The organism is Allosediminivita pacifica (assembly GCF_003054175.1).
Lineage (GTDB): Bacteria > Pseudomonadota > Alphaproteobacteria > Rhodobacterales > Rhodobacteraceae > Allosediminivita > Allosediminivita pacifica.
In genome coordinates this window covers 104,558-146,206 of sequence record NZ_QBKN01000009.1, presented here as the reverse complement: position 1 = coordinate 146,206, position 41,649 = coordinate 104,558, and the positions used below count along the sequence as shown (strand labels likewise).

Sequence of the window (41,649 nt, the reverse complement as noted above, 5' to 3'; positions counted from 1 at the left end):
TGGTAATCTTTGACATGACCGCCTCCCATTAAGGATTGTTGCGATCCCACCTTGGCACAGCGATGCCGTCGGGGGGCGGTTACAGCATCAAAGCCCAACGAATACCCCCGCGCCGGTCTTCCGGAGAGGGCGGGTGGGGTCGCATCAGGCGACACGAAGGCCAACCCATCGGCGGACCCCCACCCCTGCCGGGACCTAGACCCTGGCCTCCGCCCCCGGGCACTTGTGGCGCCGCCTGTCGGCGGCCCCCTGCGATATCAGAAATCCCTTGATAGCCCGCCATAGTATTCAATTATGGTAATAGATTACCCGATCACCCCAACGCCATCTGCGCCAAAAGGATCGCCAGTCCCGCCACCAGGATCGCTCCCGCGATGGCGATGGGACGCACCCACATGTTGAGCGTGGGCGTCACGTCACCACATTTCCCGCAGAGGCGGGCGCCCGGTCGAAGCGCATGACCGCAACTGGGACATCTTACTACTCGGAAGGCCATGGCATCCGAAACCTTTTCCTGACGACACACTCGAAGTCGATCATGCAACTATGACTATCATGATGCATCGCGCATAGGATGGGCGGCACGGCGAATTTGCCCCACCCATCAATTCGCCGGGATCGGCGTGACAAGCAGGCATGACGCACATTTTACGCACAGACACTCTATAGAGAATTCTGTTTGTGGCGCAATTCAGGCAAAAATGGCACGTCGAATCAGATTCAGTGCGGCGACCAGCAACACGAACAGTGTCGCGCGGCGGAACGCCTGCTGATCGATCCGGTCATGCACCAGCCCGCCAAGCCACATCCCCAGAACCGAGGGCGGAATCAGCGCCAGCGACAGCCAGATGGTCGTGGTGTTCAGGACGCCCGACCCGATGTGCGCGACGGTCAGGGCCACCGCGCCCAGGCCGTAGATCACGCCCTGGATCCGCACCTGTTCGCGTTTCTCGGTGTCGAGCGCCGTCAGATAGGCCACCACCGGCGGCCCCCAGACCCCCGAGAGCCCGCCGATGAACCCCGCGACGGCCCCCGTCCCCATCTCGATCTTCGTGCTTGGCCCGTTGGCAAGGTTCGGCTTCCATCCCGCGATCTGCAGCACCGCGAAGATCGCAACCGGCCCGCCGATCAGCGCCAACAGCACCGGCACCGGCATGATCGCGACCAGCTGCGACGAGATCAGCAGCGCCACGAGTCCCACCAGCAGGAAGGCCCGGAACCGCTTGACCGACTCCCAGGCCGCTGCCGGGCCCTGCCGCAGGGCCTGCATGCCGTTGGTGATCAGTGTCGACAGGATCAGGCCCGCCAGCGCTAGGTCCGGCGCCATGAAGGTGCTCAGCCCCGAGATCAGGATCATGGGCATGGCAAAGCCGACCATGCCCTTCACGGTGCCCGCAAGCAGCGCGACCCCCATGGCAATGATCAGGTAAAACGGCGATACGAGCGAAAAGAGACTATCCATGCTCTTGCGATAGCACGCTCCGACGGCGCCTGCCGCAAGAAAACGTTGCGCAACTTTAGAACTTCCAGATACCCTCTTATGTATTTTTGTTGCGCTGCGGGTGCGAAGGCGCTAGACCCCTCGCCAGTGACAGAACGGGAGCTGCCCCATGGCCCATGACGGACAAGACCGCACCCTCGCCGACGAGGCGATCCTGCCCGGCCTGACCGGACTGACCGCCGCCGCGCTCGATCCTGCCGGCGCCATCCTCGAAACCGCGCGCACCCGCGTGCGCGATCAGGTAATTGACGGCGACCGCGTCTCCGCCGCCCTTGTCGAGGCCCGCCAGACCGCCACCCACGGCCTCGCCTGGCTTGCCACCTACGTGGAATCCCTGCGCCAGATGCAGGGCTGGGCCGAAAGGCTCGAGGCCGAGGGCTGCTTCGGCGAGGTCGAACAGCTCCTGCTGCAGATCGCCTTCGGCGAATACCTCTGGCAGATCTACGGCGGCATCCAGATGAACCAGGGCGAGGTGGTCCGCCTGCAGGACCTCGGCCTCTCGCAGGACGAAATGCGCGACCTCATGACCCCCGAGGTCACGACCCTCTGCGAGCGCGGCAACACGCAGGAGGCCCGCCTCCGCCTCGTCGCCCTCATGCAGGAACGCAGCGCCGAGACCACCGTGGGCCGCACCGGCCTCGGCGAAGAGCTCGACATGATCCGAGACCAGTTTCGCCGCTACGCCGCCGACCGGATCGAACCCCACGCCCACGACTGGCACCTCAAGGACGAGCTCATCCCCATGGAGGTGATCGAGGAACTCTCCGAGATGGGCGTCTTCGGCCTCACCATTCCCGAGGAATACGGCGGCCTCGGCATGCCCAAGGCCTCCATGTGCGTCGTCTCCGAGGAACTCTCGCGCGGCTACATCGGCGTGGGCAGCCTCGGCACCCGCTCCGAGATCGCCGCCGAACTCGTCCTCGCCGGCGGCACCGACGACCAGAAGGCCCACTGGCTGCCCCGGCTGGCCAGCGGCGAGGTGCTGCCCACCGCCGTTTTCACCGAACCCAACACCGGCTCCGACCTTGGCAGCCTGCGCACCAAGGCCCGCAAGGATGATAACGGCGACTGGATCCTCAACGGCAACAAGACCTGGATCACCCACGCCGCCCGCACCCACGTGATGACCGTGCTCGCCCGCAGCGTCGAAGGTACCGACAACTACAAGGGCCTGTCGATGTTCCTCGCCGAAAAGACCCCCGGCACCGACGAGAAACCCTTCGTCGATCCCGGCATCTCGGGCGGCGAGATCGAGGTGCTCGGCTACCGCGGCATGAAGGAATACACCGTCAACTTCGACGACTTCCGCGTGAAGGGCGGGAACCTGCTGGGACAGGAAGAGGGCCACGGCTTCAAGCAACTCATGGAAACCTTCGAGAGCGCCCGCATCCAGACAGCCGCCCGCGCGATCGGCGTCGGCCAGTCCGCGCTCGACGTCTCCATGCGCTACGCCCAGGACCGCAAGCAGTTCGGCAAGCCGCTCATCGCCTTCCCCCGCGTGGCAAGCAAGCTTGCCATGATGGCGGTCGAACTCATGGTCGCACGCCAGCTCACCTACCACTCCGCGTCGGAAAAGGACGCCGGCCGCCGCTGCGATCTCGAGGCCGGCATGGCCAAGCTGCTCGGCGCCCGCGTGGCCTGGGCCGCCGCCGACAACGGGCTGCAGATCCACGGCGGCAACGGCTTCGCGCTGGAATACACGATCTCGCGGATCCTCTGCGACGCCCGCATCCTCAACATCTTCGAAGGTGCAGCAGAGATCCAGGCACAGGTGATTGCCCGCAGGCTGCTCGGCTGATCTGATCCGGATCAAGGCACCCGGCCGCCCGACATGCTCTTGCGATGCAGAACACATCGCAGGAGGGAAATATGTCCTACACCGAGAAACTCGCCACCACCCGCCAGAACCTGCGCGGGCTGCGCAAGGCCATCCCCGAAACCTTCGCGGGCTTCGTGCAGATGGAACAGGCCGCCAGCGCCGAGGGCGCCCTGACCCACAAGCAGAAGGAACTCCTCTGCCTCGGTATCGCCGTCGCCCTGCGCTGCGAGGACTGCATCCTGTCGCACGTGGGCGCCCTCCTCCGCGCCGGCGGCACGCGCGAGGAACTTTCCGAGGCGCTCGGCACCGCCGTGCAGATGTCCGGCGGCCCGGGCCTCATGTATGCCGCCAAGGCGCTCGCCGCCTGGGACGAGTTGGCCGCCTGACGGCCCCAAGCGCGCGCCCCACGCTTCTTTTCGCCGAAAATACCTCGGGGGAGTCCCGTCAGGGACGGGGGCAGAGCCCCCCCCACGCGCCGGTCCGCCAGGACCGGCGCCTCGGACAAAGCCACCACCAAGGGGCGGCCCGGGAAACCTCAGCCGCGCAGCACGCCGCCGGTGGCCTTGCCGACCTTCTCGACGATCTTGGCGCCCACCGCCTCGATGTCCTTCTCGGTCAGCGTCTTCTCGGTGGGCTGCATCCGCACGGTGATCGCCAGCGACTTGCGCCCCTCGCCAAGGCTGCCGCCGACGAACTCGTCGAAGACACGGACCTCCTCGATCAGCGCCTTGTCGGCCCCGGCCGCGGCATTCACCACGTCGAGCGCCTGCACGTCGCCGTCTACGACAAAGGCGAAATCCCGCTCCACCGGCTGCAGGTCGTTGAGCCGCAGCGCAGGCCGCGTCGACCCGCTCTTGCGCGGCATCGGGATCTCGGCGGGCCAGAGGGTGAAGCCCACGGCAGGCCCCTTCACGTCCATCTGCTGCAGCACCTTGGGGTGCAGCTCGCCGAAGACGCCCAGCACCTTCTTGGGGCCAAGGCAGATCAGCCCGTGCCGCCCGGGGTGCCACCACTCGCGCGCGCCGCGCAGGATCTGCACCTTGGCGGGCGCGCCCATGGCCGCCAGCAGCGCCTCGGCATCGGCCTTCACGTCGAAGACATCCACCGGGCGTCGTTCGCCGTGCACGTCGCGCGGCCCCGAATGCCCGACCAGCAGGCCCGACAGCTGCAGATGCTGTTCGCCCGGCTCGCCACCGTGGAAGGCCGCGCCCAGCTCGAACAGCGCCAGGTCGGCAAAGCCCCGCGCCTGGTTGCGCGCCGCCGCCTGCAACAGCCCCGGCAGCAGCGCCGGGCGCATGTGGCTCATCTCGCTGCTGATCGGGTTGGCCAGCATCGTGGCCGCGTCGCCCCCGCCGAACAGCTTGGCCGAGGCCTCGTCGATGAAGCTGTAGGTCACGCATTCGTTGTAGCCCAGCGCCGCCGCGGTACGCCGCGCCGCCTGCTCGCGTTTCTGCAGCGGCGACAGCACCGGCTTCGGCACGCCGCTCTGCGGACGCCGCATCGGCACGCCCTGCAGCTTGGTGAGCGAGGCCACCCGCGCGACCTCTTCCACGAGATCCGCTTCACCGGTGACATCCGGCCGCCACGAGGGCACCTGCGCCATGTCACCGTCGAGCACGAAGCCCAGCGCCTCTAGCGTGGCGCGCTGCTCGGCCTCGGGGATCTCCATACCCACGAGCGAGATCACCCGCGCCGGGTCCAGCTTGTAGGCGCGTGCCACCTCGGGCTCCGCGCCCGCCTTCACCACCTCGGAGGCCTCGCCGCCCGCGACATCGAGGATCATCCGCGTCGCCGCCTCGATCCCCTGCGCCGCCGACATGGGGTCGATGCCCCGCTCGAAACGGTAACGCGCGTCGGAATTGATCTTCAGCGCGCGGCCCGTGTAGGCGGTGCGCACCTTGTCGAAATAGGCCGCCTCGAGGAAGACGTCCGTGGTCTCGTCCGACACGCCCGTGGGCTCGCCGCCCATGACGCCGCCAAGGCTCTCGACGCCCGCGTCGTCGGAGATGACGATCATCCCCGGCTCCATGGTGTAGGTCCGTTCGTCCAGCGCCTCCAGCACCTCGCCGCCCTTGGCCGCGTGCACGCGCAGGTTGCCCTGCACCTTACCCGCGTCGAAGACGTGCAGCGGGCGGTTGCGGTCGAAGGTGAAGAAGTTGGTCACGTCCACGAGGAACGAGATCGGCCGCAGCCCGATGGCCTTCAGCCGGTCCTGCAGCCACTGCGGCGACGGCCCGTTCTTCACGCCCCGGATCACGCGCCCGTAGAAGACCGGGCAGCCCTCGCGCGCATCCTCGTCGATACTCACCGTCACGGGCGCGGCAAAGGCGCCCTCGACCGTCACGTCCGCGATGGGCTTCAGCGTGCCGAGCCCCCGCGCGGCCAGATCGCGCGCAATGCCATGCACGCCCAGCGCGTCGGGGCGGTTGGGGGTGATGGCGATCTCGATTACCGGGTCGACCTTGGCGGGATCGTTCTGCGCCAGCCAGTCGGCAAAGCTCTGGCCGACCTCGCCCGAGGGCAGCTCGATGATGCCGTCATGCTCCTCGGAAAGCTCCATCTCGCGTTCCGAGCACATCATGCCGTGGCTCTCGACGCCGCGGATCTTGCCCACCTGGATGGTCGTGTCGATGCCGGGGACGTAGGTGCCGGGCTTGGCGACGACCACGGTGATGCCCTCGCGCGCGTTCGGGGCGCCGCAGATGATCTGCGTCTCGCCCTCATCGGTCGCGACCCGGCAAACCTTGAGCTTGTCGGCATCGGGGTGCTTCTCGGCGCCCACCACCTTGCCGATGGTAAAGCCCGCAAGCCGCTCGCCCGGGTTCTCGATGCCTTCCACCTCGAGCCCGAGATCGGTCAGCGCCTCGGCGATCTCGTCGACCGTCGCGCTGGTCTCGAGGTGATCCTTCAGCCAGGAGAGGGTGAACTTCATGCCGCGTGCCTCACGTCGAATTCCAAGGTCACGCGGGGGATAGCCCAAAGGCGTGCGGGGGGAAAGGGCCGTGCGCGCCCCGCGGCCACCTCAGTCCTGGTAGCGCTCCGCGAGGTCTTCCATGTCCCCCATCGAGGCCAGCTTCAGCTCCCGCGCAAGCCGCAGCGAGGGCTTCACCATGAACAGCACCGACCCGATCACGAAGCACCAGATCGCCCAGGTCTCGAGGCTCTTCCAGAGGAACAGCACCGACCCCACGGTGAAGAAGAACGCCGCGAAGAAATCGACGATGGTGTAAACCACCTCGAACATCGCGTAGACGCGCCGCGTGTCCTCGTTCCGGGTGCGGTTGCGGTGACTGAATAGCTGCCCCATCGGCGGCCTCCTGTGGCTACGGTTTCACGATCTGCGCTTGGCAAACGCAAAACCCGTCACAGGGTTCACCCGCGCGCGGCATGGACAAGAGCGGTCGAATGCGGAGCCCCAGCGCCAGTCCCGTGAGGCGCCCGAGCCTGCATGGGCGCTTCGAAACGCCTGTGGCAGGCGGTTTATCCCCGAAGCCCCGAAGGACGGTCAAATAACGCGGGACATCGCCAAGGCGCCCTCGCGATGCGAGGCTCGGGCGCGTCACGGGGCTGGTCGCCCCGCGACGGATCAAGGGAGCCGCTGCCCCTCCCGGAAAGTCGAAGACACTCGCGGATCAGGCGACCCAGCGCCGTTACCGGCTCAGGCCACCGTGCAGCGTCGGCATGTCCAGCGCCGAGAAGCCGTAGTGGCGCAGCCAGCGCAGGTCGCTGTCGAAGAAGGCCCGCAGGTCGGGAATCCCGTATTTCAGCATGGCGATCCGGTCGATCCCCATGCCGAAGGCGAAGCCCTGCCATTCGTCCGGGTCCACGCCCGCCGAGCGGAGTACATGCGGGTGCACCATGCCCGAGCCCAGGATCTCCAGCCAGTCGTCACCCTCGCCGACCTTCAGCACGCCGCCTTCCCAGGAACACTGGATGTCGACCTCGGCCGAGGGCTCGGTGAAGGGGAAGTGCGAGGCGCGGAAGCGCAGCTTCACGTCGTCGACCTCGAAATAGGCCTTCACGAACTCTTCCAGCACCCACTTGAGGTTCGCCATCGAGATATCGCGGTCGATGGCCAGCCCTTCAACCTGGTGGAACATGGGCGTGTGCGTCTGGTCATAGTCGGCGCGGTAGACCCGCCCCGGCGCAATCACGCGGATCGGCGCGCCCTGCGCCTCCATCGACCGGATCTGCACCGGCGAGGTATGCGTGCGCAGCACGTGCGGCGGGCGGTCGTCGCCCTCGGCACGGTTCATGTAGAAGGTGTCCATCTCGGCGCGCGCCGGGTGGTGGCCGGGGATGTTCAGCGCGTCGAAGTTGTACCAGTCGCTGTCGATCTGCGGCCCCTCGGCGACGGCAAAGCCCATGTCGGCGAAGATCGCCGTCAGCTCGTCCATGACCTGGCTGATCGGGTGGATGGTGCCCAGGCGGCGGTTCCGCGCGGGCAGCGTCACGTCCAGCCACTCGCCCTTCAGACGCTCGTCCAGCGCCGCGTCGGCCAGCGCCGCCTTGCGGGCGCTCAGCGCGGCGTTGATCTCGTCCTTGAGCGCGTTCAGCGCGGGACCGGCGGTCTTGCGCTCTTCGGGCGTCATCTTGCCCAGCTCGCGCATCTTCAGGCTGACTTCGCCCTTCTTGCCCAGCGCGCCGACGCGCACCTCTTCAAGCGCCGCCTCGTCGGCCGCGTTCGCGATAAGATCAATGTACTTGGCGCGCAGATCGTCCATCCGGTCCTCCGCTGGGCAGTTGCGCAGTCCACTACCCTGCCCCCGCACGTGGTGCAAGACGCCCCCCTTGCGGCCCTGCCCCGCCGCGCGCAGGATACCCCGGAAAAGGAGGACCACCCATGCTGCCCATCGACGCCGACCGCTTTCTCAGCGACCTGCACGAGCTGCGCGCCATCGGCGCCTCGGGCGTCGGCAAGGGCGTCGTCCGCCCCGCCTACACCCCCGACGACATCGCCGCCCGCGACTGGCTTTACCGGAAATTCGAAGAGGCGGGCCTGACGCCCCATATCGACCACATGGGCTCGGTCTTCGGCCTGGCCGAGGGCCCCTCCATCCTCATGGGCTCGCACAGCGACACCCAACCCGAGGGCGGCTGGCTCGACGGGGCGCTCGGCGTCATCGCAGCGCTCGAGGTGGCCCGCGCCGCGAAAGAGGCCGGCGGCCCGGCGGTCTCCGTCGTCAGCTTCCAGGACGAGGAGGGCCGCTTCGGCGTCACCACCGGCTCCTCCGTCTGGTGCGGCCTGCAGGAGGCCGAACAGGCCGCCCACCTCACCGACATCAACGGCATGACGCTGGAGGAGGCCCGCAGCGCCATGGAGGACCGGCTCGGCGATCCCGTCGACCCCGGTCGCTTCACCGCTTTCATCGAGATGCACATCGAACAGGGCCCCGTGCTCGACACCGAGGGCGAGGTCGCAGGCGTGGTCGAGGCCATCGTCGGCATCCGCGACATGGAAATCGTGCTCGAGGGCGAACAGAACCACGCCGGCACCACGCCCATGCACCTGCGCCGCGACGCCTTCCAGGCGCTCTCGGACTTCAACACGCAGCTCAACGACCGCCTGCGCAACGTGGTGACGCCCCAGACCGTCTGGACCATCGGCCACGTCGCCCTGCATCCCGACGCGCATTCCGTGGTGCCGGGACGCGCGACCTTCTCCATGCAGTGGCGCGACGGCGACAAGGACCGGCTCGACCGCATGGAAAGCATCATCCGCGAAACCGTGCAGGAGATCGCAACCGCCCGCGGCATGTCCGTGGTCTTCGGCCCCATGCTCGGGCTCGATCCCGTCGCCATGGACCCGGGCCTGCGCGAAACGCTGGCCCGCGCTGCCGAGGCCGAGGCGCCAGGCCGCTGGCGTCACATGCCCTCGGGCGCCCTACACGACGCGTCGAACATGGCCCGCCTCATGCCCGCGGCCATGCTCTTCACCCCCTCCATCGGCGGGCTCAGCCATACTTTCTCCGAGGATACTGACGAGGAAGACCTCACCGCCTGTCTGCGGGTTCTTGCCCGCGCCGTCGCCGACCTCGGATAGGCGGGAACGCCCGCCATGGCACCGGGGTTCTTTCGCCACACGAAGCGGAAGGAAGCCGCCATGGCAGAGCTGGAAACCACATCCGAACGCGCCCTCGGCGCCCCCGAAACCCGCCCTGCGGCCCTCGCCGCGCTGCAGGACGCGCTCTCGCGCTCCATCGACGCGCAGGCCGCCTACGACGTGATGGTCGACCATGCCGGCCCGGATTGCCGTCCGCTGGCGCAGAAGTTTCGCGCCACCCATGCCGAACACGCCCAGCGGCTCGGCGCGATGGTCACCGCCTACGGCGGCACGCCGCACAGCGAGGCGGGCCTCATCGCCACCCTCAACCAGGCGATGCTCTCGCTGCGCGCCCTCTTCGACGAGATTGGCGAAGATGCCTTCGACAGCGTTCCCGAATCCGAGGGCCGCGTGATACGCTCTCTCGACGAGGCGATGACCGACGTCCCCGAGGCACGGGACCGCGAGGAACTCGCCCAGATGCGCGGCGAACTCGAAACCCTGCTGGCCGAGGCCGAAGCCCCTGCCGTTTAGGCCTTGCAGGGCTTGCAAGCAGCTCCGTTCCTCTCTATAGGGGCGCCTTCAAACCGCGCGGCCGGCCCAGAGGGTATGCCGAGTCGCGCGCGGAAGAAGGAGACCGAAATGCCCAAGATGAAGACCAAGTCGAGCGCCAAGAAGCGCTTCAAGGTCAGCGCAAGCGGGAAAGTCATCTCCGCTCAGGCCGGCAAGCAGCACGGCATGATCAAGCGCACCAACAAGTTCATCCGCAAGGCGCGTGGCACCACCACGCTCAGCAAGCCCGACGCCAAGATCGTCAAGGGCTTCATGCCCTACGACCGCTGAGAAGGAGGCTAGACAATGTCCCGAGTCAAAGGCGGAACCGTCACTCACGCGCGCCACAAGAAGGTCACGAAGGCAGCGAAAGGCTACTACGGCCGTCGCAAGAACACCTTCAAGGTCGCCCGCCAGGCGGTCGACAAGGCCAACCAGTACACCACGCGCGACCGCAGAAACCGCAAGCGCAATTTCCGCGCGCTGTGGATCCAGCGGATCAACGCAGCCGTGCGCGCGCATGACGAGACGCTCACCTATTCCCGCTTCATCAACGGCCTGACGCTGGCCGGCATCGAAGTGGACCGCAAGGTGCTGGCCGATCTCGCCGTGCACGAACCGGCAGCCTTCAACGCCATCGTCGACCAGGCGAAGGGCGCGCTGCCCGCGTAAGACACCAGCCGGTGTCCCGGAATTTCGAAAGCCGCCCCTCGGGGCGGCTTTCTTCGTTCAGACGGTCGCTCAGGCCGTCGCGGCGCTCAGCCCCTGGTCGAGATCTGCGATGATGTCCTGCACGTCCTCGATCCCGATCGAGATCCGCACGAGGTTCGGCGCAGCACCCGCCTTGACCTGCTGGTCCTCCTCAAGCTGCCGGTGCGTAGTCGAGGCCGGGTGGATGATCAGGCTGCGCGTATCCCCGAGGTTCGCCACGTGGCTGAAGAGCTTCAGGCTCTCGACCAGCTTCACGCAGGCGTCGTAGCCGCCCTTCACGCCCACGGTAAACAGTGCGCCCGCGCCCTTTGGCACGATCCGCTCGGCCCGCTCGCGGTAGGGCGACGAGGGCAGACCGGCATAGGTCACGCTGTCGATCCGCGCGTCCTTTTCCAGCCACTCCGCCACCACGCGCGCGTTCTTCACGTGGCGCTCCATCCGAAGGCCCAGCGTCTCGATCCCCATCAGCGTGTAATGCGCACCCTGCGGGTTCATCGTCATGCCCAGATCGCGCAGCCCGATGGCGATGGAATGGAAGGTAAAGGCCATCGGCCCCAACCCCGCGAAGGTCAGTCCGTGGTAGGCCGGCTCGGGCTGCGACAACGACGGGAACTTGTCCGAGGCCGACCAGTCGAACTTGCCCGAATCCACAACAACACCGCCCGTGACCGTGCCGTTGCCGGTGAGGTACTTGGTCGCCGAATGCACCACCAGCGTCGCGCCATGGTCGATCGGCCGGCAGAGCCAGGGGGTCGCCGTGGTGTTGTCCACGATCAGCGGAATGCCCGCGCGGTCCGCGATCGCTGCCATGGCGTCTAGGTCCGTCACGTAGCCGCCCGGGTTGGCGATGGTCTCGCAGAACAGCGCCCGGGTGTTCTCGTCGATGGCCGCCTCCACCGCGTCGAGGTCATCGGTGTCGACGAACTTCGCCTCCCAGCCGAAGCGCCGGATCGTGTGGCTGAACTGCGTGATCGTCCCGCCATAGAGCCGCGAGGACGACACCACGTTGCAGCCGGGCCCCATCAAGGGGAACAGCGCCATGATCTGCGCCGCGTGGCCCGACGAACAGGCGATGCCGCCCGCCGCGCCTTCCAGCGCCGCCACCCGGTTGGCCAGCGCCGCCACCGTGGGGTTCGTCAGCCGCGAGTAGATGAACCCCACTTCCTCGAGGTTGAACAGCCGCGCCGCGTGGTCGGCATCGCGGAAGACGTAGGACGTCGTCTGGTAGATCGGCACCTGCCGCGCGCCGGTGGCCGGGTCCGGATCGGCCCCCGCATGCACGGCCAGCGTGTCAAAGCCCAGGTGTGAGTCGCTCATGGATCGTATCCTCCCTGCTATCTGGGCGGCACGGTAGGCGAGCGGCTTCCCGAGGGGAAGGCGTCACTGCGCCCCTCCCAGCCACGCAAAGGGGCGGACCTTGTCGGCCCGCCCCTTCAGCTTTGAGACTGGTCGTGGCGCTCAGCCTTCGCCGCCGGGCCCGATCATGAAGCAGCTCACGTTGCGCGCCTGCAGCTTGCGACAGGCCAGGTCCGCGGTCTCGCGCGACAGCCCGAGGAAGTTCGCGTCGAACCCGCTCGATCCGCGCACGACCTTGCGCAGCGCCCCGTCCAGCGTCGACAGCTCCGACAGATGCGTCTCGAGCAGGACCTTCTCGGCGGCAAAGCGGCTGGGATAGCGGCCGACGTTGATGCCCCACTGGCGCCCGCCCGACGTCGAAACCCTTGTGATCACCTCGGCCTCGCGGGCCGGTGTCGGCTCGGCGGCAGCGATTTCCACCGCCGCGCTGCGGCGCATCGGCCGGACCGAGGCCGCAAGGACCTGCGCGGCATCCTCGGGCTCTGGCTCGGCCGATCCCTGCGCCGTCTCGCCGGCCGCCGAGGCGACCTCGGCCACCACCGCCTCGATGTCGGCGGCCACTTCCGCGACCATGGCGGGCGGTGCGGCGGGTTCCGGTGTGTTCGGCAACGGCCGGCCCATGGGCCTCAGGCTGCGTTCCACCGCGGCGCTGCCCTGGCGGATCGCCTTGGCCGTTCGGCCCGGAGCGGGCTCGGAATTGTGCGCCACCAGCACCGCACCCATCTTGCCCATGTAGGGCGGTTTCTCGGGCGGGTTCACGGCAACCCGCGTCGGGGACTTGCCGAAGCCCAGGTCCAGCAGTTCCTCGACGCGCGCGTTGCGCGTCGCTGTCGACCGCCCGCCAAAGACCGTCGCGATCACCCGCTCGTTGCCGCGCCGCGCCGATGCGACGAGGTTGAAGCCCGCCGCATTGGTGTAGCCCGTCTTGATGCCGTCGGCGCCGCTGTAACTGCGCAGCAGGCGGCGGTTGGTATGCGCCACCTGGCGCACGCCGGCATCCGCGGTCACGCGCGAGAAGAGGTTATAGTACTGCGGGTAGTCGTAGATGATGTGCCGGCCCAGCACGCTCATGTCCCGCGCCGTGGAAAGGTGCCCCGATTCGGTCAGCCCGTGCGCGTTCTTGAAGGTGGTGTTCGTCATCCCCATGGCCTGGGCGGTGCGGTTCATCCGCCGTGCGAAGGCCGATTCCGACCCCTCGATCGCCTCCCCGATGGCGGTGGCCGCGTCGTTGGCCGATTTCACCGCCGCCGCCCGCACGAGGTAGCGCAGCTTGATCTGCTGCCCCGCCCTGAGCCCCAGCTTCGACGGGGGCTCCGATGCCGCCGCCCGCGAAATCGTCACCATGGTGTCCATGGAAAGCTCGCCGTTCTGGACCGCCTCGAAGGCGATGTAGAGCGTCATCATCTTGGTAAGCGATGCCGGATGCAGCCGGGTATCCGCATTCTCCGAATGCAGCACCTCGCCGTTCCGGGCGTCCATCACCAACGCCGCATAGGGGGCCGCCTGCGCCACAAGCGGCGCCATTCCGACCATCCAGACAAACGTAATGATAGAAAGGGCTCTCAGGCCCAGCGTCCACTGCCGTCCCATAGGGTTCGCCTTTCACTGCCTCGTGCGCCGATCTTGTGCCGGTCGCCTTCTTGATTATCCGAAAGGCTAGCACGGAGACCACTCAAAGGGAAGCTCGCAATGTCTTGATAATCCCGGCAAATCGTTAACGGAAAAGGCATATGTTGCGCCCCGGGCGACGTGCACCCCCAGACCGGCGATCGTTGCAAAAAAGTCGCGCTCAGCCGATCGACTCAACCAGCGCGGGCAGCGCGCCAAGATCCGGGATCTCGCGATAGCGCGGCGTCTCGGGCACCGCCGCCCGTTCCAGGGCCCATTCGTGTTCGTGCGGGACGAAGACGCCCCAGCTTCCGCTCTCGATCGCGGGCACCACGTCCGATTTCATGGAATTGCCGATCATCATCGCACCCTCCGGCCCGCCGGGGCTGCGCCCGAAGATGTCGGCATAGACCGCCGAGGTCTTGTCCGAAACGATCTCGACCCCGTCGAACAGCTCGCCCAGCCCCGACTGCGCCAGCTTGCGCTCCTGGTGCAGCAGGTCGCCCTTGGTGATGAGCAAGAGGTGATGGCTGTCGGCCACGGCCTCCACCGCCTCGCGCGCATGGGGCAAAAGCTCCAGCGGATGGGCCAGCAGCTCCTGCCCGGCCTCCAGGATCTGTCCCACCACGTGCCCCGGCACGCGGCCCTCGGTGACCTCGACCGCGGTCTCGATCATCGACAGCACGAATCCCTTCACGCCGAATCCGTAGTGGCCGAGATTGCGCCGTTCGGCCTCGAGCAGCCGCGCGTCGAGGTGATCGCGCTCTGCATAATCGGCAAGCAGGGCTGCCACTCTTTCCTGCGTCAGCGCGAAGAATCGCTCGTTGTGCCAGAGCGTGTCGTCCGCATCGAAACCGATTGTCAGAAGTTTTCGTGCCATTCAGGCCACTTCTCCGGGCTTGGTCTTTTCTCGGGGCGTCTGCCGATTATATAACGGCGTCAAGCGAGGAACCGCAAAATCCCGGCGATCCGAGACATGACCCACCTCCAGAAGGCGCAGACTTACATGGCCCAGACACCAGGCGACGGTGATGGCGACAGCGACGCGGACGTTGTGGTCAAGACCCGTCCCAAGACGAAAAGACCGCCGCTCTACAAGGTATTGCTGCTCAACGACGACTACACGCCGATGGAATTCGTCGTGCATGTCCTCGAACGTTTCTTCGGCATGAACCATGCCCAGGCCTTCGAGATCATGCTGACCGTGCACAAGAAGGGTGTCGCCGTGGTCGGCGTCTTCAGCCACGAAATCGCCGAGACCAAGGTCGGCCAGGTCATGGATTTCGCGCGGCGACACCAGCACCCGCTGCAATGCACCATGGAAAAGGAATGACGGCTGCGCTAAGGCCCGCCGCATGTCTTTCGACCGCCTCACGCACGCGCTGACATCGGGACTGACGCTGCCCCACGAGGGCCGCATCCTGCTGTCGGGCGCCCCCGGTGATCTCGACCTTGCCGGTCTCGATCCCGCCCGTTGCGAAATCCTTCAACGTTTCGCCCCCGACCACGACGCATGGACGCGCCGCGGCCTCACCACGCGCGCCGCGCCCGAGGGCCGCTACGCCGCGACCATCGTCTTCCTGCCCCGCGCCCGTGATCGCGCCGAGGCCCGCCTTGCCGAAGCCTGCGCCATCACCGACGATCTCGTCGTGATCGACGGCCAGAAGACCGACGGCATCGAGGCCATGGTCAAAGCGCTGCGCCCGCGCGTCGCGACCGAGGGCGTGGTCTCCAAGGCGCACGGCAAGATGGCCTGGTTCCGCCCCGACCCGGATGCGCTGGCCGACTGGGCCCACGCGCCCCGCCAGCTCGACAGCGGCATGTGGACCGCGCCCGGCATCTTCTCGGCCGACGGCCCCGACCCCGCGTCCGAGGCGCTGGCCGAGGCCCTGCCCCGCAAGCTCGGCGCGACGGTCGTGGACCTTGGCGCCGGCTGGGGCGGCCTTGCCCCCGCCGTGCTCGACCGCGCGGGTGTGGAAAGCCTGCACCTCGTCGAGGCCGACCTCGACGCGCTCGACTGCGCGCGCAAGAACGTCACCGACCCGCGCGCGCAGTTCCACTGGGCCGACGCCACAACCTGGGCGCCCGAGGGCAGCGTGAACACCGTGGTCATGAACCCGCCCTTCCACATCGCCCGCAAGGCCGATCCCGGCCTCGGACAGGCCTTCATCCGGGCAGCGGCGCGGATGCTGACCCCGCAGGGCACGCTTTTTCTGGTGGCAAACCGCCATCTGCCCTACGAATCCACGTTGCAGGACACCTTCGCGGACGTCGACGAGATCGGCGGCAACACGCGTTTCAAGCTCATCACCGCCGCGCGCCCCCGCCGCGCCCGGCGCTAGACGCTCCTTCACAAGGATCCCCCGATGACATTCAGCATCGAAGGCAAGACCGCCATCGTGACCGGCGCCGCCAACGGCGTGGGCCTCGCCATCGCCCGGCGCTTTGCCGACAAGGGCGCCAACGTCATGTTCGCCGACATGGACGAGAAGCGCCTGGTCAAGGAATGCGGCAAGCTGCCCGACGAGGGCAACATGCGCTACTTCGCCGGCGACCTGCGCGAACGGCTCTCCATGGCCAACCTGCTCTCGGCCACGCTCGACGCCTTCGACCGCGTCGACATCCTCGTGAACGGCTCGCGGCAGATGCTGCCTTCCGATCCGCTCGACCTCGACGACGAATCCGTGCCGCAGCTTCTGGACCAGAACCTGACCACCGCCCTGCGGCTCAGCCAGATCGTCGCCAAGCGCATGATCAAGCAGGCCGAGGGCAGCGAAGGCGGGCAGGCCGGCTCCATCGTGAACCTCTCGTCCATCGCCGCGCGCCGCACGCACCCCTCGCTGCTGGGCTACTCGGTCTCCTGCGCGGCGCTCGACCAGATGACCCGCTCGCTCGCCGTCGCCATGGCACCGCACAGGATCCGCGTGAACGCCGTGGCATTCGGATCTGTCATGTCCTCAAGCCTCAAGGAGACGCTCAAGGAACACCGCAGCTACCGCACCGACATCGAAGACCACACGCCCATGGGCCGCATCGCGGCGCCCGCGGAGGTCGCCGAGACCGTGCAGTTCCTCGCCTCCGAGGGCGCGGGGTTCATGACAGGCCAGATCCTGACCGTCGACGGCGGCCGCACGCTGCTCGACCCGGTGGCGGCCCCCGCGCACTGACGCGCGGCGCCACGCCCTTTGGCAGCGTCGGACCGGGGCTCTGCTCCGGACCCCGAGGTATTTTCAGCGAAAAGAAGCAGGGGGCCGGTGCTTCAGCCGTAGCGGGCCCGGCAGGCGGCAAGCCGTTCGGAGGTGCGCTGCACGATGATCTCGCGCCGGGCTTCCATCTGGTCGAGTCTCTCGGGGTCGTCGCCGAGCCCGCTGTCCCGTGCGACGCGGCGTTCCACCACGGCCATTGCAAAGTCGATCTCGTTCAGCGGCGCGCTGGCGCGGGACTGGCAGCGGTCGAGCCCGCCGCTCATCACGCGCGAGCAGCCCCCCAGCGCCAGGATCAGCGCCAATGCCGGCAAGAGCCATGCCTCCTTGCGCATCAAGAGACTCCTCGGTTGCGTGGTGTCCCGTGCTGGAACAGCGCGGTCCGGACTGCTACCCAGCTCCACAAAACACGCAGAAGGGTCCGCCATGCAAGACTTCGCCGACCAGAAAGCCCGCGCTTCGGCCTGGTTCCGCCACCTGCGCGATGAAATCGTCACGGCCTTCGAGGCGCTCGAGGACAGCCACGCCGAGGGACCGCTGGCCGAGGCCGCGCCGGGGCGTTTCGAGGTGAAGCCCACCACGCGCACCGCCGAGGACGGATCGGACGCGGGCGGCGGGCTGATGAGCGTGATGCGCGGCGGCCGCGTCTTCGAGAAGGTCGGTGTCAACGTCTCGGAGGTCTACGGCACGCTTGGAGAGGCGGCGCAGAAATCCATGGCCGCACGCGGCGTGCCGGGCATGGAGGACGACCCCCGCTTCTGGGCCAGCGGCATCAGCCTGGTGGCGCACATGCAGAACCCGCATGCTCCAGCGGTGCACATGAACACCCGCATGTTCTGGACGCCGCACACCTGGTGGTTCGGCGGCGGGTCGGACCTGAACCCCTGCATCGAGTATGCCGAGGACACCGCGCATTTCCACGCCACCCAGAAGGCGCATCTCGACCCGCACGGCGAGGCGCATTACCCCCGCCTCAAGGCCTGGGCGGACGAGTATTTCTACATCCCCCACCGCAAGCGGGCGCGCGGCGTGGGCGGGATCTTCATGGACGATCTCAACAGCGGCGACTGGGAGGTCGACTTCGCGCTCACCCAGGACATCGGCCGCGCCTTCCTGCCCGCCTTCGTGCCGCTGGTGGAAAAGCGCCGGGCGCAGCCCTTCACCGAGGACGACCGCGACACGCAGCTGGTGCACCGCGGCATCTACGCCGAGTACAACCTGGTCTACGACCGGGGCACCAAGTTCGGGCTCGCCACCGGGCACGATCCCGACGCCGTGCTCATGAGCCTGCCGCCGCTGGCCAAGTGGATCTGATCCTCGCGAACCCGTGATCTCCGCGCGCGACGGAACGCGGCACGTGGCTCGTGTCAGTCCTGAAACCGCCCCCGAAACGGCGCAAGGACCAAGAACATGACGGAAGACCACGGTGATCACGACGATCACGATCTCGGCCTCGCACACGACCTGCCCCGCATGGTCGGGCGCAGGCGGCTGCTCGCGCTCTTCGGCGGGCTCGGCCTTGCCGCCGCCAGCGGCGCGCCCGCGGCGGCGCTGCAATGCGTGGGTCTCCCCTGGGAGACAGCGGGCCCCTACCCCGCCGACGGCAGCAACACCCGCGACGGCCAGGTGATCGACGCCCTGCGGCAGGAGGGCGTGATCCGCCGCGACCTGCGCGGCTCCTTCGGCGAGATGACCGAAGACACCGAGGGCGTTCCGCTGCAGCTCGACCTGCAGCTGATCGACGCCGACGGCTGCACGCCGCTGGCCGGTCACGCGATCTACGTCTGGCATTGCGATGCCACGGGGCATTATTCGCTCTACGACGCACCGCAGGCCAACTGGCTGCGCGGCGTGGGCATCGCCGACGACGAGGGCCACGTGACCTTCACCACCATCGTGCCCGGCTGCTACGACGGGCGCTGGCCGCACATCCACTTCGAGGTCTTCGAAAGCGCCGGGGCCGCCGTCAGCGGGGCCGACCCCGTCCTGACCGCCCAGATCGCCCTGCCCGCGGATGTCTGCGCCAGGGTCTACGCCGCCGACGCCCGTTATTCCAACGGCACCCGGAATCTCGGCCGGATCAGCCTCGCCCGCGACAACGTCTTCGGTGACAACTCCGCGGCCGAACTGGCCCAGCAGACGCTGAGCATGACGGGCACGCCCGGGACCGGCTACGCGGGCGCCGTGATCATCCCCGTCGATTTCGACGCCGACCGCGACCTTTCCATGCCGCCCCCGCCGGGTGATTTCGGCGGCGGCACGCCACCCCGTCCGCCCGAAAAGGGCTGAGGCGGGCCCCTGCCGGACCGGATCGTCCCCCACACTCCCGTGGCGGTCCGGCGGGGGATCGTATAGGCCGCGTCCGACCCTTGCAGACGGAGCCGCCATGTCCCTTCCCAGCCCCGAAACCGCCCTCTTCCACGGCGAACCCGCCTACCGCGTCGCGGTGCAGGTGCCCGAGGCGGACGAGGCACGGCTGCGCGCGGCCATCCTCGCCGCCGATTCCCTGAAATACGGCGACTACGACAGCGTGACGTTCACCACGCAGCCCGGCATCCAGCGCTACCGCTCGCTCGGCACCGGGCGCAACGCGCCCAGCGGCGGCGTGGTCGAGGTGCCCTGCGCGGAGCTGGCGTTTCTCGTACCGCGCGATCCCGCGGTGCTGACGCAGGTGCTGCAGGCCATCCACCAGGTGCACCCCTACGAGGAACCGGTGGTCGTGGTGACCGAAGCGCTGCGCACGCGGCACGTGCCCGGCAGCGTCGAGGACAATCCCAACAAGTTCTGGAATCGCCCCGAGGCGGACTGGGTGCCCGGCGACCTCAGGACCGCGGGGCCGGCGGGGGACAAATCCTAAGTTCCGGTTAAGCCGTCTCTTTAAGCCATTGAAATTGCTATGCAGGAAGGTGTCCCGGCCCGGGACAACCTCTTTCAGGCCTCGCGCCAGTGCCCTGGCGCGATCCCATCGAGCGACCAGTCCCCCACCTGCCAGCGCACCAGCCGCAGGCAGGGCAGCCCCACGTGGGCCACCATGCGTCGCACCTGCCGGTTGCGCCCCTCGGTCAGCGTCACGCGAAGCCAGGCGTCCGGCACCGTCTTGCGGAACCGCACCGGCGGGTCGCGCGGCCAGAGATCGGGATCGGCGATCCGCTCCACCCCGGCGGGCCGCGTCGGCCCGTCCTTCAGCGTGACGCCCTTCCGGAGGCGCTCCAGCTGGTCCTCGCCCGGCTCGCCCTCGACCATCACGAGGTAGGTCTTGGGCTTCTTGAACCTGGGCGAGGCGATGCGCGCCTGCAGCTTGCCGTCGTCGGTGAGCACCAGCAGCCCCTCGCTGTCCTTGTCGAGCCGCCCTGCGGGATAGACCCCCGGCACGTCGATGTAATTCGACAGAGTCGCCCGCTTCGTGCCCTCGGTCCCCTTGTCGGTGAACTGAGACAGCACGCCGAAGGGCTTGTTGAACAGGATCACCCGGCTCATCGGCGCCCTGCGAAGAAATCGCGCAGCAACGCCTCGGCCCCGCCCGCTCCGATGCCGTCGTAGACCTCGGGCACGTGGTGGCACTGCGGCTGGGCATAGACCCGTGCCCCCTGCGCCACGCCGCCGGACTTAGGGTCCGACGCGCCGTAATAAAGCCGCCGGATGCGCGCGAAGGAGATCGCCGCCGCGCACATCGCGCAGGGCTCCAGCGTCACGTAGAGATCGCAACCCGGCAGCCGTTCCGACCCGGCCGCGGCGCAGCCCGCGCGCAGCACCAGCACCTCGGCATGGGCGGTGGGATCGCTGAGCTCGCGCGTCCGGTTGCCCGCCTGCGCGATCACCGCCCCGTCGGGGCCCACAAGCACCGCACCCACCGGCACCTCGCCCCGCGCGGCCGCGGCCCGCGCCTCCTCCAGCGCCATCTCCATGTGACTGCGAAATTCCATGCCGCCCGCATAGCCCAGCGCGGCACGGCACCCAAGCGAAAGCATTTCCAAGTCCGCCGTTCTGCGCTAGATGCCCGCCATGACATCCCAGACCCCTCCCAAGGGCGACCGCGTCGCCAAGGTCATCGCCCGTGCAGGCCGCGCCAGCCGGCGCGAGGCCGAACGTCTCATCGCCGAGGGACGGGTCAGCGTGAACGGCAAGGTCATCGACAGCCCCGCGCTCAACGTGACCGACGCCGACAAGGTCAGCGTCGACGGCACGCCGCTTGACGCGCCCGATCCGGCGCGACTCTGGCTCTACCACAAGCCGACCGGGCTGGTGACGACCAACAAGGACGAACAGGGGCGCCCCACCGTCTATGACGAGTTGCCCGACGACCTGCCCCGCGTCATGAGCGTCGGACGGCTCGACCTCAATTCCGAGGGCCTGCTCCTGCTCACGAACGACGGCGGACTCAAACGGCGGCTTGAACTGCCCTCGACGGGCTGGGTGCGCAAGTACCGCGTCCGCGTGAAGGGCCGTCCCACCGATGCATTGCTCGCCCCCCTGCGCGAGGGGATCGAGGTCGAGGGCATCCGCTACCAGCCCATGCAGGCCACGCTCGACCGACAGCAAGGCGCCAATGCCTGGCTCACCATCGGCCTGCGCGAAGGCAAGAACCGCGAGATTCGGCGCGCCATGGCCGACCTCGGGCTCACCGTGAACCGGCTGATCCGGGTTTCCTACGGCCCCTTCCAGCTCGGTCAGCTGAAACCGGGCGAGGTGCAGGAGGTCCGTCCCCGCATCCTGCGCGATCAGCTTGGCCTCGAATCACCCGAGGGCGAGGCGAAACCGCGAAAGAAGGCAACAAGACGGCGCCGACAGATCAGGCCGGACAGCAAATAGGCGCCTTATTCCATTAAGGGTTGATTAACTTTTCGCGGTTTTATCCTATGCGTGCCGCGTTCTTGCCCGCTTTCGGCAGAATAATGGCACGCATGATCACGGTTATCGCCCTATTTGTACTCTCCGTTTCCTGCCTGCTGATGTTCAGCGGTGCCGGTGCGGTGGCCGCCGATACATACCACACGCTGTCGGACAGTGCACAGCGCGCCCGTCGCGACGGGATCGTGGTGCAACGGCTTGCTTTCGTGGCGCTCTGGCTGCTCATCTTCAGCGTCAGCATTGCCTGAGGACCCCTCCGGGATGACGGAAGCCGCCTTCCAAGAGGCAACAATCGGGGATTTGCAGTCCGATCCTCCGCTGACCGGCCTCGGCTTTGCCGCGCTGCCGTTGATCCTGTGGTTCATGGACGACTCTGCCGACGGCATCGCCTCGGCGCTTGTCGCCATCTGCATCCTGCTGATCGCGCTGCGCTTCCTCGCACGCGGACATGTCTACGCGCTCCGCTACGCGCGGACCCCGGACGCCCGCGCACCGCGTATTCCCTTCAAGCTGCTCGGATCACTCTGCCTCGGCGGCCTCGTGACCCTGCTGTCCGGCGGACATTTCGAGAGCCCCGTGCCGCCGGTTTTGCTGGGGATGACCGCAACCGCGCTTTCGGTCCTCGCCTTCGGCATCGATCCGTTCCGGGACAAGGGCACGCGTCCGCTCGCGCCCCCCGCCAGCGAGGCCGGACCCGAGCAGGCGCCCGGATCCGAGCAGCCCGACGACCGCGAGATCTTCGACATCGCCTTCGACGGGATCATCGCCGACGTGAAGCAGCTCGAGGATGCCCGGCTTTGCCAGCAGCTCGAAACGCTTCGCGACCTTCTGCTGGGACGCCTCGATGCCGTTGCCGACAAATCCGATGCCTTCGAACACATGGCCGCCCGCGCCCGCAAGATCCTGCTGCTCCTGACCGAGGAAACGGAACGGCTGATCGCCGACCAGTCCGGCCCGCGGGCCGATTTCGCGCGCCAGCGCTATGCGGCGAAGGTCGACGTGCTGACCCGAAAGGTCGCGGGCGCCACGCACGATCCGGCCCGGGTCGGACGCCGCGGTCCGCTCGACCAGCGCGCCGACATGCTCTTCGCGCGCATGCGCCGGGAATCTTCCGGATAACAGTCCCGGAAAGGCCCTCTCGGCAGGCTTTCGCCGGTCGCCACTGGCAGAAAGGCACGTTTGCACCTAAGTTCCGGGCATAGATCCAACGCCCGGGAAACCATGTCTGGCAAGACCCTCCAAAAGCTGTCCTACGTGCTGCTGATCATTTTCATGTTCGGTATCACCACCGGTGCGATCGGAGGGCTCTGAGCACATGGCCCAGCGCTTTGGCGGGACCTGCAGCCCCGGCCGGGAGGGACCCGACGCCCGCCCGGGCCCGCGCGGTGAACTTCGGGTCGATCCCGTTGGTGCGCGGTCCAATATCCTGTTCGTTCCACCGATCATTCTGGCGCTAACCTCGCTCGGCGCGGGTGCCATCGGTTTTGCCGCGGGCCTGCTCGGCGCGGGTGCGCTGGTTACGGGCGCGTGGCTGTTGCGTGACGGCCTCCGGGCCGAAGCCGCCTATGACGCCCGCAAGGTTGCCAAGCGCCCCGCCATCCCGCGCAAGATCTTCGCGGCGGGACTTGCCGGCATCGGCACCGCGCTAGCCGCATGGTCCAAGGACCCCGCCGTCGCAGCGCCCGTCATCTACGGCATCGCCGCAGGCGCGCTGCACATCGGCGCCTTCGGCATCGACCCGCTGCGCGACAAGCGCATGGAGGGGGCCGACGACATGCAGCAGGCCCGCGTCCTCCGCGTCGTGGACGAGGCCGAAGCCTATCTTGCCGCCATGAAGGCCGCCGCCACCCGCAGCGGCGACCGCACCGTGCAGGATCGGGTCGATGCCTTCATTGCCACCGCCCGCGCCCTGATCCGGACCGTGGAATCCGACCCACGCGACCTCGCCGCCGCACGGCGCTATCTGGGCGTCTACCTCATGGGTGCCCGCGATGCGGCCGAGAAATTCGCGGATGTGCAGGCCCGCAGCGGCTCCACGCAGGCGCGCGCGGATTTCCTCACCCTCCTTGACGACCTGGAGGTGAGCTTCGGCAAGAAGACCGAGACACTCCTGATCGACGACACATCCGACCTCACCGTCGAGATCGACGTCCTTCGCGACCGGCTGCGGCGCGAGGGCGTGCATCTCGACCGGCGCTGAGGCTTCTGCCATTTCACCGAGGTTTTCCCAATGTCCGACAGCATCAGACAACAGGCACAAGGCGCCGGCCCGCTGGTCGAGGAGATGAACGCCGTCGTCCTCCCCACCCCGGAAGAGGCCGACCGTGTCACGCCGCTCTCCGATGCCTCGCCCGAGATAAGCGCCGAGATCCGCGCCCGCATGGACGAGCTCGACATCAGCGACAGCAACTCCATCATCTCCTTCGGCTCTGCCGCCCAGGCCGAGCTGCAGGAGATCAGCCAGGCCATGCTTTCGGACGTGCGCAACAAGGACGTGGGCCCCGCCGGCGACAGCCTGCGCGGCATCGTCACCACCATTCGCGGCTTCTCGGTCTCCGAACTCGACATCCGCCGCGACCGCAGCTGGTGGGAAAAGCTCATGGGCCGCGCCACGCCCTTCGCCAAGTTCACCGCCCGCTACGAAGAGGTGCAGGGCCAGATCGACCGCATCACCGACGAGCTGCTCAAGCACGAGCACAGGCTGCTCAAGGACATCAAGTCGCTCGACATGCTCTATGACAAGACGCTGCAGTTCTACGATGAGCTGGCGCTCTACATTGCGGCGGGTGTGGAAAAGCTGCGCGCGCTCGACGAGACCGACATCCCCGCGAGAGAGGCCGAGGTGCAGGCCGCCTCGGAAAACGACCAGGTGATGAAGGCGCAGGAACTGCGCGACCTGCGCGTGTCGCGCGATGACCTCGAACGCCGGGTGCACGACCTCAAGCTCACCCGCCAGGTCACCATGCAGTCCCTGCCCTCGATCCGGCTGGTGCAGGAAAACGACAAGAGCCTCGTCACCAAGATCAACTCGACCCTCGTGAACACCGTGCCGCTGTGGGAAACCCAGCTGGCGCAGGCCGTCACCATCCAGCGCTCGAAAGAGGCCGCCGGCGCCGTGCGCGAGGCCAACGACCTCACCAACGAACTGCTGACCTCCAACGCCGCCAACCTGCGCGACAGCAACCGCCAGATCCGCGAGGAGATGGAGCGGGGCGTCTTCGACATCGAAGCGGTCAAGCAGGCCAACGCCGACCTGATCGGCACGATCGAGGAAAGCCTCCAGATCGCGGACGAGGGCAAGGCCCGCCGTGCGCAGGCCGAACAGGACCTCAACCAGATGGAGACCGAGCTGCGCAACACCCTTGCCTCGGCCAAGGCCCGCGGCGACGGTACCGGCGATACCTCCGGCACCTCCGTTCCCGGCTGACATGCGCCGCGCCCCCGCCCGTTTCCCGGCCCTCGCAGGCCTCGCCGCACTGGCGCTGATCGCGGGCTGCACCGGCAGCCCGCAGGCGCCGCGCAGCACCTCGGTGAAGCCCGCACCGCGGCCGGTGGCGCTCGGCATCCCCGCGCCAGAGCCCGAGGTCCCAGTGGTGCCCTCACAGCGCAGCCGCGATCTGGAACGCTACTACGCCCGGCTCCAGCGCGACCAGATCGCCCGGGGCCTCCTGCGCACGGACGGCGGCGGGCCCGACACGCCCTACACCTCGGACATGCTGATCCGGAACTTTGAAAGCATCGCCCTCGAGGAAGAATACGAGCGCGGCCGGGGCCTGCGCCCGGCCTCGGCAGATGCAGGCCTCGGCCCGGTCAAGAAATGGGTCAAGCCGGTGCGCATGACCGTCGAATTCGGCGCCAATGTACCCGATACCAAGCGCAGCACCGACCTTGCCGCCGTCAGCGACTATGCCGCGCGCCTTGGCCGCGTCACCGGGCACCCGGTCTCGATGGCGCCGCGCGGGGCCAACTTCCACGTTCTGGTGATGAGCGAGGACGATGCCGACACCATCGCCCCCCGTATCCGAGAGATCGTCCCCGATGCCGATCCCGCCTCGCTGCGGCTCTTCGACAACCTCCCCCGCTCGATCCACTGCCTCGTGATCGCCTTCGCCGATCAGAGGGGCGGCTACGAATACGGGCAGGCCATCGCCGTGATCCGCTCCGAGCACCCCGACCTGCTGCGCCTCTCCTGCATCCACGAGGAAGTCGCCCAGGGTCTTGGCCTCGCCGATGACAGCCCGCAGGCACGCCCCTCGATCTTCAACGACGACGACGAGTTCGCGCTGCTGACCTCGCTGGACGAATTGCTGCTCCAGATGCTCTACGACCCCGCCCTGCGGCCGGGCATGAGCGCCGAGGAAGCGCGGCCGATCTACACCCGGAAGGCCCGCGAACTGATGGGCGAGACGGTCGAAGGGTAAGCCGGGGTTAATCATCCTCCGGCTATAGCCTCGTTCAAAAGGACGAGGCCCCATGCTTCCCGAAGAGACCAAGACCCGGATTCGCGGCACCATCGCCCGACTCACCTGCTATCCGCAGGACCTTGCCTACGGTTTCTACGACAGGCTGTTCGAGCGCGCGCCCGAAACGCGCGCCCTCTTCAAGGACGACATCGGCTCGCAAGCGGACAAGCTGATGGACACCCTGATGGTCGTGGTCCAGTCGCTCGACAAGCTTGCCGGGCTCGTCACCTTTGTCGAAGCCCTGGGCCGTCAGCACGCCCGGCACGGTGTGACCGACGACATGTACCCCGTCGTGGGCGACGTGCTGATCGACACGGTTGCCGAGAACGTCGAGGACTGGTCCGACGCTGACCGCGCCGCATGGTACGAGCTCTACAACTACCTCAGCGATCTGATGATCACCGGCGCCCGCGATGTCCAGACACCCGTCCCGGAGGCAACCGAGACGCCGGGGACGTAAGTGCCGGCAACCTGCGGCACCCTGTCTGAAAACCGCTTCCCGGCCGGGCGCCGCCGTCCGGCGCCACGTCCGCTTGTTCAGCTCCGCCGAATAGGGCAGTTTCGCCCCGAGCCTCAGGAGGGCAGCATGGGCATTCTCGACTTTCTCAGCGGCCAGTTCATCGACGTCATCGAATGGACGGACGACACCCGCGACACCATGGTCCACCGCTTCGAGCGCGAAGGCCACGAGATCAAGTATGGCGCCAAGCTCACCGTGCGCGAAGGCCAGGCCGCAGTCTTCGTCCACGAGGGCCAACTCGCCGACACCTTCACCCCCGGTCTCTACATGCTCGAGACCAACAACATGCCGATCATGACCAGTCTCCAGCACTGGGACCACGGCTTCCGCTCGCCCTTCAAATCCGAGATCTACTTCGTCGCCACGCGCCGCTTCACCGACCTCAAGTGGGGCACCAAGAACCCCATCATGCTGCGCGATCCTGAATTCGGCCCCACCCGTATCCGCGCCTTCGGCACCTACGCCGTCAAGGTCGCCGACCCCGCGCTCTTCCTGACCGAGATCGTCGGCACCGACGGCGCCTTCACCCGCGACGAGATCAGCTTCCAGATCCGCAACATCATCGTGCAGGCCTTCTCGCGCGCCATCGCCGCCAGCGGCATCCCCGTGCTCGACATGGCCGCGAACACCGACGAGGTGGGCGCGCTTCTCGCCAAGGCCATCGACCCGACGATCAAGCAGTACGGCCTCACCCTCCCCGAGCTCTACATCGAGAACATCTCGCTGCCGCCCGCCGTGGAAAAGGCGCTCGACGCCCGCACCTCGCGCGGGATCGCGGGCAACCTCGACGAGCACATGAAGTGGAAGGCGGCCGAGGCCATGGGCCAGGGCGGCGCCATGGACCAGAGCATGGGCATGGGCTTCGGCGCGGGCCTGGGCATGCAGATGGCCAACACCATGGGCCGCGAAGGCCCCTGGGGCGCCGCCCCAGCGCCACAGCAACCGCAGGCCGCGCCTCCCCCGCCACCGCCGGTCGAACACGTCTGGCACCTGGCGAAGAACGGCCAGACCTCGGGTCCCTACAGCCGCGCCGACCTCGGCAAGATGGTCTCGGGCGGCGAGATGACGCGCGAGACCTACGTCTGGACCCAAGGCCAGGACGGCTGGATGCGCGCCGAGGACGTCACCGAACTGGCCCAGCTCTTCACCGTCATGCCCCCGCCCCTGCCGCCGGGGGCCTGACCGGGCGCGCGGGCGCTCTTAGCCCTGCGACCTGTCCATCGACAGCCCGCCCAGCAGCGGCGGCGCGTAGCAGGCATCACCGGGCAGCTCGGCCTTGTCGTCCCGCACGGCCGGGAAGGGCCGGAAGGGGTCCACCTGGCTTGCCACCACCAGCCGGTTGTCCAGGCATAGATCCTGCGCCGCGTTGCCGATGTTGAAGCCGAAGCCCCCCGGCCCGCAATCGTCGCCCGTGCCGTCCATGTTCCAGGCCTGCGGCATCCACGCCCCATCCCCCTCGACAAGGAAGGCCCCGGCCCCCGCATCGAAGTGCAGCCGCCACGTGGTCTCGTTGGTCAGCTCCGTCAGCGCCCAGCGGCCCACCGGCGCCCCCTCCCGCGTGCCCTCGATCACGAAGCAGCTCAGATCGGTCTCGCGCACGATCCGCCCGACTTCCGCAGCGTCATACCGCAGGGCCCCGCGCAGGGCATATCCGCCCTGCCCTTCCCAGGAAAAACGCCACGTCACCGGCTCGGCCGAAGCCGCACCGGCAAACATGAGCAGGAACAAAACCGCGCGCATGGCGCTCCTCCTATGGAATACACGGACGGCAGCCTAGGACGGACCACCCGGCGCGCAACCCCGCGCGGCGGCCCGGCCTCCTGAATCTTCGACCCGTCCGTTCACTGCCACACTATGCTGCCCTGGCGTGGCCCTTCGGGTGCGAGGTTTCGAGTGCTGCACAAGGTTGAACTGGGTTCTCGCGAAGGACCGCCGCTGGTCTTCCTTCATGGCGCCGGCTACGACTGCCGCATGTGGGCCGAGGTGGCCGCGCAGCTCAACGATTGCCGTTGCACGGCAATCGACCTGCCCGGCCACGGGCAAAGCCGCGCCACCGATCTCGAAGACTTCGACGCCGCCGCCGACGAGGTGGCTGAGTGCATCCGCGCCCACCACGACGGCGCCGTCACCCTCGTCGGCCTCTCACTGGGTGCCTACGTGGGCTTCCGCTGCCTCGCCCGCCATCCCGACCTCGCAAACCGCGCGGTGCTCAGCGGCCTCCAGGACCGCCCGGTGATGATGGGTCCCGCCATGCGCCTCGCCATGCGCGCCACCTCGGCCCTGATGAGCTTCCGCAGCCTGCGCGAGCGTTCCGCCAGCGACATGGGTTTCATGAACCTCGCCGTGGCAAGCGACGCCCACGGCCGGCCCAATGCCTCGATCCGCACCATGTGGCGCGCGGCGCGCTGCGCGCTCGAGTTCGACGCCCGTGAAGAGCTCTGTCATGTCCGGACCCCGACGCTCTTCCTCGCGGGGGAAAAAGGAACATCCCGCCATCCTGAATGCCCTCACCGCCTTTCGCGACGGCATTCCCGGCTCCGAGGCCCGCACCGTGCAGGGCTATGGCTACGGCTGGGGCGCCGAGGACCCGGCGCTCTTTGCCCGGGCGATCACCTGCTGGCGCACGGGACTCAATCTGCCGCGCCGCCTGCTGCAACCTCCTGCTATCACGGCCACCTGACGGCCGCGCGCGGTCACGAAGGATCGCGCCGCTCGCCCCGGATCAGCATCAGATTGCGCAGGTAGACCGTGACCCCAAGCGACTGCCCGAGGATGAAGACGGGATCCCGTCGGTAGATCGCGTAGGACAGCAGGATCAGCCCGCCACCGATCGAAAAGTACCAGAAGGCGACCGGGATGATCGACTTGCGCGCCTTCTCGGAGGCGAGCCACTGCACCAGGAAGCGCGCGGTGAACAGAAGCTGCCCGCAAAGCCCCACGATGACCCAGAGCCCCTCGATCCAGTCGTCGACGTGCAGGAAGTTCAGGATCGCCTCAAGCATCGGCCGCGGTCTCCTCTGCACTCACGGACTTCGCGCGCCGCAGCAGCCAGAAGACCCCGATCAGGTCGGCCACGCCCGCGACCGCGCGGCCGAAGTTGGTGTACTTGGACCGCCCCGAGGTCCGCTCCATATGGGCAACTTCCACCAGCACCACCTCCCAACGGTAGGCCTTGAACAACGCGGGCAGGTAGCGGTGCATGTGGTTGAAGTAGGGCAGCGCAAGAAAGGCCTCGGTCCGGAACCCCTTGAGCCCGCAGCCCGTGTCGCTGGTCCCGTCGCTCAGGATTCGCCGGCGCAGGCCATTGGCGAACTTCGAGCCCATGCGCTTGGAAAAGGTGTCGCGCCGCTTCAACCGCTGCCCGGCGACAAGGCCCACGCGACCGGTTTCGTCGGCAAGCAGCGGCTCCCAGAGCTTGGGCAGTTCCGAGGGCGGGTTCTGCCCGTCGCCGTCCAGTGTGCAACAGATCGCCGCGCGCGCGGCGCGGACGCCGGAATGCACCGCAGCGCTCTGACCGCCGGCGCTGGAATGGCGCAGGATGCGCAATTGCGGCACCGTCGCACGGGCAGCGACAAGCTGCTCGAAGGTGCGGTCGCTTGATCCGTCATCGACAGCGATGATCTCGAAATCGGAGAGCCCTGCGGCGGCCTCGGCGATCCCGGAAATCAGGTCCGCGACAGCGCCTTCCTCGTCATGCATCGGAATGACCACCGAGACCTGGGGCGTGCCGGGCGCGACTGGCGAGCGGGGACCGATTTCCTGCCGAGTATGTTGCATCGGGCTTTCCCTTCGTGTTCAAGCTGGACCGGAAAGCGGATGTCGGTGCGGTGCACCGCGCGGCACGAGCAGACACCGGTGCAGCCGTCGAAACTGGCCGTCCTATGAGTCAATTCCCGAGGGGAAGCAACCATGAATGCTGACCTGCGGCATGGCGCTCGCGAAGCCTCGCCGATGGCCTTGGCGTGGGCACCCATCGCCCTGACCTTGCTTTTGATAGCGATTTTCTGGATCTGGCACCTGAATGGCTTCGCGCTCGCCGACTTCTCGCGGTACGATGAATACTACACGCTCGAACGCAGTGCGGCCTTCGCCCGCTTCGACGACTGGTGGGCCGTCTACACGAGCAACGCCCCCACGCTGAAGAAGCCCCCGCTGCAATACTGGATGGGCGGGCTCTTGATGGAATGGGGCGTAGCGCCCGGTGTCGCACTTCGCATTCCCTCGATGATCTTCGCGCTCGGCGTGCTCGGCGTCACCGCCTGGATCGCGCGCATCCTCGCCCCCGCGCGGCCCTGGGCGATGCCCCTCGCCGTCGCGCTCATGTCCTGCTCCTGGCAGTTCTGGGACTACGCGCGCTCGGCCATGCTCGATTCCGGCGCGATGCTCTTCACCAGTCTCGGCTTCGCCTTCCTGCTGAAGGCGCTCGACTCCCCCCGCTACTGGTACGGGCTCGCCGGCGCCGTCTTCCTCGCCGGTCTGCAAAAGGCGCCCACGCCGCTCTTCTTCATGATGTTCGCGCCACTGATCCTCGCGCTCTCGCACTGGATCGCGCCGCGCTGGCAAGAGCTGCGCGCGCGGGACATCTGGCGCACGCGGGCCTTCCGGCGCGCCCTGTTCCTGGCCATCATCCTGGGCTTTTCCTGGCAGTTCCTGCAGTCCTTTCGATTCACCGCCGGCACCGAGATCAACGGCAGCGTCGAAAACGAGATGTTCGAGCGTTTCACCCCCGGCGCAAGCGGTCGTGGCATTGCCGAGTTTCTCTGGCTGATCCTCGACGGCGAGGGCTGGCTTCGCGTCCCCGCGCTGATCTCGGTCTGCCTGCTGCCCTTCGTCACCCGGCGCCCCACGCTCATCGTGGTCCCGGGGATCACGCTGATCTTCGTGCTGGGCATGTTCCTGGCCTCGGGCGACGTCTACCCGCGCTACTCCCTGATCATGGTCCCGCTGCTCATGGCATCGCTTGCGGCCGTGCTGATGCTGCTGCGTCCCGCGCCCTGGCTCGGCCTCGGGGCGGCCGTCGTGCTCATGGCGCTGGCGGGCGGCCCCCTGCGGCCCGAGGTTTTCGACGCCCCCTACCGCAGCGAAGATCGCTACGGCGTGCCTCTGGAGCCGATTCTGGAGCGCCTCGGAGCAGAGCTTCAGGAGGACGAGATGCTGGTCTTCTGTGGCTTCTCGAGGACACCTCGAGTGCCCCCCGGCGCCATCACGCATTTCTCTTCGAACAGCCGTCCCTACGCCTTCCTGCGCGAACCCGACCTGGGCTGGGCACTCGACCGTGTGGCCGAGGACTACCGCGGGCCGATGCGCGGCATTTGCCACCCCGACGGCCTGGAACGGCTCGCCCCCCATCTCGCGGGGCTGCAGGCCGAGCCCGTTCCGGGCGCCGACATGGTGTTCTGGACCGCCGAGGGCTACATCCCCGACCCTGACTGAACGGGCAGGCTGCGGGCGCTTCAGCCCGCCCGCAGCGCCTCCAGCAGGGCGCTCATGTCAGCGGGCAGCGGCGCTTCGAAAAGCATCTCCTCGCCGCTCACAGGGTGATCGAAGCCAAGCTCCGCCGCGTGCAGCGCCTGCCGGTCGAAGCCCCGCACCAGCGCGTCCGCCTCCTCCGGCACCGCGCGCACCGGCAGCTTGCGCCGCCCGCCGTAGACCGGATCGCCGACAAGCCCGTGGCCGATATGGGCCATGTGCACCCGGATCTGGTGCGTCCGCCCGGTCTCCAGCCGGCATTCCACCAGCGCCAGACACGCCGGGCTGCCGAAGGACTCCAGAACGCGCGCCCGCGTGATGGCATGCCGCCCCTGCCCGTCGAAGAACACCGCCTGCCGCTGCCGCTCGGTCTTGTGCCGCGCCAGCCCCGAGGTCACACGCACCACCTCGCCCGGCTCCACCGCGACGCCCCGCACGCCCCGCAGGCGCGGGTCGGCCACATCGGGCACCCCGTGCACCAGCGCCCGGTAGGCGCGCCGCACCGTGTGCTTCTCGAACTGCTTGGCAAGCCCGTGGTGCGCCCGGTCCGACTTGGCCACCACCAGCAACCCGCTGGTGTCCTTGTCGATCCGGTGCACGATCCCGGGCCGCTTCTCACCGCCCACCCCGGACAGATCACCGCCGAAATGATGCAGCAGCGCGTTGACCAGCGTGCCGTCGGGCGTGCCCGGCGCCGGGTGCACCACCATGCCCGCGGGCTTGTTCACCACCACAAGGTCCTCGTCTTCGAAGACCACCTCGAGCGGGATGTCCTGCGCCACCACGTCATAATCCTGCGCCTGCGGCACCGCGATCTCGATCGCGTCGCCCTCGACGACGGCCCCCTTGGGGTTGGACAACACCTCGCCGCCCCGCGTCACCGCGCCCTCGGCGATAAGCCGCGCCAGCCGCGTGCGCGACAGCGCCGCGGCCTCTGGCACATCGCGGGCGAGCGCCTTATCAAGGCGCGGCGGCGGGTCCGCCGCGATGATGACCCGAAGGATCTCGTCCATGTCCGCTCCCGATCCGCAGGACCCCGGGGACTACCCCGATCCCGCCATGCTGCGTTTCCTGCGCCGGCTGGTGACATTGCTCACCACCGTCATGATCGCCGGCGTTCTAATGATCCTGGTCATGCTTGTCATCCGCTACCGCACGACCCGCGCGCCCCTGCCCCCCGTCATCACCCTGCCCTCGGGCGAAGAGGCCAGCGCCTTCACGCAAGGCCCCGACTGGTATGCCGTGGTGACCGAAGGAAACGAGATCCTGATCTTCGCCCGCGACAGCGGCAAGCTGCGCCAGCGCATCAGCATCGAACACGACTGACCGGCGCCCTCCGAAGCGCGATCCCTGATATCCGACCTGAGGAATAGAATGGTACCGCCTTCCCGGTTCGAACGGGAGACCTCTTGATCCACAATCAAGCGCTCTAACCTACTGAGCTAAGGCGGCACTGCGCGGCGAAATAGCCCCGCCGGATCACGATTGCAAGCCCCCCGATGCCCCGCGGGGCGCGGTTTTTGCCCCCGGCACGCTTGCGGAACCGCCGCTGCGGCGCAAAACTTGTAACCCCGGGGGCAAGGCGCTAAGCGACGCCTTCCACAAGGTGCAGAGGACAAGGGCCATGGGCATCAACGACGAAAGCGACATCGAGGCGAACCTGCAGATCGGCCCCACCGACCAGGGCATGGTCCGGCTCTTCGTGGCGGGCGAAGGCCTCGAAATCCCGATGGATTTCGAGCCCGAGGAAGCCGAGGAAATCGCCGAGGAAATCCGCGCCGCGGCCCAGGCCGCCCGCCGGGCCAAGCGCCGCTAGAAACGGCCTCGCACCCCCGGCGCTTCTTCTTGGCAAAAATATTCCGGGGGAGTCCCGCAGGGACGGGGGCAGAGCCCCCTCTTCCCACCGCTCAGCCCTCGAGCCCCGCCTCCGGGTCGCGCAGGGCCTGCAGCCGCCGGGCAGCATGCGCGGCGAAACGCCGGATGACGGCGTTGCGCCGCGCCCCCGCCAGCCTGGTCTCCGGCCCCATGCGCAGGATCTCGGCGTCATAGCCGTCGGCCAGGATCAGCCCCGTGTCATCGGGCAAAAGCTCGGTCGGAAAATCCTGGTCCACCGCCCAGAAATAGCGGTCCCCCCATTCGAGGTAGCCCGGCCATTTCGCGTCCGAGGTGAAATCCACACGGCTCGACTTGCATTCGATCACCCAGAGCTGCCCCTTGGGCCCCAGCGCCATCACGTCCAGCCGCTTGCCCCGTTCGGGCGTGAATTCCTCGATCACGGAAAAGCCGTGGCTGGCTAGGTGGCGACAGACGCCGCGGGCCAGCAACTGGCCCGGCATCATCAGGCGCTCTTCGGATCTGAGGCTCTCGATCGGCATGTCCGAAATATCGAACATTACGTGAACAGGCGCAACCCCGCGATACCCGACCTTTGCAGGTGCCGCTCTCACACCTAGATTTCACGGGGTCCCGACAGGAGAGCACATGCCCCAGCCCCATCAGAGCCGCGCCGAGGCACGCGGCGTGCGCCACGCGCGCGAACTCGAAAATCACCTCACGTGGCTCGAAACCTTCACCGGCACCGCCCTCGGCGTGCTCTCGGTCGCCTCGGGGATCTACACCTACCTCGGCGTCTCGTCGCTGCTCGACGACAACGGCGCCATGTCCGTCTTTGCCGCCATCGCCTATTCGACCGCCGTCTCGGTGGGGATCTTCGTCTTCTGGTCGTACCTCATGCGGCTCTTCCCCGCCGTGCGCAGCGCCGCTTCGCGCGCGGGCCTCTTCGCCGCCATGGGGCTCGGGTCGCTCGCCATCGTGGCCATGTCGTCCTGGCTCAACGCCGCGGCGCTCGCGGGCTCGGCCGCGGTGGAACAACACTTGGCCGAGACGGTGCAGGACTACCAGTCGAGCCTCGAACGCTCGCACGAAATCGCACTCTCGGCGCAGTCGCTGGAACGCGATGTCGCGCGCGTGCGCCAGAGCTTCGAGGATCTCTCCGAGCAGGAGGCGCAGGGTTCGCTCTCGGGTCTCGCCGGGCGCGGCGCCGTCTTCCGCGTGCTGCGCCAGAAGTCCGACGAACTCGCCGCCATCGAGGACCAGATCGCCGCGCAGACGCCGCTGATAGATCAGGCCTTCGACGAGGGCAACCAGATCCTGTCGCGCATGCGCGCGCTCACCGTCGAACAGGGCCCGGTCGAGGCGCGCTCGGTCGAATTCTCCGAATCCGCCGTGCGGCTGCAGGGGCTCATCACCCAGCTTCGGCAGCTTTCCGTGGCGCCGCTGGTCGAACGCGCCGCGCAGGATCTCGCCCGCTCCGTCGTCCTGCCCGAACTCGACGCCTCGACCGAGCAGAACCGCTCCAACCAATCGGCGACGATCACCTCGGTGCTCGAGGTGCTGGGCCAGCGGGCCGAGACGCTGGAAACCGCGGCGCAGGAGGTCATGTCCATGCCCGCCGCCGAAGAGGTCACCTACACGCCGATCTCGGCCGCCGACGCGGTGATCCTCTACGCGCGCAACTTCGTGCCCTCCTGGGCGGGCGCCATCGCCATCGACCTGCTGCCGGCGGTGCTGGTCTTCATCGTGGCAGTCACGCAGTCGGCCATCCGTCAGGGACGCGAGGGATCTGGCATCGAGGACACCATGACGCTCGCCGAGCTGCGCGCCGCCGTCACCGCCCTGCGCGATGTCGAGGGCACCATGGGCGAGGCGCGCAGGCCGCCCGACGGCACCACGGACCCTTCGCCTGCGCAGGAAGAAACCGCGCCGCCCGAGACGGAAACCTCGGACGAGGACCATGAGCCACGCGAGGGCGACAACGTCCGGCCCGTGACGAGGCACGGCTGATGCTTTGGCGGCGCAAAAACGCGGCACCGGCGGATACGTCATCATGGTCCCAACCCCGCCCCGCCCCGCGCAACGCCGTGGCGCGCACGCTGGGTGGGGTGCTGGCCTTTCAGCTCGTGCTGGGCGGGCTGCTGATCGTCGGCGACATGCAGGGCAGCTTCCGCCTGCCCAGCTTCGGCCCGGATGTGCCACGCACCTCCGAGCCCGTGCGCCCCGGCGACCAGCGCCGGGTCTTCGATCCAGACCGGGACCGGCCCTACGTGAAACCCGCCCGCGATCCGGGCGACCTGCCGACGCGGCTGACGCTGACGCAGGAAGAGGGCACCACCTGGCGGCTGGAAGGGGCGATTTCCGAGGGCGACGGCGACCGGATCGCGGACCGCATCGCCGAAAGCGAAACGCCCATCGAGGCGCTGATCCTGCAAAGCCCCGGCGGCTCAGTCCGCGACGCGCTGGCGCTGGGGCGCGTCCTGCGCGCGCAGGGCATCGAGACGCGGATGCTGTCGGGCGAATTCTGCTATTCGGCCTGCCCCTACCTGCTGGCGGGCGGGGTAACGCGCGACATCGACGACGACGCCTCGGTCGGGGTGCACCAGCACTATTTCGGGGAGAACACCCTCCTGCCCGCCTTCACCGCCGTCGAGGACATCCAGTTCGGCCAAGGCGAGGTCATGACCTACCTCGACGAGATGGGAATCGACCCGCTGGTCATGCGCCACGCGCTCACCACGCCCCCCGACGAGATCTACGTACTCGTCCCCGAGGAACTGGAGCGTTACGGTTTCATCGAGCCCGAGGGATGATGCCCCTTGTCAGGCCCGGGGTGGCGGCATATCTCGCGCAGTGGCGGGTTCTGCCCTTCCCGTGAGACGGGTACATTCCGGTGGCCTTAAGCAAATCCGAGGGAGCTGGCTCTGACGTGGTCCTGGCCTCGTTACCTGGCGCCCACCTGTAAGAACAGGTCCTCGGGAATGCGCTACCCACACGGTTGCGGTGGTTCCCGCCACTTCCCTGAAATACCTGAAGTTTTCCGGCCCGAGGGCCGCCGTCAGTGACGGCGGCGCTGGAGCTGGTCGCGGCGGCGCGGCTCGTCCGCGCGGACCGGGATCGCGACGTAGTCGGGCACCATGCCCTGCGCCGGGATGGCATCCCGGCGGCCGCCGCCCTGGTCGGTGTCGTCGGCCATGCGCATGATGGTGATCCCGAACTGCACGCCCGCGAAGACGATCCCGTTGAAGAGCCACAACAGGAAGACCGCCAGCAGCCCCACGTCGGAATGCGTCACCAAGTGCCAGAGGTTCGCGACGTCGAACCACAGGAGCGCCGCGACGAAGGCGGCCGAGATCGCGAAACCGGCGATGACCTGGCGGATATAGAGGCGGATGAGGGAGGGCATGGCGTGCTCCTTTGCATTCACCTATCAAGATACGATGACGCGCGGGAAGGTCAAGCCACGCCGATGTCGCAATCCGCAGCGTCACGCGGGAATGGCCGGCGTGGGCGGGGGCTCTGCCCCCGTCCCTGCGGGACTCCCCCGAGGTATTTTCCGCGAAAAGAAGCGCGAGCCGGGGTTCAGAAGGCCTCGGGGCGCGCCTCGCGGGCCATGTGGTCGAGCACGGCGTTGACGAATTTCGATTCCTTGCCTTCCGGGAAGAAGGCCTGAGCGACGCCCACGTATTCGACGATGGCGACCTTGGGCGGCGTGTCGAGCGCCACCAGTTCGGCGCCCGCGGCGCGGAAGAGCGCGCGCAGCGTCGGGTCGATGCGGGCGATCTGCCACTTGGCGACGATGGCGCGGTCGGTCATCTGGTCGATGCGCGCCTGCCAGTTCACGGCCTCGTTCAGGATGGCGGTGAAGAGGTCGATGTCGCCGTCGATCATCTCCTCGCCCTCGGCGATCTCGGCGCCGAAGCGGAAGTCGAGGAACTCGCGCTTGACCTTGTCCGCGGTGGTGCCGGAATGCTCCATCTGGAAGAGCGCCTGCACCGCGTAGAGCCGCGAGGCGCTTTTCATCCGGCGCTTCTGGTTGCCCGAGGGTTCGGGCATGTCCCTGGGGGCCTGTTCGTCACTCATCAGCCTGCCTGACCTCCGGCGATCTCGTCCTCGCGCGCGGGTTTGAAGCCGACGCCCTTGCGGGCGCTGCCCCAGCGCCGCGTGAGCGCCACGAGGTGCAGGGCCGCCGCGGCGGCACCTCCGCCCTTGTTCTGGCCCGCGGCCTCGGCCCGCACCGCAGCCTGATCGTAATTCTCGACCGTGAGGATCCCGTTACCGATGCAGAGCCCCTGCAGGCCCAGCAGCGTCAGCCCGCGCGAGCTGTCGTTGCAGACGGTCTCGTAATGGGTGGTCTCGCCGCGGATCACGCAGCCCAGCGCCACGTAGCCGTCGAACTCCGCCATGCGCCCGGCTATGCCGATGGCGCTGGGGATCTCCAGCGCGCCGGGCACCTCGATGGTTTCGTGAAAGCCGCCCGCGGCCTCGACCTCGGCAATCGCGCCGGCGACAAGCTGGTCGGCGATGTCCTTGTAGTAGGGCGCCACCACGATCAGCAGCTTGACCGGATCGTCGAAGCTGGCGCGCGGCAGGGAATAGTGGGTTTCGTTCGAGGCCATCAGCCAAGCTCCGATATCTTGCGGGTGCCGACGATCTCGAGCCCGTAGGCCTCGAGGCCCACCACGCGGGGGGTCGGCGAATTGGTGAGAAGGATCAGCTCCGACAGGCCCAGCGAGGACAGGATCTGCGCGCCGAGCCCGTACTGGCGCAGCGTGCGGGGGCTGACCTCGTCGTGGACGTCGAGCTTCATGTCGGTGTCGCGCAGCAGGACCACCACACCCCGGCCCTCCTCGGCCACGGCACGCATGGCGTCGCGGAACTCGTCGGCGCGGCCACCGGGGCCGGTGCCGATGATGTCGAGCATCGGGTCCATGGCGTGCATCCGCACCAGCACCGGGTCTTCGGTGGTCAGATCGCCCTTGGAGAGGACGATATGTTCGTCTCCGTGGGTCTCGTCGGTGTAGATCCGCATGTTCCAGTCGCCGCCGAACTCCGAGGCGATGACCTCTTCGGTGCGCACGCGGACGAGGTTGTCGTGGCGGCGGCGGTAACCGATCAGGTCCGAGATGGTGCCGATCTTGATCCCGTGGCGCTGCGCGAAGGCCACGAGTTCGGGAAGGCGCGCCATGCTGCCGTCGTCGTTCATGATCTCGCAGATCACGCCCGAGGGGTTCAGGCCCGCCAGCCGCGACACGTCCACCGCGGCCTCGGTATGGCCGGCCCGCACCAGCACGCCGCCGTCGCGGGCGCGCAGCGGAAAGACGTGGCCCGGCGTGGCGATGTCGCCCGCGCCCTTGGAGGCATCGATGGCCACCTGCACGGTGCGCGCGCGGTCGGCGGCGGAAATGCCCGTCGTCACGCCCTCGCGCGCCTCGATCGAGGTGGTAAAGGCGGTCTCATGGCGCGAGGAGTTGTTCGTGGACATGAGCTGCAGGCCCAGTTCCTCGATCCGACCGCCGGTGAGTGCCAGGCAGATCAGCCCGCGGCCGTAGAGCGCCATGAAGTTGATGGCGTCCGGCGTGGCCCATTGCGCGGGAATGACGAGGTCGCCCTCGTTCTCGCGGTCCTCGTGATCGACAAGGATGAACATCCGGCCGTTGCGGGCATCCTCGATGATCTCCTCGATCGAGGAGATCGCATCGCGCCAGTTGCTTTCGACGGGTCCGGGTGTTTCGTAGTGTTGAGTCATGAGGGCCTCGCGCATCTGTGGGCGAAATAAGCCAGCAGGGCCCGGATGGCCAGAGGCGATGCGCCGCGCGACGCCGCGGATCAGTCGAAGATGTCCTCGATGAGGTCGAATGCCTCGCCGAGCATCCGGCGGCCGAGCGTTTTCTTCCGCTTCTTCTTCCGCGTCTTCCCCTTCGACATCTGCTTCAGCGGTTCCTCCCATGCGCCCCAGGGCGGCACGGGCACCGATCCCTTGCGCTTGCCCTTCTTGCCCTTCCGGGGCGGGCGATGCGCTTCCGCGTCGACGCGGCCCTCGGGCAGGCGCTTGAGGTCATGCAGCGGCGCCCCGCAGGCCTGGCAGGCCAGTTCGTGCCGGGTGGCGCCCTTCAGCACGAGCGCGGCGCGCGTGCCGCAATAGGTGCAGGTGGCGATCTTGGTGGTCTGGGGCATGTGGTCTCCGGATTTGCCCCCGATATCGGCACCTCTCTTGCGGGGTGCAAGCCGGCGCGGGCCTGCCGGGACGGACCGCCGCGGCCCTCTTCCCTTCCGCGCCCGCTTGGATAGGGTGGCGCCCGCGTTCCACGAGGGCCCCATGACAGACGAACACCGCTTTCCCTGCGACCAGTGCGGCGCCGACTACCGGTTCGATCCGGCACGCGGGCGACTGGTCTGCGACCACTGCGGTGCCGAGGCCGAGGTTTCCCCGCCCAGCCCCTGGGAAGGCGGCATCCGCGAACTCGACTTCCGCGCCGCACTCGACAGCCAGCTTCCGCAGCAGGAGATGGAAGAAACGCGCGTCTCGACCTGCCCCAACTGCGCGGCACAGATCGAGTTCGATCCCGACAGTCACGCCGCCGAATGCCCCTACTGCGCCACGCCGGTGGTCACGGACACGGGTACGCACCGCCATATCAAGCCCCGGGCGCTGCTGCCCTTCGCGCTGGACGAACCGGCGGCGCATGCGGCGATGAAGGACTGGCTGGGCCGGCTCTGGTTCGCGCCGAACGGCCTCAAGGACTACGCCCGCCGCGGCCGGAAGATGCAGGGCATCTACGTGCCCTACTGGACCTTCGACGCGCAGACCGCCTCTGACTATGCCGGCGAGCGCGGCACCGTTTACTACACCACCCGCACCGTCATGCGCGACGGCAAGCGACAGACGGTGCGCGTCCAGAAGATCCGCTGGCGCCATGCCTCGGGCCGCGTCTCGCGCTTCTTCGACGACGTGCTGGTGCTGGCCTCGCGCTCGCTGCCCAAGAAATTCACCGACGCGCTCGAACCCTGGGACCTCGCCGCGCTGGAGCCCTACCACCCGGAATACCTCGCCGGTTTCCGCGCCGAGGGCTATCAGATCGAACTTTCCGACGGCTACACCGAGGCCCGCCACAAGATGGACCGCGTGATCGAGCGCGACGTGAAGTTCGACATCGGCGGCGACCGCCAGCGCATCCACCGCATCGACACCTCGGTCAGCGCCGTCACCTTCAAGCACGTCCTGCTGCCGGTCTGGATGGCCGCCTACAAGTACCGCGGCGACACCTACCGCTTCGTCGTCAACGGCCGCACCGGCCGCGTGCAGGGCGAACGGCCCTGGTCGGCCTGGAAGATCGCGCTTGCCGTGGCGGTGGGGGCCTTGCTCGCCGCCGTGGTGGGCTACATCGCGGCACAGAGCCAATAGAAAGGCCCCCGGATGATCCGCGTACACTACCTCGACGATTCCCGCGCCCAGCGCATCCTCTGGCTGCTCGAGGAGCTGGGCCAGGACTACGAGGTGGTCACCTACCATCGCCGCCCCGACATGCGCGCGCCCCGCGCGCTCAAGGACATCCACCCCCTCGGCAAGAGCCCGGTGATCGAGCACGACAACCGCGTCATCGCCGAAAGCGGCGCCATCACCGAGTACCTGCTCGCCCGCTTCGACCCCGACCACGCGCTCCACCCCACCCCCGGCACCGACGCCGCCCTGCGCCACGCCTACTGGCTGCACTACGCCGAG

At 68.0% G+C, this 41,649-nt stretch carries 48 protein-coding genes, 1 tRNA gene, 1 other RNA gene and 1 pseudogene (1 of these 51 running past the window's edge); 29 read left to right on the top strand and 22 right to left on the bottom strand.

What is annotated here, in order from left to right; genetic code table 11:
• Positions 1-418: 418 nt before the first annotated feature.
• A pseudogene (locus tag C8N44_RS24180) lies at positions 419-496 on the bottom strand (zinc ribbon domain-containing protein); the annotation flags it as partial.
• Between the two features lie 195 nt (positions 497-691).
• Positions 692-1,462, bottom strand: a complete 771-nt coding sequence (locus tag C8N44_RS09290) for a sulfite exporter TauE/SafE family protein (protein WP_107975910.1) — start codon at positions 1,460-1,462, stop codon at positions 692-694.
• A 148-nt stretch (positions 1,463-1,610) separates the two neighbouring features.
• On the opposite strand from C8N44_RS09290, the gene C8N44_RS09285 reads away from it, so the two are divergent.
• Positions 1,611-3,299, top strand: coding sequence for an acyl-CoA dehydrogenase family protein (locus tag C8N44_RS09285; RefSeq protein ID WP_107975909.1), 1,689 nt, complete (start codon positions 1,611-1,613; stop codon positions 3,297-3,299).
• Between the two features lie 71 nt (positions 3,300-3,370).
• Complete coding sequence (locus C8N44_RS09280; RefSeq protein ID WP_107975908.1) at positions 3,371-3,706, top strand: carboxymuconolactone decarboxylase family protein; 336 nt, start codon at positions 3,371-3,373, stop codon at positions 3,704-3,706.
• Positions 3,707-3,855: 149 nt separating this feature from the next.
• Here the strand turns inward: C8N44_RS09280 and pheT are convergent, their stop codons facing one another.
• The 3 genes from pheT to pheS all read right to left on the bottom strand — a co-directional run bounded on the left by pheT (position 3,856) and on the right by pheS (position 8,044).
• Complete coding sequence (pheT, locus tag C8N44_RS09275) at positions 3,856-6,252, bottom strand: phenylalanine--tRNA ligase subunit beta (RefSeq protein ID WP_107975907.1); 2,397 nt, start codon at positions 6,250-6,252, stop codon at positions 3,856-3,858.
• A 90-nt stretch (positions 6,253-6,342) separates the two neighbouring features.
• Positions 6,343-6,627, bottom strand: coding sequence for a YrhK family protein (locus C8N44_RS09270; protein ID WP_107975906.1), 285 nt, complete (start codon positions 6,625-6,627; stop codon positions 6,343-6,345).
• A gap of 343 nt (positions 6,628-6,970) precedes the next feature.
• Positions 6,971-8,044 (bottom strand): phenylalanine--tRNA ligase subunit alpha, encoded by a 1,074-nt coding sequence (gene pheS, locus C8N44_RS09265; RefSeq protein WP_107975905.1) that lies wholly within the window; start codon positions 8,042-8,044, stop codon positions 6,971-6,973.
• Between the two features lie 119 nt (positions 8,045-8,163).
• Between pheS and C8N44_RS09260 the strand changes: the two genes are divergently transcribed.
• From C8N44_RS09260 to rplT, 4 genes are all read left to right on the top strand, one after another.
• The gene (locus C8N44_RS09260; RefSeq protein ID WP_107975904.1) at positions 8,164-9,363 is read left to right on the top strand and encodes a hydantoinase/carbamoylase family amidase; all 1,200 of its coding nucleotides are present in this window, start codon (positions 8,164-8,166) and stop codon (positions 9,361-9,363) included.
• 60 nt (positions 9,364-9,423) lie between these two features.
• On the top strand, positions 9,424-9,897 hold the full coding sequence (locus C8N44_RS09255; RefSeq protein ID WP_158274028.1) for a DUF2383 domain-containing protein: 474 nt from the start codon (positions 9,424-9,426) through the stop codon (positions 9,895-9,897).
• 108 nt (positions 9,898-10,005) lie between these two features.
• Positions 10,006-10,206, top strand: a complete 201-nt coding sequence (gene rpmI, locus C8N44_RS09250; RefSeq protein ID WP_107975902.1) for a 50S ribosomal protein L35 — start codon at positions 10,006-10,008, stop codon at positions 10,204-10,206.
• Positions 10,207-10,221: 15 nt separating this feature from the next.
• Positions 10,222-10,587, top strand: coding sequence for a 50S ribosomal protein L20 (rplT, locus tag C8N44_RS09245; protein WP_107975901.1), 366 nt, complete (start codon positions 10,222-10,224; stop codon positions 10,585-10,587).
• Positions 10,588-10,656: 69 nt separating this feature from the next.
• On the opposite strand, the gene C8N44_RS09240 is transcribed toward rplT, so the two are convergent.
• The 3 genes from C8N44_RS09240 to C8N44_RS09230 form a co-directional block, all read right to left on the bottom strand.
• On the bottom strand, positions 10,657-11,943 hold the full coding sequence (locus tag C8N44_RS09240) for an O-acetylhomoserine aminocarboxypropyltransferase/cysteine synthase family protein (RefSeq protein ID WP_107975900.1): 1,287 nt from the start codon (positions 11,941-11,943) through the stop codon (positions 10,657-10,659).
• Positions 11,944-12,084: 141 nt separating this feature from the next.
• A complete protein-coding gene (locus tag C8N44_RS09235; protein WP_107975924.1) occupies positions 12,085-13,515 on the bottom strand; it encodes a D-alanyl-D-alanine carboxypeptidase family protein in 1,431 nt (476 codons plus the stop codon).
• Between the two features lie 256 nt (positions 13,516-13,771).
• On the bottom strand, positions 13,772-14,470 hold the full coding sequence (locus C8N44_RS09230; RefSeq protein WP_107975899.1) for an HAD family hydrolase: 699 nt from the start codon (positions 14,468-14,470) through the stop codon (positions 13,772-13,774).
• 126 nt (positions 14,471-14,596) lie between these two features.
• Here C8N44_RS09230 and clpS point away from each other — a divergent pair, with 126 nt between their 5' ends.
• The 3 genes from clpS to C8N44_RS09215 are packed head-to-tail and all read left to right on the top strand — an operon-like array spanning position 14,597 to position 16,757.
• The gene (gene clpS, locus C8N44_RS09225) at positions 14,597-14,923 is read left to right on the top strand and encodes an ATP-dependent Clp protease adapter ClpS (protein ID WP_188758685.1); all 327 of its coding nucleotides are present in this window, start codon (positions 14,597-14,599) and stop codon (positions 14,921-14,923) included.
• Between the two features lie 22 nt (positions 14,924-14,945).
• The gene (locus C8N44_RS09220; RefSeq protein WP_107975897.1) at positions 14,946-15,932 is read left to right on the top strand and encodes a class I SAM-dependent methyltransferase; all 987 of its coding nucleotides are present in this window, start codon (positions 14,946-14,948) and stop codon (positions 15,930-15,932) included.
• A 24-nt stretch (positions 15,933-15,956) separates the two neighbouring features.
• Positions 15,957-16,757 (top strand): SDR family NAD(P)-dependent oxidoreductase, encoded by an 801-nt coding sequence (locus tag C8N44_RS09215; protein ID WP_107975896.1) that lies wholly within the window; start codon positions 15,957-15,959, stop codon positions 16,755-16,757.
• Positions 16,758-16,849: 92 nt separating this feature from the next.
• Here the strand turns inward: C8N44_RS09215 and C8N44_RS09210 are convergent, their stop codons facing one another.
• Entirely contained in the window at positions 16,850-17,128 is a 279-nt protein-coding gene (locus tag C8N44_RS09210; RefSeq protein ID WP_107975895.1) for a hypothetical protein, read from the bottom strand.
• Positions 17,129-17,219: 91 nt separating this feature from the next.
• On the opposite strand from C8N44_RS09210, the gene hemF reads away from it, so the two are divergent.
• From hemF to C8N44_RS09195, 3 genes are all read left to right on the top strand, one after another.
• Positions 17,220-18,107, top strand: coding sequence for an oxygen-dependent coproporphyrinogen oxidase (hemF, locus tag C8N44_RS09205; RefSeq protein ID WP_107975894.1), 888 nt, complete (start codon positions 17,220-17,222; stop codon positions 18,105-18,107).
• 96 nt (positions 18,108-18,203) lie between these two features.
• Positions 18,204-19,082, top strand: a complete 879-nt coding sequence (locus C8N44_RS09200) for a dioxygenase family protein (RefSeq protein ID WP_107975893.1) — start codon at positions 18,204-18,206, stop codon at positions 19,080-19,082.
• Between the two features lie 97 nt (positions 19,083-19,179).
• Positions 19,180-19,650: a YqfO family protein gene (locus tag C8N44_RS09195; protein WP_107975892.1), complete on the top strand. Its 471-nt coding sequence runs from the start codon at positions 19,180-19,182 to the stop codon at positions 19,648-19,650.
• Between the two features lie 74 nt (positions 19,651-19,724).
• Here C8N44_RS09195 and C8N44_RS09190 read toward each other — a convergent pair whose 3' ends face one another.
• Positions 19,725-20,270, bottom strand: a complete 546-nt coding sequence (locus C8N44_RS09190) for a pseudouridine synthase (protein WP_107975891.1) — start codon at positions 20,268-20,270, stop codon at positions 19,725-19,727.
• Positions 20,267-20,716 carry a nucleoside deaminase gene (locus C8N44_RS09185; protein WP_107975923.1) on the bottom strand — a complete coding sequence of 150 codons (450 nt, stop codon included), beginning with the start codon at positions 20,714-20,716 and terminating at the stop codon, positions 20,267-20,269. The genes C8N44_RS09190 and C8N44_RS09185 overlap by 4 nt, the downstream gene beginning before the upstream one ends.
• Before the next feature lie 79 nt (positions 20,717-20,795).
• Here C8N44_RS09185 and C8N44_RS09180 point away from each other — a divergent pair, with 79 nt between their 5' ends.
• From C8N44_RS09180 to C8N44_RS09145, 8 genes are all read left to right on the top strand, one after another.
• Positions 20,796-21,602, top strand: a complete 807-nt coding sequence (locus tag C8N44_RS09180; protein WP_107975922.1) for a pseudouridine synthase — start codon at positions 20,796-20,798, stop codon at positions 21,600-21,602.
• Between the two features lie 92 nt (positions 21,603-21,694).
• A complete protein-coding gene (locus C8N44_RS09175; protein ID WP_158274027.1) occupies positions 21,695-21,889 on the top strand; it encodes a hypothetical protein in 195 nt (64 codons plus the stop codon).
• A 13-nt stretch (positions 21,890-21,902) separates the two neighbouring features.
• Entirely contained in the window at positions 21,903-22,760 is an 858-nt protein-coding gene (locus tag C8N44_RS09170) for a hypothetical protein (protein ID WP_107975889.1), read from the top strand.
• Positions 22,761-22,956: 196 nt separating this feature from the next.
• Positions 22,957-23,841 carry a 5-bromo-4-chloroindolyl phosphate hydrolysis family protein gene (locus tag C8N44_RS09165; protein WP_107975888.1) on the top strand — a complete coding sequence of 295 codons (885 nt, stop codon included), beginning with the start codon at positions 22,957-22,959 and terminating at the stop codon, positions 23,839-23,841.
• Positions 23,842-23,871: 30 nt separating this feature from the next.
• Complete coding sequence (locus tag C8N44_RS09160; RefSeq protein WP_107975887.1) at positions 23,872-25,068, top strand: toxic anion resistance protein; 1,197 nt, start codon at positions 23,872-23,874, stop codon at positions 25,066-25,068.
• 1 nt (position 25,069) lies between these two features.
• On the top strand, positions 25,070-26,062 hold the full coding sequence (locus C8N44_RS09155) for a DUF2927 domain-containing protein (protein WP_107975886.1): 993 nt from the start codon (positions 25,070-25,072) through the stop codon (positions 26,060-26,062).
• Positions 26,063-26,114: 52 nt separating this feature from the next.
• Positions 26,115-26,564 (top strand): globin domain-containing protein, encoded by a 450-nt coding sequence (locus C8N44_RS09150; protein ID WP_107975885.1) that lies wholly within the window; start codon positions 26,115-26,117, stop codon positions 26,562-26,564.
• A 126-nt stretch (positions 26,565-26,690) separates the two neighbouring features.
• On the top strand, positions 26,691-27,806 hold the full coding sequence (locus C8N44_RS09145) for an SPFH domain-containing protein (protein WP_107975884.1): 1,116 nt from the start codon (positions 26,691-26,693) through the stop codon (positions 27,804-27,806).
• 18 nt (positions 27,807-27,824) lie between these two features.
• Here C8N44_RS09145 and C8N44_RS09140 read toward each other — a convergent pair whose 3' ends face one another.
• Positions 27,825-28,364 carry a hypothetical protein gene (locus C8N44_RS09140; RefSeq protein WP_107975883.1) on the bottom strand — a complete coding sequence of 180 codons (540 nt, stop codon included), beginning with the start codon at positions 28,362-28,364 and terminating at the stop codon, positions 27,825-27,827.
• 153 nt (positions 28,365-28,517) lie between these two features.
• On the opposite strand from C8N44_RS09140, the gene C8N44_RS09135 reads away from it, so the two are divergent.
• Positions 28,518-29,369 carry an alpha/beta fold hydrolase gene (locus C8N44_RS09135; protein ID WP_158274026.1) on the top strand — a complete coding sequence of 284 codons (852 nt, stop codon included), beginning with the start codon at positions 28,518-28,520 and terminating at the stop codon, positions 29,367-29,369.
• Here the strand turns inward: C8N44_RS09135 and C8N44_RS09130 are convergent.
• Together C8N44_RS09130 and C8N44_RS09125 are read right to left on the bottom strand one after the other, a co-directional pair.
• Positions 29,318-29,626, bottom strand: a complete 309-nt coding sequence (locus C8N44_RS09130; protein WP_107975881.1) for a lipid-A-disaccharide synthase N-terminal domain-containing protein — start codon at positions 29,624-29,626, stop codon at positions 29,318-29,320. The two genes, C8N44_RS09135 and C8N44_RS09130, sit on opposite strands and share 52 nt — an antisense overlap.
• Entirely contained in the window at positions 29,619-30,401 is a 783-nt protein-coding gene (locus C8N44_RS09125; RefSeq protein WP_107975880.1) for a glycosyltransferase family 2 protein, read from the bottom strand. The genes C8N44_RS09130 and C8N44_RS09125 overlap by 8 nt, the downstream gene beginning before the upstream one ends.
• A 132-nt stretch (positions 30,402-30,533) precedes the next feature.
• Here C8N44_RS09125 and C8N44_RS09120 point away from each other — a divergent pair, with 132 nt between their 5' ends.
• Positions 30,534-32,057: an ArnT family glycosyltransferase gene (locus C8N44_RS09120; protein WP_107975879.1), complete on the top strand. Its 1,524-nt coding sequence runs from the start codon at positions 30,534-30,536 to the stop codon at positions 32,055-32,057.
• 20 nt (positions 32,058-32,077) lie between these two features.
• Here the strand turns inward: C8N44_RS09120 and C8N44_RS09115 are convergent, their stop codons facing one another.
• Entirely contained in the window at positions 32,078-33,106 is a 1,029-nt protein-coding gene (locus C8N44_RS09115; RefSeq protein ID WP_107975878.1) for an RluA family pseudouridine synthase, read from the bottom strand.
• Between C8N44_RS09115 and C8N44_RS09110 the strand changes: the two genes are divergently transcribed.
• Entirely contained in the window at positions 33,105-33,419 is a 315-nt protein-coding gene (locus C8N44_RS09110; protein ID WP_107975877.1) for a DUF6476 family protein, read from the top strand. The genes C8N44_RS09115 and C8N44_RS09110 overlap by 2 nt on opposite strands.
• A gap of 49 nt (positions 33,420-33,468) precedes the next feature.
• Here C8N44_RS09110 and C8N44_RS09105 read toward each other — a convergent pair.
• A tRNA-His gene (locus C8N44_RS09105) sits at positions 33,469-33,545 on the bottom strand.
• A gap of 172 nt (positions 33,546-33,717) precedes the next feature.
• Here C8N44_RS09105 and C8N44_RS09100 point away from each other — a divergent pair.
• Positions 33,718-33,909 (top strand): DUF6324 family protein, encoded by a 192-nt coding sequence (locus C8N44_RS09100; RefSeq protein ID WP_107975876.1) that lies wholly within the window; start codon positions 33,718-33,720, stop codon positions 33,907-33,909.
• A gap of 91 nt (positions 33,910-34,000) precedes the next feature.
• Here C8N44_RS09100 and C8N44_RS09095 read toward each other — a convergent pair whose 3' ends face one another.
• On the bottom strand, positions 34,001-34,486 hold the full coding sequence (locus C8N44_RS09095; protein WP_244641043.1) for an MmcB family DNA repair protein: 486 nt from the start codon (positions 34,484-34,486) through the stop codon (positions 34,001-34,003).
• A gap of 88 nt (positions 34,487-34,574) precedes the next feature.
• Between C8N44_RS09095 and C8N44_RS09090 the strand changes: the two genes are divergently transcribed.
• The 3 genes from C8N44_RS09090 to ssrS all read left to right on the top strand — a co-directional run bounded on the left by C8N44_RS09090 (position 34,575) and on the right by ssrS (position 36,940).
• The gene (locus tag C8N44_RS09090; protein WP_244641044.1) at positions 34,575-35,936 is read left to right on the top strand and encodes a hypothetical protein; all 1,362 of its coding nucleotides are present in this window, start codon (positions 34,575-34,577) and stop codon (positions 35,934-35,936) included.
• Between the two features lie 77 nt (positions 35,937-36,013).
• Positions 36,014-36,739: a COG3904 family protein gene (locus tag C8N44_RS09085; protein WP_188758687.1), complete on the top strand. Its 726-nt coding sequence runs from the start codon at positions 36,014-36,016 to the stop codon at positions 36,737-36,739.
• A gap of 44 nt (positions 36,740-36,783) precedes the next feature.
• Positions 36,784-36,940: non-coding RNA, 6S RNA (ssrS, locus tag C8N44_RS24175), on the top strand.
• Between the two features lie 44 nt (positions 36,941-36,984).
• On the opposite strand, the gene C8N44_RS09080 is transcribed toward ssrS, so the two are convergent.
• The 5 genes from C8N44_RS09080 to C8N44_RS09060 all read right to left on the bottom strand — a co-directional run bounded on the left by C8N44_RS09080 (position 36,985) and on the right by C8N44_RS09060 (position 40,103).
• On the bottom strand, positions 36,985-37,332 hold the full coding sequence (locus C8N44_RS09080) for a hypothetical protein (RefSeq protein WP_107975874.1): 348 nt from the start codon (positions 37,330-37,332) through the stop codon (positions 36,985-36,987).
• Positions 37,333-37,508: 176 nt separating this feature from the next.
• Positions 37,509-38,009 carry a transcription antitermination factor NusB gene (nusB, locus tag C8N44_RS09075; RefSeq protein WP_170121075.1) on the bottom strand — a complete coding sequence of 167 codons (501 nt, stop codon included), beginning with the start codon at positions 38,007-38,009 and terminating at the stop codon, positions 37,509-37,511.
• Positions 38,009-38,545 carry a 6,7-dimethyl-8-ribityllumazine synthase gene (locus C8N44_RS09070; RefSeq protein WP_107975873.1) on the bottom strand — a complete coding sequence of 179 codons (537 nt, stop codon included), beginning with the start codon at positions 38,543-38,545 and terminating at the stop codon, positions 38,009-38,011. Before C8N44_RS09070 ends, nusB begins: the two co-directional genes overlap by 1 nt.
• Positions 38,545-39,675, bottom strand: coding sequence for a 3,4-dihydroxy-2-butanone-4-phosphate synthase (gene ribB / locus C8N44_RS09065; protein WP_107975872.1), 1,131 nt, complete (start codon positions 39,673-39,675; stop codon positions 38,545-38,547). The genes C8N44_RS09070 and ribB overlap by 1 nt, the downstream gene beginning before the upstream one ends.
• Positions 39,676-39,755: 80 nt before the next feature.
• Entirely contained in the window at positions 39,756-40,103 is a 348-nt protein-coding gene (locus C8N44_RS09060) for a hypothetical protein (protein ID WP_107975871.1), read from the bottom strand.
• A gap of 142 nt (positions 40,104-40,245) precedes the next feature.
• Here C8N44_RS09060 and C8N44_RS09055 point away from each other — a divergent pair, with 142 nt between their 5' ends.
• Both C8N44_RS09055 and C8N44_RS09050 read left to right on the top strand, forming a co-directional pair.
• On the top strand, positions 40,246-41,331 hold the full coding sequence (locus C8N44_RS09055; protein ID WP_107975870.1) for a TFIIB-type zinc finger domain-containing protein: 1,086 nt from the start codon (positions 40,246-40,248) through the stop codon (positions 41,329-41,331).
• 12 nt (positions 41,332-41,343) lie between these two features.
• Positions 41,344-41,649 carry the 5' portion of a glutathione S-transferase family protein gene (locus tag C8N44_RS09050; protein WP_107975869.1) on the top strand. The gene runs 369 nt beyond the window's last position, so only the first 306 of its 675 coding nucleotides appear in the window; it begins with the start codon at positions 41,344-41,346; its stop codon lies off the right edge, out of view.

What these genes read in the sequence shown, in the direction of transcription:
- C8N44_RS09060 (WP_107975871.1), bottom strand. Translation starts at nt 40,103, where the DNA reads ATGCCCCAGACCACCAAGATCGCCACCTGCACCTATTGCGGCACGCGC.
- clpS (WP_188758685.1), top strand. Translation starts at nt 14,597, where the DNA reads ATGGCCCAGACACCAGGCGACGGTGATGGCGACAGCGACGCGGACGTT.
- C8N44_RS09145 (WP_107975884.1), top strand. Translation starts at nt 26,691, where the DNA reads ATGGGCATTCTCGACTTTCTCAGCGGCCAGTTCATCGACGTCATCGAA.
- C8N44_RS09055 (WP_107975870.1), top strand. Translation starts at nt 40,246, where the DNA reads ATGACAGACGAACACCGCTTTCCCTGCGACCAGTGCGGCGCCGACTAC.
- C8N44_RS09270 (WP_107975906.1), bottom strand. Translation starts at nt 6,627, where the DNA reads ATGGGGCAGCTATTCAGTCACCGCAACCGCACCCGGAACGAGGACACG.
- C8N44_RS09215 (WP_107975896.1), top strand. Translation starts at nt 15,957, where the DNA reads ATGACATTCAGCATCGAAGGCAAGACCGCCATCGTGACCGGCGCCGCC.
- C8N44_RS09260 (WP_107975904.1), top strand. Translation starts at nt 8,164, where the DNA reads ATGCTGCCCATCGACGCCGACCGCTTTCTCAGCGACCTGCACGAGCTG.
- C8N44_RS09255 (WP_158274028.1), top strand. Translation starts at nt 9,424, where the DNA reads ATGGCAGAGCTGGAAACCACATCCGAACGCGCCCTCGGCGCCCCCGAA.
- C8N44_RS09195 (WP_107975892.1), top strand. Translation starts at nt 19,180, where the DNA reads ATGTCCCTTCCCAGCCCCGAAACCGCCCTCTTCCACGGCGAACCCGCC.
- C8N44_RS09150 (WP_107975885.1), top strand. Translation starts at nt 26,115, where the DNA reads ATGCTTCCCGAAGAGACCAAGACCCGGATTCGCGGCACCATCGCCCGA.
- C8N44_RS09125 (WP_107975880.1), bottom strand. Translation starts at nt 30,401, where the DNA reads ATGCAACATACTCGGCAGGAAATCGGTCCCCGCTCGCCAGTCGCGCCC.
- C8N44_RS09115 (WP_107975878.1), bottom strand. Translation starts at nt 33,106, where the DNA reads ATGGACGAGATCCTTCGGGTCATCATCGCGGCGGACCCGCCGCCGCGC.
- C8N44_RS09165 (WP_107975888.1), top strand. Translation starts at nt 22,957, where the DNA reads ATGGCCCAGCGCTTTGGCGGGACCTGCAGCCCCGGCCGGGAGGGACCC.
- hemF (WP_107975894.1), top strand. Translation starts at nt 17,220, where the DNA reads ATGCAAGACTTCGCCGACCAGAAAGCCCGCGCTTCGGCCTGGTTCCGC.
- C8N44_RS09240 (WP_107975900.1), bottom strand. Translation starts at nt 11,943, where the DNA reads ATGAGCGACTCACACCTGGGCTTTGACACGCTGGCCGTGCATGCGGGG.
- C8N44_RS09280 (WP_107975908.1), top strand. Translation starts at nt 3,371, where the DNA reads ATGTCCTACACCGAGAAACTCGCCACCACCCGCCAGAACCTGCGCGGG.
- C8N44_RS09210 (WP_107975895.1), bottom strand. Translation starts at nt 17,128, where the DNA reads ATGCGCAAGGAGGCATGGCTCTTGCCGGCATTGGCGCTGATCCTGGCG.
- C8N44_RS09285 (WP_107975909.1), top strand. Translation starts at nt 1,611, where the DNA reads ATGGCCCATGACGGACAAGACCGCACCCTCGCCGACGAGGCGATCCTG.
- C8N44_RS09200 (WP_107975893.1), top strand. Translation starts at nt 18,204, where the DNA reads ATGACGGAAGACCACGGTGATCACGACGATCACGATCTCGGCCTCGCA.
- C8N44_RS09080 (WP_107975874.1), bottom strand. Translation starts at nt 37,332, where the DNA reads ATGCCCTCCCTCATCCGCCTCTATATCCGCCAGGTCATCGCCGGTTTC.
- pheS (WP_107975905.1), bottom strand. Translation starts at nt 8,044, where the DNA reads ATGGACGATCTGCGCGCCAAGTACATTGATCTTATCGCGAACGCGGCC.
- C8N44_RS09185 (WP_107975923.1), bottom strand. Translation starts at nt 20,716, where the DNA reads ATGGAATTTCGCAGTCACATGGAGATGGCGCTGGAGGAGGCGCGGGCC.
- C8N44_RS09290 (WP_107975910.1), bottom strand. Translation starts at nt 1,462, where the DNA reads ATGGATAGTCTCTTTTCGCTCGTATCGCCGTTTTACCTGATCATTGCC.
- C8N44_RS09100 (WP_107975876.1), top strand. Translation starts at nt 33,718, where the DNA reads ATGGGCATCAACGACGAAAGCGACATCGAGGCGAACCTGCAGATCGGC.
- C8N44_RS09180 (WP_107975922.1), top strand. Translation starts at nt 20,796, where the DNA reads ATGACATCCCAGACCCCTCCCAAGGGCGACCGCGTCGCCAAGGTCATC.
- C8N44_RS09095 (WP_244641043.1), bottom strand. Translation starts at nt 34,486, where the DNA reads ATGTTCGATATTTCGGACATGCCGATCGAGAGCCTCAGATCCGAAGAG.
- rplT (WP_107975901.1), top strand. Translation starts at nt 10,222, where the DNA reads ATGTCCCGAGTCAAAGGCGGAACCGTCACTCACGCGCGCCACAAGAAG.
- nusB (WP_170121075.1), bottom strand. Translation starts at nt 38,009, where the DNA reads ATGAGTGACGAACAGGCCCCCAGGGACATGCCCGAACCCTCGGGCAAC.
- C8N44_RS09230 (WP_107975899.1), bottom strand. Translation starts at nt 14,470, where the DNA reads ATGGCACGAAAACTTCTGACAATCGGTTTCGATGCGGACGACACGCTC.
- C8N44_RS09175 (WP_158274027.1), top strand. Translation starts at nt 21,695, where the DNA reads ATGATCACGGTTATCGCCCTATTTGTACTCTCCGTTTCCTGCCTGCTG.
- C8N44_RS09120 (WP_107975879.1), top strand. Translation starts at nt 30,534, where the DNA reads ATGAATGCTGACCTGCGGCATGGCGCTCGCGAAGCCTCGCCGATGGCC.
- rpmI (WP_107975902.1), top strand. Translation starts at nt 10,006, where the DNA reads ATGCCCAAGATGAAGACCAAGTCGAGCGCCAAGAAGCGCTTCAAGGTC.
- C8N44_RS09155 (WP_107975886.1), top strand. Translation starts at nt 25,070, where the DNA reads ATGCGCCGCGCCCCCGCCCGTTTCCCGGCCCTCGCAGGCCTCGCCGCA.
- pheT (WP_107975907.1), bottom strand. Translation starts at nt 6,252, where the DNA reads ATGAAGTTCACCCTCTCCTGGCTGAAGGATCACCTCGAGACCAGCGCG.
- C8N44_RS09160 (WP_107975887.1), top strand. Translation starts at nt 23,872, where the DNA reads ATGTCCGACAGCATCAGACAACAGGCACAAGGCGCCGGCCCGCTGGTC.
- C8N44_RS09170 (WP_107975889.1), top strand. Translation starts at nt 21,903, where the DNA reads ATGACGGAAGCCGCCTTCCAAGAGGCAACAATCGGGGATTTGCAGTCC.
- C8N44_RS09190 (WP_107975891.1), bottom strand. Translation starts at nt 20,270, where the DNA reads ATGAGCCGGGTGATCCTGTTCAACAAGCCCTTCGGCGTGCTGTCTCAG.
- C8N44_RS09110 (WP_107975877.1), top strand. Translation starts at nt 33,105, where the DNA reads ATGTCCGCTCCCGATCCGCAGGACCCCGGGGACTACCCCGATCCCGCC.
- C8N44_RS09235 (WP_107975924.1), bottom strand. Translation starts at nt 13,515, where the DNA reads ATGGTCGGAATGGCGCCGCTTGTGGCGCAGGCGGCCCCCTATGCGGCG.
- C8N44_RS09090 (WP_244641044.1), top strand. Translation starts at nt 34,575, where the DNA reads ATGCCCCAGCCCCATCAGAGCCGCGCCGAGGCACGCGGCGTGCGCCAC.
- C8N44_RS09220 (WP_107975897.1), top strand. Translation starts at nt 14,946, where the DNA reads ATGTCTTTCGACCGCCTCACGCACGCGCTGACATCGGGACTGACGCTG.
- C8N44_RS09130 (WP_107975881.1), bottom strand. Translation starts at nt 29,626, where the DNA reads ATGCTTGAGGCGATCCTGAACTTCCTGCACGTCGACGACTGGATCGAG.
- C8N44_RS09140 (WP_107975883.1), bottom strand. Translation starts at nt 28,364, where the DNA reads ATGCGCGCGGTTTTGTTCCTGCTCATGTTTGCCGGTGCGGCTTCGGCC.
- ribB (WP_107975872.1), bottom strand. Translation starts at nt 39,675, where the DNA reads ATGACTCAACACTACGAAACACCCGGACCCGTCGAAAGCAACTGGCGC.
- C8N44_RS09070 (WP_107975873.1), bottom strand. Translation starts at nt 38,545, where the DNA reads ATGGCCTCGAACGAAACCCACTATTCCCTGCCGCGCGCCAGCTTCGAC.